Raw genomic sequence first — 54,562 nt, forward strand, 5'->3', positions numbered from 1 at the left:
CGGCGCGGACGTGCATCGTGGCAGCGAAGGCCCCTCCGGAGCAACACTGGAGGTGTTGGTGGTGGGTGTCGTGGGAGCTGACATGGTCGGGCGAGTTCTGCTGGATCGCCGGCATCGGACGTCGCCGGCCAAGCCCGGCCCGCCCGACGAGCCGCCGCGGCGGGTGCCGCCGCCTCCGCCACGGTGGCAGCGGTGGCTGGTGCCGTTGCTGTTGCTGGCGACGGTCCTGCTGCTGTGGCTGCCCGGCCTGGTCTCGACGAAGGCGTCGTCGGTGCCGTACAGCGAGTTCGTCACGAAGGTCGACGCCGGCGACGTGAAGTCGGTGACGATCAACGACAAGGGCGCGGTCGACGGGACCTACACCGATGGCTCGGACTTCACCACCCAGGTGCCGACCGCCATCGACACCGCCGGTCTGAACGCCGGCCTCGAGGCGCACAAGGTCGAGGTGACCGCCACTCAGAGCAGTACGTCGTTCGTCTCGGTGCTGCTCGGCTGGCTGCCGTTGATCCTGATCGTCGGGTTGTTCGTGTGGATGGGGCGGCAGGCGCAACGGTCCCTGGCCGGCGGGCTGGGCGGGTTCGGCCGGGCCCGGGCGCAGATCATCGAGGCCGAGCGCCCGACGACGAGATTCACCGACGTGGCCGGCTACGAGGGCGTCAAGCAGGAGGTGTCGGAGGTCGTCGACTTCCTGCGCGACCCGGAGCGCTACCGGGCCGCAGGCGCGAAGGGTCCGCGCGGCGTCATCATGGTCGGGCCGCCGGGCACCGGCAAGACGCTGCTCGCGAGGGCGGTCGCCGGCGAGGCCGCGGTGCCGTTCCTGTCGATCACCGGATCGGCGTTCATCGAGATGTTCGTCGGTGTGGGCGCGTCCCGGGTGCGCGACCTGTTCGACGACGCGCGCAAACGGGCGCCGTCGATCGTCTTCATCGACGAGCTCGACGCGGTGGGCTCGCGGCGCGGCGGCGCCGTCATCGGCGGGAACGACGAGCGGGAACAGACGCTCAACCAGCTGCTGGCCGAGCTGGACGGCTTCGACCCCAACGTGGGCATCGTCGTGCTCGGGGCCACCAACCGGCCCGAGGCGCTGGACCCCGCCCTGCTGCGGCCCGGCCGGTTCGACCGGCAGGTCACGGTCCCGCTGCCCAACCAGGCCGAGCGCGAGGCGATCCTCACCGTGCACGCGCTGGGCAAGCGGCCCGGCGACGACGTCGAGCTGGGCCGCGTCGCCCGTGGCACGCCGGGGTTCTCCGGCGCGGACCTGGCGAACCTGGTGAACGAGGCGGCGATCAACGCGGTCCGCGACGGGCGGACCACCATCACGGCCGCCGACCTCGACACCGCCCGGGACCGGACCCTGCTGGGCCGCCGGGAGACCTCGAACGCGCTGCTGCCCGACGAGCGGCGGGCCGTGGCGGTGCACGAGTCCGGGCACGCGCTGCTCGCGGCGCTGTGCGAGCACGCCGACCCGGTGGCCAAGGTGACCATCCTGCCGTCGGGCATGGCACTGGGCGTCACCGAGCAGCTCCCGGAGGCGGAGCGGCACCTCTACAGCGAGGACTACCTGCTGGACCTGCTCACCGTGCGTCTCGGCGGGCGGGCCGCGGAACTGGTCGTGTTCGGACAGGGCTCCACCGGCGCCGCGAACGACCTCGCGGGAGCCACGCAGATCGCCGTCCGCATGGTGCGCGAGTTCGGCCTGTCCAGCCGGGTCGGCCCGGTCGGGTACGGCACGGGACAGCCTCAGTACCTGGGCGAGTCGCCCGACGACCTGCTGCGCAAGCCCTACTCCGAGCAGACCCAGCGCCTGATCGACCAGGAGGTGGCCCGGCTGCTCACCGACGCCGAACACCGGGCCGTCGACCTGCTGCGCCTGCATCGCGGCGCACTCGACCGGCTCGCCGCCCGGCTGCAGGAACTGGAGACCGTCGACGGCGCGGTCGTCGAGGGCGTGCTGCGCGACGAACGCCTCGCCTCGGGAACGCCGGTCCGCCGCCCGCGCTGAGGCAGAGTCCGGCGCGAACGTGAGACCGCTAAGGTCGGCTGGTGCCGAACAGCCACGCGGCGGCGGATCGGACGACTGACGACTGGGTCCCTCCCGCGCCCCGCGACACCAGTGGCCCCTTCCGCTTCCTGCTCTGGCTCGCCCGGTCGCAGGCACGGCGCGTCGCGGCCGGCGCGGCGCTGGGGAGTGCCTGGATGGTCGGCCTGGCCGTGCCGCCGTGGGTGCTGTCGCGCGCGATCGATGACGGTCTCGTCGCCGGCGACACCGCCGCCCTGGTCACGTGGTCCGTGGTGCTGGTCGTGGTGAGCGTGCTGACCGCCGTGCTGGCGATTCTCCGGCATCGGACCATGACGAAGATCCGCATGGACGCGTCGTTCCGCACGGTGCGGACGGTCGTGCGGCACACCGCCCGGCTGGGCTCCTCGCTGTCCCGGCGGATCGGCACGGGCGAGGTGGTGACGATCGGGATCACCGACGTTCAGGCCGTCGCGCAGTCGATGACCGTGACGGGCCCGGGGTTCGGCGCGGTCGTGGCGTACGCGGTGGTCGCCGTGGTGCTGTATGCCATCTCGCCGCTCCTGGCCCTGGTCGTCCTCGCCGGGGTGCCGCTGCTGGCCGCGACCGTCGGGCCGCTGCTGCGCCACATCGAGCGCACCGGCGGCGACTACCGCCTGGACATGGGCCTGCTGACCACGCGGCTGGTGGACATCCTGGGCGGGCTGCGGGTGCTCAACGGCCTCGGAGGCAAGCAGTTCGCGGCCGAGCGCTACCTGGGGCGGTCGCGGGGGCTCGTGGAGCGCGGCTATCGTGCCGGCGGCCCGGCGAGCTGGGTGAGCGCGCTGGCGAGTGGGTTACCCGCATTGTTCCTGGCCGCGGTGGTGTGGCTGTCGGCGCGCATGACCGCACAGGGCGACATCACCGTCGGAGACCTCGTCGCGGTCTACGGCTACGTCGCCGTCCTGGTCGTGCCCGTGTCGTCCCTCATCGAGGGCGGCGGCGACCTCGCCCGCGCGCGGGTGGCCGCCCGCCGCATCGTCGGCCTGCTCGAGCTGCGGCCCGAACGCGACCGCGTCCGTGACGGGCTCGACGTCCCGCCGGGCTGCGGGCCGCTGGCCGACCCGGAGTCCGGCGTCGTCGTGCGGCCCGGTCTGTTCACGGCGCTGGTGAGCGCGCGTCCCGGCGAGGCCGTCGCGGTGATGGAGCGGCTGGGCCGCTTCACCCGCACCGACGCGACGTGGGCCGGGGTGCGGATCGACGCGGTGGCTCCCGGCCTGCTGCGCGAACGGCTGGTCGTGGCCGACAACGACGCCGAGCTGTTCGCGGGGACGGTGCGCACCGCCGTCGCCGGCCGCCATGAGCCCGACGACCAGCGGGTCCACGCGGCGGTGCGCACCGCGGTGGCGGAGGACGTCGTGGACGCGCTGCCCGGCGGCCTCGACGCGCCCGTCACCTGGGGCGCCAGCACCCTGTCGGGCGGGCAGCGGCAGCGGCTCCGTCTGGCGCGCGCCCTCTATGCCGCACCGGACGTGCTGCTGGCCGTCGAGCCGACCTCCGCGGTCGACGCGCACACCGAGGCCGCCGTGGTCGACCGGCTGCGCGCCGCCAGGCGCGGCCTCACGACGGTGGTGACGACGACGTCGCCGCTGGTGCTCGACCGGGCCGACGAGGTCGTCTTCCTGGCCAGGGGTCGCGCCGTGGCGTCGGGCACGCACGAGGAGCTGCTGCGCGACGACCCCGCGTACCGTGACCTGGTCTCCCGCGTGCAGGACGGGCAGGCCGGCTCGTGAGCGCCATGGTGCCCGTGGCAGGGGGAGCCCGCGTGCGGGCCGCGGCGTGGGCCGACCTGCGGGCGGAACGCGGCGCGGTGGCCGGCCTCCTGCTGCTCAACGTCCTGGCCTCCGCGGCGGGCCTCGCCGGGCCGTGGCTGCTCGGCCGGATCGTCGACGCGGTCCGGGCGGGCTCCGGCGACGTGCTCGGCACCGTCGATCGCCTGGCGCTCGGCGTGCTGGTGTTCACCGTCGCGCAGGTGCTGCTGGGGCGGTGGGCACTCGCGGTGGGCTACCGGTTCGGTGAGCGCACGGCGGCCCGGGTGCGCGAGCGGTTCCTGGCGCGTGCGCTCGCGCTGCCGCCGTCCGTCGCGGAGCATGTGCCCGCCGGCGACCTGGTCGCCCGGGGGAGCACGGACGCCTCCGTGGTGGCGACGACGCTGCGCCGGGCGGTGCCCGAGGTCGTCGTGGCCGTCGTCCAGGCCGGTTTGCTCATCGCCGCGGTGCTGGTGCTGAACCCGCTGCTCGGACTGTGCGGACTGGTGTGCCTCGTGGGTGTGGGCGCAGCGCTGCGCTGGTACCTGCGGCGGGCCCGTCCGGCCTACCTGACCGAGGCGGCCACCGGCGCGCGGCTCGCCGACGTCGTCACGAGCACCGCGAAGGGTGCCCGCACGATCGAGGCGCTCGCACTGGAGGACCGACGCGCGCAGGCCGCGGACGCGGCGGTCGCCGACGCGAGGGCCGCCCGGCTCCGGACGCTGTGGCTGCGGACCGTCCTGTTCCCGTCGTTCGACGTCTCCTGCGCGCTGCCGGTCGTCGGCGTTCTGCTGGTGGGCGGGGCGATGCACGCGAACGGTCTGGTCAGCGTCGGCGTGGTGGTCACCGCGACGGTGTACATGCGGCAGCTGGTGGGTCCGCTGGACACGCTGACGCTGTGGGTGGAGCAGGTCCAGGGAGCGATCGCGTCCTACGCGCGGCTCGAGGGACTCGCGGAGGTGCCGCGCGAGGAGCCCGGTCCCGCCGGGTCGCCCGAGGACGACCGCATCGAGGTGTCCGGCGTCCGCTACGCCTACGACGGCGGCCGGGACGTGCTGCGTGGGGTCGACCTGGTGGTTCGGCCCGGCGAGCGGCTGGCCGTCGTCGGCGCCTCAGGAGCGGGGAAGTCCACGCTGGCCCGGCTGCTGGCGGGTCTCGACCGGCCGCGAACCGGGTCGGTGACCGTGGGCGGGACGCCCGTGGCCGACCTGCCCCCGGACCGGCTGCGCGAACAGGTGGTGCTGGTGACCCAGGACCACCACGTCTTCCACGACACGGTGCGCGACAACCTGCGGGTGGTGCGGCCGCACGCCTCCGACGAGGAGCTGCGCGGCGCGCTCGAGGCGGTGGGCGCGCGCTGGATCGACGACCTGCCGCGGGGCCTGGACACCGAGATCGGCGCCGGCATCAGTCTCGATGGCGCGCGTGCCCAGCAGCTGTCGCTGGCGCGGGTCGTGCTCGCCGGCCCGCACACCCTGATCCTGGACGAGGCGACGGCGCTGCTCGACCCGAGGACCGCGCGGGAGACGGAGCGGTCGCTGGCGGCGCTGCTGCGCGGGCGCACGGTCATCGCCATCGCCCACCGGCTGCAGACCGCGCACGACGCCGACCGGGTGGCGGTGCTGGAGGCCGGCGAACTGGTCGAGCTCGGCACCCACGACCAGCTCGTCAGCGCGGGCGGCCACTACGCCCGCCTGTGGGCCTCGTGGCACGGCGGGCACGACGGGCGGGACCCGGGACGACAGCCTGGCGCGGCCGGCGCCTCACCGCACCCGGCTGCCGGCACCGGGACCCGGTGGCGGTCCGTGCGGGATACGGACGGTAACGCGACTGCCGGTCCCGGGTGACGAGCGCACGGTGAGCCCGCCACCCTCGTCCGTGAGGGCCTGCTCGACCAGCCGCAGCCCGAGGTGGCCGGTGGCGCGCGCCGCCGCGGGATCGAAGCCCACGCCGTCGTCGGCGACGGTCACGGTCAGCGCGTCGCCGTCGTCGGCCGCGCTGACCGCGACGTGGGTGGCCGCGCCGTGGCGGACCGCGTTGCGGAGCAGCTCGCGGACGCCGTGGTAGACGAGGAACGCGCGGTGGTCGTCCAGGGACAGCCCCGGCGCGGCGTCGACGGTGACCGCCGGCGGGTCCGCCGCTCGCGCCGTCACCTCAGCGGCGAGTCGCTCGAGCAGCGCGGCCAGGTCGTCGGGCGCGGGGCCGGCGGGCGTGAGCTCGGTGAGCATCGTCCGCAGCTCGCGGACGTCGTCGGCGACCAGCGACCGGGCCCGCTGGAGCAGGCGTTCCCGCCCGGGATCGGCGGACTCGCCACCGGTCGCCGTGTCGAGCATCAGGCCGACACCGGCGAGGTCCTGGATGACGCCGTCGTGGAGCCGGCGCGCCAGTTCGCGCCGCTCCCGGTCCGAGGCGGCCAGCCCGTAGCGCAGCACGTCCTGACGCCGCTCGGCGTCGCGTCGCATGCGGCGCGCCAGCGCCAGCGTGAGCGGCAGGGTGAGCAGCGCGAGCAGGACCAGCGCGCCGAGGACGAGTGGCACCAGCGAGCCGGCGACGTGCCGGACGGTGCCGCCGATGTCGACGGGGACGTAGAGCTCGAGCCGCATCGGCGCGCCGCGGGCGTCCTCGAAGCCGATGAACACCTCGACGAGCTCGTCGGCCCGGTCGGTCTCGTAGCGGTGCTCGTCGTCGAGGGGGACCTGGAACGTGACCGCTTCGCCGGCGTCGAGCCGGCGAGCCAGGTCGCGGTCGACGGGCCGGGTCTCGCCCTCGATCCGGCGCTCGTCGGAGACGACGATGGTGGCGAGGTCGCCGTCGAGGCGCCAGATCTTCACCCGGTCCACGAGCCCTGAGCGCAGGTACGGGTCGAGCGTGCGCATGACCCGGGCGCGGTGCTCCTCGTCGGCCGGCTCGTACTCGTAGCGGGCCAGCGCGACGATGACGGACTCGGCGATCTCCGTCGACACCTGTTCGGCGCTGCGGTGCGCCTCGTCGTCGGCGTAGCGCCAGATGCCGATCATCGTCACACCGGCCACGAGGACGAGGGCGAGCCCGGCCAGCGCGGCGTGGCGCAGCAGCGCCGAGCCCAGCGACCCGGGCCGGGGTCGCAGCCTCACGGGCGGTCGAGCTGGACCAGGCCGTGCCGGGCGGCGGTCACGACGGCCTCGAGCTGCGTGCGCGCCCGCAGTTTGGCCAGCAGTGCCTTGATGTGGTCGCGGACGGTGTGGATGGACAGCCCGCAGCTGCGGGCGATGCCGCGGGCGTCCCGGCCCTCGGCGAGCAGTTGGAGCACCTCGCGCTCGCGCGGGGTCAGGCCGTGCGCAGGGGGCTCGGGGAGCGCGGCGACGACGGGATGTTCGCGGGTGGCGGTGCGCACCGCGGCGACGATCTCGGCGAGGGCGCTCTCCTTGGCGAGGAAGGCCACGGCGCCGGCCGCGAGCGCGTCGGCGGCGAGGTCGGGCCGCGGGTAGGCCGTCAGCATCACGACCCGGGCGGCCGGCCGCAGGGCGAGCAGCGGTTCGACGAGCCGCAGCCCGCTGCCGCCGGGCAGGTGGTGGTCGACGACGGCGACGTCGAACACGGTGTCGCGGGCCAGCCGGAGGGCGTCGTCGACGGTGTGCGCGACGGCGGCGCAGCGCAGCCCGGGATCGGCGTCCAGGGCCAGGCCGAGAGCCTCGGCGAAGACGGCGTGATCGTCCACGACCAGGACGGAGAGGCAGCCGGACGGCGCCGCGAGTTCGGGGAGCACCCCCGAATCTTAGGGATCCACCCCCTTGATCAGCAAGGTTAGCCTGCCCTTATCCGGTGTTCGCCGGCCCTTCGTCACGACCTGAGGACCCTCATGCGCTCTCTCCGTCCGGGACTGCTCGCCGCCGCCGTGGGCAGTCTGCTGCTGCTGTCCGCCTGTGGTGATGACGCCGAGCCGGCCGCCGAGGGCACCGGCGCCGCCGAGGCGGCCGACGACGCGGACGAGCCCCTCGTCGTCTACTCCGGCCGCGACGAGGAGCTGGTCGGCCCGCTCCTGGAGCAGTTCGAGGACGCGTCCGGCCGCACCGTCGACGTGCGTTACGCCGGGACGACCGAGCTGGCGGCGCAGCTGCTGGAGGAGGGCGAGCAGACGCCCGCCGACGTGTTCCTGTCCCAGGACGCCGGCGCCCTGGGCGCGCTGGCCTCGGCCGGGCGGCTCGCCACGCTGCCCGAGGAGGTCACGTCCGCCGTCGCCCCGGAGTACAGCTCGCGCGACGGGTCCTGGGTCGCGCTGACGGGGCGGGCGCGGGTCGTCGCCTACGACAGCCAGACCTACACCGAGGCGGACGTCCCCGGCGACGTCCAGGCGCTGGCCGACCCGCGGTGGCGCGGCCAGGTCGCCATCGCCCCGACGAACGCGTCGTTCCAGTCGTTCGTCACCGCGCTGCGGGTGTCGGAGGGCGAGGAGGCCGCCCGGGCCTGGTTGGAGGGGCTCGTCGCCAACGAGGCGCAGATCCACTCCGGCAACGGCGCGATCCTGGAGGCCGTCAACACCGGCGCGGCCGGCCTGGGCCTGATCAACCACTACTACTGGGCCGGCCACGAGAGCGACCCGGCCCAGCTGCGGGTCCAGCTCAAGTTCGGCGACCCTGGCAGCGTGAGTGCCCTGGTCAACACGTCCGGCGTGGGCGTGCTCGCCGAGGCCGGCGGCTCCGAGGCCGCGCTGGAGCTGGTCGACTTCCTCCTGAGCGAGCAGGCGCAGACCTACTTCGCCGAGGAGACGGCGGAGTACCCCCTGGTCGACGGCGTCACCGGCCCGCAGGGCGTGCCCGCACTGGCCGACCTGGGCGCGCCGGACCTCGACCTGTCGCAGCTGGAGTCGCTGGAGGACACCGTCGGCCTGCTCACCGAGGTGGGACTGCTCTGAGCGAGCGCCGTCCGCCCGTCGCGCTGCTGGCGGCCGCCACCCTCGTGGCGGCCGCCGCGGCGATCCCGCTGGGCTACCTGGTCGTCCGCGTCGCCGATGCCGGCGCGGACCGCGCCTGGCAGGCGCTGTGGCGCGAGCGCACCTGGGAGCTGGCGGTCAACTCCGCGGTGCTGGTCGGGCTGGTCTCGGCCGGCTGCCTCGTGCTCGGGGTGGCGCTGGCCTGGCTGCTGACCCGGGCCGACCTGCCGGCCCGCCGGCTGTGGTGGGTGCTCGCGTCGCTGCCGCTGGCGATGCCGTCGTACGTGGCGGCGTTCGCCTGGCTGGCCACCTGGCCCGGCATACACGGGCTGTGGCCGCTGACCGCCGTCATGGTGCTGGCCTGCCTGCCGTACGTGACACTGCCCACGATGGCGGCGTTCCGGCTCGCCGACCAGGGACTCTCCGACGTCGCGCGGACGCTCGGGCGGGGTGCCGCCGGCACGTTCCTGACGGTGACGCTGCCGCAGGTGCTGCCGGCCGCCCTGGCCGGGACGCTGCTGGCCGCCCTGTACACGCTGTCCGACTTCGGCGCGGTGTCGCTGTTCCGGTACGAGGCCTACACCTGGGCCGTCCACGCCGCCTACCAGGGCACCTTCGACCGGACCCTGGCCGCGGTGATGGCGCTGGTCCTGGCCGTCCTCGCGCTGCTGGTCGTGCTGGCCGAGCGGGCCGCCAGGCGGCGGGCCGGCCGCGGCGCCGTGGCCACCGTCCGGACCACCGCCCCGGCTGCTCCGGTGCGCCTCGGCCGGGCCGGGACGGTGGCGGCGCTGGTGGCCATGACGGCGCTCGCCGCGGCCTCGCTGGCCTTCCCGCTGACCGTGCTGGCCGGTCGGCTGGCCGCCGCCACCCGCGTCGAGATCGACTGGGCCGGACTGGGGGAGAGCGCCCTGTCCACCGTCACCCTCAGCACCGCCGGTGCTCTGCTCACGGTCGTGCTCGCGCTGCCGATCGCGCACCTGGCGGCGCGGCGGCGGACCCGGACGGTGGCGGCGCTGGAGGGTGTGTCGTACCTCGGCCACGCGCTGCCCGGGATCGTCGTCGGGCTCTCCCTGGTCTTCTTCTCGCTGCGGGTCGTGCCCGGCCTCTACCAGAGCGCCGCCGTCCTGTGCTTCGCCTACGCGGTGCTCTTCCTGCCCAAGGCGATCGGAGCCACCCGGGCCGCCGTCGAACGCACCCCGCCTGCCGTCGAGGAGGTCGCGCGGACGCTGGGCCGGTCGGCGCTGCGGACCTGGGCCGGGGTCACCCTCCGGCACGCCGCCCCGGGCGTCGCCGCGGCGGCGCTGCTCGTCGCCGTCACGGCGATGAAGGAACTGCCCGCGACCCTCCTGCTGCGGCCCACCGGGGTCGACACGCTGGCCACCGAGCTGTGGCAGCGCACCGCGGTCGGCGCCTACGGCGCGGCGACTCCGGCGGCGCTCGCCCTGGTGCTCGTCGCCGCCGTGCCGGCCTGGCTGCTCTCACGACCGGAACGGATCCGCCGATGACCCTCGAACTGCGCCGGCTCGTGGCGGGCTACCGCACCGGGCCCGTCCTGCACGACGTCTCCCTCGACGTCGAGGAGCGCGAGTTCGTCAGCGTCCTCGGTGTCAGCGGCAGCGGCAAGACGACGCTGCTGCGCACCGTCGCGGGCCTGCACCGGCCCGACTCCGGACGCATCGTGCTGGGCGGACGCGACGTCACCGGGCTGGCGCCCGAGCGCCGCCGGATCGGCCTGGTGCCGCAGGAGGGTGCGCTGTTCGGGCACCTCACCGTCGCGCAGAACGTCGGCTTCGGCCTGCGCGGGGGCCGCTGGCCGACCCGCTCGCGACCGGCTCGGATCGCCGCCCTGCTCGACCTCGTCGGCCTCGCGGACCACGGCCGGCGGATGCCGCACGAGCTCTCCGGCGGTCAACGCCAGCGGGTCGCCCTCGCCCGCGCCCTCGCGCCCGAGCCGGACCTCGTGCTGCTCGACGAGCCGTTCGCCGCGCTGGACTCCACCCTCCGGGCGGGCCTGCGCGATCAGGTGCGCGCCGTGCTGCGCGAGAGCGGCACCGCGGCCGTGCTCATCACGCACGACCAGGACGAGGCGCTCTCCCTCAGCGACCGCGTCGCCGTGCTGTCCGGCGGCCGCATCGTCCAGACCGGCACGCCCCGGGAGCTCTACCGCAGCCCCCGCACGGGCTGGCTGGCCCGCTTCCTCGGCGACGCCCTGCTGCTGCCCGGCCGCACCGACGGCACCCTGGTGTCGACGCCGCTGGGCCGGCACGAACACGCCGCGACCGATCCCGGCGAGGTCACCGTGGTGGTGCGCCCGGAACAGCTCGCCCTGTCCGCCGACGACGCGTACGACGGACCGGCGGCCGTCGTCGACAGGATCGCCTACTTCGGCCACGACCAGGTGGTGCACCTGACCCTGCCCGGCGGTGACAGTGCGCGGGCCCGGGTCGGCGCCGGCGTCGACCTCACACCGGGCGCCCGCGTGCGGGTGCGGCTCACCGGGCCCGTGCATCTCGTCGGCACCGGCACGTGAGGTGGCGCGGTCACGTCACCGATCGGAGGCGGAGGCGTCGCGGGCCATGCGCTCGATCAGCGGCCGGACCCGGTGCGGGACCCTCCGGCGCAGCACCGGCTCGGTCCGGCTCCGCAACACCCCGGGCACGGCCACGATCTGCTGGATGACCTCCTCGGTGTTCTCCGGGCCGGTGGAGACGACGTGGCACATCAGGTCGGCGTCGCCGGCGATGGAGTCGACCTGGATCACCTCGGGGATCTCGGCGAGCCGCTCGGTGACGTGGTCGAGCACCCCCTGCGCCAGGTTCAGCCGCACATAGGCCAGGCCCGTGAAGCCGAGCGCGGCCGGCGCGAGGGTCGGCTCGTAGCCGGTGATCACGCCGAGCCGGGCCATCCGGTCCAGCCGGGACTGGACGGTGCCGCGGGCGACGCCGAGCAACCGGGCGTACTCGCGCACGCCGGCCCGGGGCCGCTCGAGACACAGCCGGAGGATCGAGAGGTCCAGCGGATCGAGTGCGGGTGTCACGGGTGCCTGGCCATTGGTCGTCTCGGAGCGCTCGAGGCGCGATGGTTTCGGACAACTGGCCCACTTCGAGCCGAGTAGCCTTGCCCGATGGTACGCCGATCCTCAGAGTAGGTGAACCATCGGCACACTCGGAAGGGCTCGACGTGACTGCGACCGTCGTCCGGCCCCGTGACCGCTACACGGCGGCTCGGGGACGGGTTCAGCTGACCGGCATCCAGGCCCTGGCCCGGCTGCCCATCGAGCAGGCCCGCCGCGACCGCAACGCCGGCCTCGACACAGGCACGTTCATCTCCGGCTACGAGGGGTCGCCCCTGGCCGGCTACGACCTCGAGCTGAACCGCATCCGCGACCTGCTCGAGGCGAACGCGGTGACCTTCGTGCCCGGGCTCAACGAGGAGGCGGCGGCCACGTCGGTGCAGGGCAGCCAGCTCGCGGCCACCGTCGACGGCGCGAGCCGCGACGGCGTCCTGGGCATCTGGTACGGCAAGGCGCCCGGGCTCGACCGCGCCACGGACGCCCTGCGGCACGGCAATCTGATGGGCGCCCACCCGTGCGGTGGCGCGCTCGTGCTGGTCGGCGACGACCCCGCCGCCAAGTCGAGCAGTGTGCCGTGCGCCTCGGAGTTCGCGCTGGCCGACCTCGCCATGCCCTTCCTCTATCCGGCGGACAGCGGCGAGGTGCTGGAGCTGGGGCTGCACGCCGTCGAGCTGTCGCGGGCCAGCGGGCTGTGGGTCGGGCTGAAGGTCGTGACATCGGTGGCCGACGGCACGTCGACCGTCGAGCTCGGCGACGACCGCCCCGGCCCGGTGCTGCCCGCCGGGGCGAAGCGGCACGTGCCGACGGCGCGGCTGCTGCAGCCGACGCTCGGCCCGCTCGAGCGCGACCAGCTCACCACCCGGCTGCGGCTGGCCCGGGAGTACGCGCGGCTGAACGACCTCAACCGGACCGTCGGGCGGGGGACGGCGGACCGGCTCGGGATCGTCGCCGCCGGTCGCACCCACCTGGACGTCGTGACGGCGCTGGAGAAGCTCGGCCTCGCGGCGGACGCGCTCGAGGACAGCCCGATCCGGCTGCTCAAGGTCGCCATGCCCTACCCGCTGGACGAGCAGGTGCTCCGCGAGTTCGCCGCCGGTCTCGACGAGGTCGTGGTCGTCGAGGAGAAGCGCTCCTTCCTGGCGACGGCGCTGCGCGACGCTCTCTACGACCTCGACCGCCGGCCGGTCGTGACGGGCAAGACCGACCCCGGCGGCGCCGAGCTGTTCCCGGCGCACGGCGAGCTCGACGTCGACCTCGTAGCGGCCCGGCTCGGCAGGCGGCTCGCCGCCCATGGATTGACGACGGAGGCACCGGACCGCAGTCCCACCGCACCGGCCGGCCGCACCCAGCTCCCGCTGCTGAAGCGTGCGCCGTACTTCTGCTCCGGCTGCCCGCACAACACCTCCACCAAGCCGCTCGACGGCTCGCTGACCGGCGCCGGGATCGGCTGCCACGCCATGGTGCTGCTGATGGACGAGGCGCAGGTCGGCACCGTCACCGGGCTGAGCCAGATGGGCGGCGAGGGGCTGCAGTGGATCGGCATGGCGCCGTTCGTGGACCGGGCGCACTACGTGCAGAACCTCGGCGACGGGACGTTCGACCACTCCGGCTCGCTGGCCATCAGGGCCGCCGTCGCCGCGGGCGTCAACATCACCTACAAGCTGCTCTACAACTCCGCGGTCGCGATGACCGGCGGGCAGCGTCCGGCGGGCGGCATGACCGTCGCCCAAGTGGTCGACGTGCTGCGCGCCGAGGGCGTGGCGCGCATCATCGTGACGACGGAGGACACCAGCCGGTACCGGCGGCACCGGCTCCCGGCCGGCGTCGTCGTCTGGGACCGCTCCCGGTTCGACGAGGCGCAGCGCGTGCTGGCCGCCACCCCCGGTGTCACCGTCCTCGTCCATGACCAGGAGTGCGCCACCGAGCGCCGCCGCCGCCGTCGTCGCTCGAAGGACCAGCGGCCGGAGACCCGCGTCGTCATCGACGAGCGGATCTGCGAGGGCTGCGGCGACTGTGGCCGTAAGTCCAACTGCCTGTCGGTGCAGCCCGTCGCCACCGAGTTCGGCCGCAAGACCGCGATCCACCAGGGGTCCTGCAACCTCGACTACAGCTGCCTGGAGGGCGACTGCCCGGCGTTCCTGACGGTCACGGGGCCGCCGGCCGCCGGCCGCGGCGCCGGGGTGGCGGGCATCGATGCGGCGGAGCTGCCCGACCCGCCCCCGGTCGCCGAGCGCGACGGGTTCGGCGCGCGGCTCGCGGGGGTCGGCGGCACCGGGGTGGTGACGGCGTCGCAGATCCTGGCCACCGCCGGTCTGCTGGCGGGCTGGAACGTGCGCTCCCTGGACCAGACGGGCCTGGCGCAGAAGGGCGGCGCCGTGGTGTCCGACGTCCGCTTCCGCCGCGCCGGCCAGGAGGCGAACAAGCTCGCGGCGGGGGAGTGCGACCTCTACCTGGGCTGCGACCTGCTGGTCGCCGCCGACCCCACGCACCTGGCCGTGGCCTCGCCCGGCCGCACCACCGCCGTCCTCTCGGTCGCCGAGCTGCCCACCGGCCGGATGGTGAGCGACGTCTCCGTCGGCTTCCCGGACGTCGACGAGCTGGCCGGGCGGGTCCGCGCCGGCGCGCGGACGACTCACCTGCTGGACGCGCGGGAGCTGACCACCGCGCTGTTCGGCGACGACCAGTACGCCAACCTGTTCCTCGTCGGCGCCGGGTTCCAGACCGGCGGGCTGCCGCTGCCGGCCGCGGCGATCGAGGAGGCGATCCGCCTCAACGGCGTCGCGGTCGACGCCAACCTGCAGGCATTCCGTCGTGGCCGCCAATACGTCGCCGCGCCCGACGTCGTCACCGCCCTGGCCGAGACGCGGAGCGCGAGCCGGCCCGCCGGGACGGGTGGGCTCGCGGACGTGGTGGCGCTGCGGGTCGCCGAGCTCACCGGCTACCAGAACGCCGCCTACGCGGCGCGGTACGCGGCGCGGGTCGAGCAGGTGCGCCTGGCGGAGGCGGCCGTCGACCCCGACTCGACGGTCCTGGCCGAGACGGTGGCGCGGAACCTGCACAAGTTGATGGCCTACAAGGACGAGTACGAGGTCGCCCGGCTGGCGGTGCGGCCGGAGTCCCGGGCCGAGATCGAGGAGCGATTCGGTCCCGGGGCCCGGGCGTCGTGGAACCTGCACCCGCCGGTGTTGCGCGCGCTCGGCATGAAACGCAAGCTGCGGCTGGGCCCCTGGTTCCGGGTCGTCTTCCGGGTGCTGCGGGCCATGCGATTCCTGCGGGGCACCGCGTTCGACCCGTTCGGCCGGGCCCGCGTCCGCCGGGTCGAGCGCGAGCTGGTCGGCGAGTACGCCGCGGTCGTCGACGAGCTGGTCGCCCGCCTCGACGCCGCGACGCTCGACCGGGCGGTGCGCGTCGCCGGCCTGCCCGACGTCGTGCGCGGCTACGAGGACGTCAAGCTCGCCAACGTCGAGCGCTACCGGGCCGAGCTGGCGGCGGCGCTGGCGGAGTTCAGACGGCCTTGATCAGGTTGTCGCCCATCGAGAGCGCGATCTGCCCGATGCGGCCGTGGTCGTGCAGGCGCCGGGTCACGTAGGCGACGGCGTGGTCGTTGGTGAACGACCAGTAGCCCGCGGAGCCGCCGAGGCCGCCCATGCCGATGAAGTGGTCGGTGCGGAACATGCCCAGTGTCCAGTTCACCCGCTCCTGGACGGTCTGGTCGACGTCGGTCACCTGGGTGGTGACGAACTCGGCATGCAGCTTCTCGCCCAGCAGCTCGCGCAGCGGGCCGTCCGGGTTGGTCACCGTGGCATAGAAGCCGGCGAGTGCCCGAGCCGACGTGTGCAGGTTGATCGCCGCGAACGTCGACTGCCGGAACGCGGCCGAGTTGATCCTCGTCATGTCCATCGCGCCGAGCGGCCGGGAGAGGGCGCGGTCGTAGGTCGGGCAGACCTCGACCAGCATCTGGGCCGCGCCGCCGGGCAGGCCGTGCTCGAGCTCGGCCACCCGCGGCAGCTCGCTCGTGGGGACGCCGAACCAGGCGTCCATGCCCAGCGCCGGCCGGGCCACGTCGTTGAACCAGTACCCGAGGGCCTGCCCGGTGGCGGCGCGCAGCACGCCGTCGAGCAGGTGACCGTAGGTGAGAGCGTGCTCGGCCAGCACGGTGCCCGGCCGGGTCTCGGGCGGCGCCGCCGCGAGGATCGCGCGCAGCGCCTCCTCGTCGATCAGGTCGACCGTCTCGGCCGCGGGCGGGAAGACGGACTGGCCCGCGCGGTGGGTGAGCACGTCGCGCAGAGTCGTCTCGTCCTTGCCCGCCTGCCAGTACTCGGGCCAATACGCCGCCACCGGCCGGTCCAGCTCCAGCCCGGCCGCGGCCGCGGCGGTCAGCGTGGCCAGCGCGGCGAACGGCTTGGAGGTCGAGTAGGTGTGCGCCAGGGTGTCCGGCTGCCACGGCTGCGTCCGCGCGGCGTCGCTCCAGCCGGCGGTGAGGTTGACGACCTCATGGCCCGCCGACCAGATCGACAGGCCGGCGCCGGTCTCCTGATGCTCGGCGACGAACCTGGTCAGTAGCTCGGTGACGCCCTCGTAGCCGTCGCCGGCGAATCCCTGGACCGACATGCTGAGCCTCCTCGCGGCCGTGTAATCAGATTACAGTCTGGCACCTCTGGTGCGGTCGCACCAGCCTATGTAATCTGATTACATCGAACCGGGTCGACCGGAAGGAGAGGCACGTGCAGAACCAGGCGAACGGGCAGGCCGAGGACGTGGAGCAACTGCTGAAGCTGCACCGCGACTGGTACTTCTCCAACTACAACATCAACATCGAGCTGATGCGGACCGTCTTCCCGCCGAAGCGCGACCAGTTCCTGATGTTCAACCTGAACGACCACCCCTACTTCGGGGTCGACGAACTCGACGCCCTGTGGTCCTTCTACGCGCGCACCGACCGGTGGGGCCTGTGCGAGGACCACGTCATCCGGGTCGACGTGTCGGGCGACATGGGCTACATCGTCTCGGAGGGCATCTACCCGTCCTGGGTGATCAAGGACGACGAGGGCAACCTCCTCCCCGAGGAGGTCGACGCGACCTTCCGGTACCGGTCCACCGAGATCTACAAGCGCGACGACGGCGAGGGCGGCGCCGAGTGGAAGATGTGGCACTTCCACTGCTCGACGCGCCCCGAGGACGATGCCGTGCCCGACGCGAAGACCGCCGAGGACACCTCGCGCAGGCGCGGCCTCGGCAACACGCCCGACAGTCAGGGCACCCTCGTCGAGTACTGAGCCATGGCCGACGCCACGGGAGCCGCGGCCTGCGACCTCCTGCTGACCGGCGGCGCCGTGGTCACCATGGACCCGGCGGCCGGCGTGATCGAGGACGGCGCCGTCGCGGTCGGCGGGGGACGGGTGACCGCCGTGGGGACCGCCGCCGAGCTGGCGGGTCTCCAGCCGTCGCGCAGCGTGGACTGCCGTGGCGCGGTGGTGCTGCCGGGTCTGATCGACACCCATACGCACCTGTACCAGGGCCTCGCTCGCAGCCTCGGTGAGGGCCGGCCCCTCTGGTCCTGGCTGGCGGACTTCATGTGGCCCTACGCCGCGCAGCTGACCAGGGAGGACGTCCGCGCGGCGGCGCTGCTCGGTGCGGTCGAGGCGGCCCGGGCCGGGACGACGGCGCTGCTGGACCACCATTACGCCCCGGCGGACCCCGAGACGGTCCTCGCGGTCGCCGAGGCGGTCGAGTCGGTGGGGCTGCGTGGCGCCGTCGCCCGCGGGATGGCGGGCACCCCGAGTGCGGTGGCCCGCGACCACGGGCTCGCCGGTGGGCTCTTCGCGCACTCCACCAGCGAGGAGATCGAGCTGACGCGGGAGTGCGTCGCGGCCCGGCCGCCCGGCAGTCGCGTCGCCGTCTGGCCCGGCCCGCACAACGTCACGTATGCGGACCAGGAGCTGCTGCGGGCGTCGGCCGAGCTGGCGCACGACCTGGGAACCGGCTGGCACGCGCACTGCGCCTCCACGCTTCGCGACCCCGAGGTGTACCGAGACGCCTACGGCACCACGCCGGTCGCGTGGCTGCACGACCAGGGCCTGCTCGGCCCGCGCAGCACGCTCGCCCACGGCATCCACCTGAGCGACGCCGAGGTGCGGATGGTGGGCGAGACCGGTGCCGCCGTGGCGCACTGCCCGGTGTCGAACCAGTACGGCGCCGACGGCGTCCTGCGGCTGCGCGAGCTGCGCGCGGCGGGTGCGGTCGTCGCGCTGGGCACCGACGGCGCGGCGTACAACCACCGTCAGGACCTCTTCGAATGCATGAAGCAGGCGGTCCTGGTCCAGCGCATGCACCGCCTGGATCCCGAGGCCTCGCGCAGCGACGAGGCACTGGCCCTCGCGACCCGCGAGGGGGCGCGGCTGCTCGGCGTCGACGCGGGCGTCCTGGCACCCGGCAAGCTGGCCGACCTCACGGTGGTCGGGCTCGGCGCGGCGCATCTGACGCCGCACCACGACGTCCAGGCTTCGCTCGTGTACGCGGCCCGCGGCTCCGACGTGCTCATGACCGTCGTGGGCGGCGAGGTCGTGTTCGAGGACGGCCGCTGCACCCGGGTGGACGAGGACGCGATCTGCGCGGAAGCACTCGAGCGCGCCACGGCCGTGGTGCGCCGCGCCGGGATCGCCTGAGGAAGGACCCCACATGAGCCGAACCGATGCGGCCGTGCGCGCGATGATCGCGGACCGGCGCGACCTGCACACCCACGCCGAGCCCGGGTGGTGCGAGGTGCGCACCGCGTCGCTGGTGGCGCGCCGCCTGGCCGATCTCGGGTTCGCCGTCCGGGTGGGGCGCGAGGTGCTGGCCGAGGACCGCCCGGGGCTGCCGTCACGCGGGGAGCTCGACGAGGCCTACCGCCGGGCGCTCGCCCACGGGGCCGACCCGGACTACGCCGAACGGGTCCGCGACGGGTTCACCGGCGTGGTGGCGACGCTGGCGACCGGGCGCCCCGGGCCCACCGTCGCCCTGCGGTTCGACATCGACGCCAACTACGGTCACGAATCGAGCGACCCCGGGCACACCGCGCAGCGCGGCGGCTACCGCTCCCGCAACGCGGGCGTCCATCACAGCTGCGGCCACGACGCGCACACCGCGATCGGCCTCGCGGTGGCCCGTGAGCTGGCCGCCGCCGACGCCCGGCCGGCCGGCGAGGTCCGGCTGGTCTTCCAGCCCGCCGAGGAGGGGCTGCGCGGCGGGCCGGCGATGGTGGCCGCCGGTGTGGTCGACTCCGTCGACGTCCTGTTCGGCTGCCACATCGGGGTTCAGGCGCGCGCGACCGGCGAGGTGGTCGCCGGCTATCGGCGGATCCTGGCCAGCCGCAAGTTCGACGTGCGCTTCCTGGGCCGGAACGCCCATGCGGGCATCTCCCCGCATGAGGGCCGCAACGCCGTCCAGGCCGCCGCGATCGCCGTCCAGAACCTGCTGGCGATCAGCCGGCACGGTGACGGAGAGACCCGGGTCAACGTCGGGACCGTCGAGGGCGGCGAGACCCGGAACTCGGTGCCCGCGCACGCCCTGCTGCGGGGCGAGGTCCGCGCCGACGACGACGCCATCCTGGGCTATCTGCTCGACCGGGTGGACGACGTGGTGCGCGGCGCCGCCGCCGTCGCCGGCGTCGAGGCCCGGATCGAGGTGGCCGGGGGAGCGGCGGGCGCGGACAGCACCCCCGAGCTGGCGGCGATGGTCGCGCGGGTGGCCGCCGGGGTGGACGGGGTCACGCTCGTCCGCGCGACCGCCGACTTCAAGGGGAGCGACGACATGAGCAGCTTCATGAACGCCGTCCAGGGCGCCGGCGGCCAGGCCGTCTACTTCGGGCTCGGGTCGCGCCTCGGTGACGTGCACCACGCGCCGTCCTTCGACGTCGACGACGACGCGCTGGTCATCGGCCGCGACGTCTTCCTCGGCTGCCTGCGCGACCTGGGCGTGCTCGGGTGAGCGCCGACACCCTCTTCCGCGGCGGTACGGCGGTGCTGCCCGGAGGGCGGGTCGCCGCGGACGTCGCCGTGACCGGTGGCGTCATCTCAGCCCTGGCGGCACCGGGGACGCTGAGCGCGGCTGAGGTCGTCGACGTCCGCGGCAAGATCCTGCTGCCCGGCGCGGTCGACGTGCACGTGCACTTCCGCCAGCCGGGGTTCGAGCAGAAGGAGGACTTCCGGACCGGCAGCGCCGCCGCCGCGTGCGGCGGGGTCACGACTGTGTGCGACATGCCGAACACCCACCCGCCGGTGACCGGTGCCGAGCGGTTCCGGGCCAAGCGCGACCTGGTGGCGGGCACGTCGCACGTCGACTACGGGCTCTGGTCCGGCGGCACCGACCTGCCCGAGCTGGCCGCGATGGCGGAGCTGGGCGCGGTGGGGGTCAAGGTCTACCTGAACCGCTCGCACCGGGCCGACGACCCGTACGCCGACGAGCTCTCGATGCCCGGCGACGACACGCTGCGGGCGCTGTTCCGCGCCTGCGCGAGCCGCTCGCAGCCGGTCGCCGTCCACGTCGCCGACCACGAGCAGGAGGCCCGGCTCCGGGCGGAGCTGCGGGCGGCCGGCCGCTCGGACGCGCGACTGGTGTGCCGGTCCTATCGCGGCGACGGCGTCCTCGACGCCCTCTCGGGAGTGCTGGCCGCCGCGGCCGGGACCGGGTGCCGGGTGCACATCGCCCACGCGTCGCTCGCGCCGGTCGCCGCCATCGACCGCATCGACGCCGCACGACGGTCGGGTGTCCGCGTCACCGCCGAGTGCGGCCCGCCCGCGCTGCTGGAGGACGACCTCGACCGCCTCGGCGTGCTCGGGGTGCCGTTCGCCTTCCCCGCCGCCGACGCCGACGCGTACTGGTCCGCACTCGCTGACGGGCGCATCGACCTGGTGGCCACCGATCACGCACCGCACTCGAGGCAGGACAAGGCGGCCGGGCTGGACGACGTGTGGGCGGCCCCGCCGGGGTACCCGGGAGTCGAGACCTCGCTGCCGCTGATGGTCGACGCGGTGCTGGCGGGACGGCTGACCTGGGCGCGCCTGGTGGAGCTGACCAGCGCGGCGCCGGCTCGGCTGTGCGGGCTCGCCGGCAAGGGCGCGATCACCCGCGGTGCCGACGCCGACCTCGTCGTCGTCGATCCCGGCGCCACCACGACCGTCGACGCCACCCGGCTGCACAGCCGAGCCGGCTGGTCGCCGTTCGACGGCCGGCGCCTCGCCGGCGCGCTCACCGCCACCTACCTGCGCGGCCGCGAGATCGCCCGCGACGGCGAGGTGCTGCCCGGCCCGCCGACGGGCCGGTTCCTGATCCCGGAAGGACACCGGTGAAGATCGGACTGCACTACAGCTTCCAGGTGGCGCCGCACGAGTCCGGCCAGCGCGTCGTCGAGCGCGGGCTGCGCGACATCGCCGCCGCGGACGCGCGGGGCTTCTCCTCGGTCGTCTTCGCCGAGCACCACTTCCTCGACGACGGCTGGTTGCCGCGGCCGATGCTGCTGGCGAGCGCCGCGGCAGCCGTGACGACGCGGATGCGGATCGGCACCGACATCGTGATCCTGCCCCTGCACCACCCCGTCGCCGTCGCCGAGGAGGCGGCGGTGCTGGACCTGATGTCGGGCGGACGCGCGATCCTGGGCGTGGGGCTCGGCTGGGTCGAGGCCGAGTTCGACGGCTTCGGCGTCCCCTACCGCCGCCGGGCCCGCATCTACCAGGAGTCGATCGGGGTGGTCCGCCGGCTCCTGGCCGGGGAGGTGGTCGACGGCGAGGGCCACTACGCCTTCCGGGGCGCGCGGGTGCGTCCGCTGCCCGTCAACCCCGGCGGCGTCCCGCTGTGGATGGGCGCCCTGGAGGACCCCGGTGTCAGGCGCGCCGCGGCCAGTGGCGACGCCTGGGTGATGCCGCCCGGCAACCGCGTCGACAAGCTGCGGCGCCAGCTCGCGCTGTTCCGCGAGACCCGGGAGTCGGCCGGACTCGCGCCGGCGACCGAGCAGCCGTTGCGCCGGGAGGCCTTCGTCGCGGAGACCGACGACCGGGCGTGGGAGTTGTTCGCGCCGGGGATCCGGCACGAGTACGGCCGGGTGTACCGGCCCCTGCACCCGACCTACCCCGACGACGACTCGATCGACAACCTGCGCCGCTGGGCCGACGGGCGCTTCCTCATCGGCTCGCCGGAGACGGTGGCTGCCGACCTGCGTCGCTACGAGGACGAGCTCGGGGTCACCGAGTGCCTGATCCGGTTCCAGCTGCCGGGCGTCGGCGACGAGGTGATCGGCGACGCGCTGGACGGGTTCGCCGCCACGATCGCCTTGCTGGCACGAGGCTGATTCCTCCGCGTCATCGCTCGCGGCGGGCGCACCTCACCCGCGCGAGGGCCGTTCGTGGGCCGATCCAGGCCGCTATGCGGCCTGCACGCGGGTGAGGTGATCCCACGGAGAGTGACGTTCAGGCCGGTTCGTACATCGAGCGGACCAGCGCCCGCCCGTCGGCGACCAACCGGCGGCCGCGGGCGAACACGTCGACGATGCGCAGGTCGTCGTCCACGATCAGCAGGTCGGCGTCGCCGCCCACCCGGACCCGCCCCTTGGCGTCGAGTCCGAGCGCCCGGGCCGGGTTGGCGGTGACGAACGACAGGGCCCGCCCGAGCGACAACCCGTGGTCGCGGACCAGCTCGGCCACCGTGTCCCAGAGCCAGCCGAGGCTCTTCTCGTAGACGTCGCGGCTGCCGTCGGGCAGCAGGATCGGCACACTCGCGTTGCCGTCGGTCGTCATCGTCACCAGGTTCGGGTCGACCCCGGCGGTCAGCGTGCGCACGACCGCCTCGGCGGCCGGTACCGCGCGCGGGTGCCCGAAGGCCGGCGTCAGGATCGGGTTGAAGTCGACGAAGCCGCCCGCGGCCGCGACGTCGAGCACGGCCTGCATCGTGTGCTCGGTGTAGTTGCCGTGCGTCGCCTGGAACCGGTGCGCCGGCACACCGGAGGTGCGCATCGCGTGCAGGAACTGCCCGGCCGGGTCGGCGGACTGCCCGAGGTGGGCATGCAGCAGGCAGGCCTTGCCGGTGGCGCCGGCCAGATAGTGCAGCTGAGCGGCGAGCTCGACGAGTTCCTCGTCCCGGAACGGCGTGGCCTTGACCTCGCCCAGCGCGACCTTCACCCCGATGAACTTCTCGATGGTGAAGAGATCGCCGAGCAGCGACCCGGTGACGGTGCGGAACGGCCGCTGGAACCCACCGGCCATGGCGTAGGCCGAGATGCCCTCGCTCTCCAGCGCGTAGGTCTTCGCCAGCAGCCCTTCGAGGTTCTTGGCCACCATGTCCAGCCCCGGCGGCGCGACGACCGTCGTGATGCCGGCGAGCGCGAGCTCACCCACCCACAGCTCGGGGATCCGCGAGGCGTAGCCCTCGTTGCCGCCACCGCCGATCACGTGCAGGTGACCGTCGACGAGACCGGGCACGACCCGCCGGCCCGCGGCGTCGATCTCGACGACGTCCAAGCCGCCGAGATCCAGGTTCTCCTCGATCGCGACGACCCGTCCGCCGGCCAGCAGGACGTCGCGGACGCCGACGTCCTCGGGCGCATGGACGCGGCCGTTCCGGATGGCGCAGAGCTCGCTCACGGTGACCTCCCGGGGGTTGACGCGGCGCTCGCTGAGCTGAGAATGTAATCAAATTACATGCCAGCGCGCAAGGGAGTCCGACATGCCGGACCAGCTCACCACGGTCGCCGCGCGCTGGACCGTGCTGCCGCTGCCGTCGGGTGGCGCCGAGGCTGTCGAGAACGTGACGGTGCTGGTCAGAGGCCACCGCATCGAGGACGTCGTGCGCGGCCCGGTGAACGTGGACGCCGACCGGCGCATCGAGCTGCCGCGGGGGATCGTCCTGCCCGGCTTCGTCAACCTGCACAACCATGCGCTCAACGGCCCGGTCTTCCGCGGCATCGTCGACGACGCCGCGGTCGCGGCCGACACCATCGTCTACGACCTGCTGCTGCCCCTCGGCGATCTCGCGGGCGAGGTGCTGACGGACGACGAGCTCCGGGCGGTGTACCGGCTGGCGGTGCTCGAGCTGCTCCGGACGGGGACCACGAGCGTCCTCGACATGCCGCGCGCCCAGCACCACGGGTTGCTCGAGGCGGCCGCCGAGCTGGGGCTGCGCGCCTTCGCCGCACCGTACGTGTTCTCCACGCGCGACGAGGACGCCTCGCTGGCCGCGGCGCTCGCCGTCGCCGATCGCTTCGACGAGGGCCCCGACGGGCGGATCCGGGTCGGCCTCGGACCGCACGCCACGGACACCTGCTCGCCGCGGCTGCTGCGCCGGATCGCGGAGCTGGCCGGCGAGCGCGACACGTTCGTCAGCATCCACGTCGCCCAGAGCCGCCACGAGGTCGAGACGGTGCGCGTCCGGCACGGACGCACGCCCGTCGAGTACCTCCGCGACACCGGGCTGCTCGGCCCGCGCACGGTGGTCGCGCACGGCGTCTACGTCGAGGACGGCGACCTCGACCTGCTCCGCGAGTCCGGCACCACCCTGGCGCACTGCCCGCTGACCTTCGCGCGCAGCGGGGTCACGGTGGCGTTCGGGCGCTTCCACCGCGCCGGCGTGCGGACCGGCATCGGGACCGACGCCTACAGCTTCGACCACTTCGGCGAGCTCCGCGCGGCAGGCCTCGTCGCCAAGCTCACCAGCGGCGACGGTGCCGCTGCCGACGCCCCGACCCTGCTGGCCGCCGCCACGAGTGCCGGCGGCGCCGCGCTGGGCGGCCGGTTCGGCCGGATCGAACCGGGCCTGTTCGCGGACCTGATCGGCGTGGACCTGTCGGCGCCGCACCTGCAGCCGGTCCGCGACCCACTGCGCAACCTCGTCTGGAACGCGACCCCGGCGGACGTCGCCTTCGTCATGGTCGACGGCCGGCGGGTCGTGGACGGCGGCCGGGTGACCGGCTGCGACGAGCGCCGCGTCGTCGACGAGGCCGCCGCTGCGGTGGAACGGCTGTGGCGCGCCGCCGAGGCCGCCGGCGTGCTGCCGCCGATCGAGAGGACCCCCGCATGACCCTCGCTCAGCCACCCGATTTCCTGACCGCGCTGGCCGTCGGCGACCTCAGCGTCTTCCAGGCCGACGACGTGCGCCGCGACGAGCTGCTGGCCGATCTCGTCGCCGCCGCCTGGGGCACCCACGGTGAGTTCATCGACGCCGACCAGTTCCTCACCAAGCCGACCGTGCTGCGCCGGCTGGCCTCGATCCTCGCCGGCCGGGTCCCGGACGACGTCGACCGGCTCGTGGGGCGCGACCCGCACTCCCTGGTGCTGGGTGCGGCCCTGGCTCTCGAGACCGGGCTGCCGCTGGTGGTCGCGCGCCTGGTCGAGACCGGCGGCGGGCCGCGGCTGGCGTGCCACGGCGAGCTGCACGCGGGGGAGCGGGTGCTCGTGGTCGAAGGGGTGACGGGCACCGGCGCGTCCGCCGCCGAGGCGGTGCGTGCGGTGCGCGACCGTGGCGCCGTCATCGTCGGGGTGCTCGCCGCCGTCGACCGCGGCAACGGCGCCGCCGAGTTGCTCGAAGGCGTGGCCGTGACCCTGGACCACCTGTTCTCCGACGACGAGCTGCGGCGCACCGCCACCCGGGAGAGGCGAGCGCCGTGACCGCGGTGCGCCCGGCCGACCCGGAACGGCTCTGGTCGACCCTGCAGACCATGGCGGCGATGAGCGAGCCGGGGCCCGGCGTCACGCGGCTGGCCTACACGACGCTCGAGCGCGCCGCCCACGCCCGCTTCGCCGAGTGGATGGCCGACGCCGGGTGCGAGATCGCCGTCGACCCGGCCGGCAACACCGTCGCGACCCGTCCAGGCCGGGCCACCGGACCCGCGGCCGGCACCGGCAGCCACCTCGACTCCGTCTACAACGGCGGCCGCTTCGACGGCATCGCGGGCACCATGGCCGCCGTCGAGGTGGCCCGCCTGCTGCACGAGGCCGGCGTCGAGACCGAACTGCCGCTGCGCTTCGTCGCCTTCGCCGGCGAGGAGGGCGCCCGGTTCGGGCAGGCCTGCTGCGGCTCGAAGCTGGCGGCCGGGCTGTCGTCGCGCGCGGAACTCGACGTCCGCCGCGACCGCGACGGGGTATCGCTGGCCGACGCGATGGCCGCCGTGGGACTGGATCCCGATCTCGCGGCACGTACGGCGTGGGCCGCCGAGGACTGGTCGGGGTTCGTCGAGCTGCACGTCGAGCAGGGCTCGGTCCTGGAACGGGCGAAGCTCGACATCGGGGTCGTCGACCTCATCTCCGGCTCCACGCGCATCGAGCTGACCGTCACCGGGCAGGCGTCGCACACCGGCGGCACGCCGATGCGTGGTCGCGCCGACGCGCTGGCCGGGGCGGCCGAGGCGGTGCTGCTCGCGGAGCAGGTGGCGCTGGACCCCCGCCACCGCGGGACCCGGGCGACGGTCGGACGGCTGAGCGTGCTGCCCGGCTCGATCACGACCATCCCCGGACGGGTGACCTTCTCCCTCGACGTGCGCGACGTCGACGCGGACCGGCAGCGGCAGTCGGCGGCCGAGATCGTCACCCGGATGCGGGCGGCGTGCCTGCGCCGGGGCACCCGGCTGGAGGCGCGGCTGCTCGCCGACACCTCCGCCGTCGTGCTCCCCGACTGGGTCCGCAACGAGGTGACCGCCGCGGCCGCGGAGCGCGGTGTGCCCTACCGGGTGCTGACGTCGGGGGCGAGCCACGACGCGCAGATGGTGAACCGGCTGGTGCCGACAGCGATGATCTTCGTGCCGAGCCGGCAGGGCCTCTCCCACGTGCCGGAGGAGTGGACCGAGCCGGCCCAGCTGGCGGCCGGGACCGACCTGCTGCTCGCCGCGCTGCTGCGGCTGGATGCCCGGGCCGCGGCCGTCGCCGGGGTCCTCGAGAACGTCGGAGGTGCGTCGTGAGAGTGGTCGTGACCGGCGGCGATCTGGTCACCGAGCAGGGACCGATCCCCGCCGATCTGCTCCTCGCGGACGGGCGGGTCGAGGCCTGGCTCGACCGCGGCTCGGCCGTCGTCGCCGATGAGCGGGTCGACGCAGCGGGGCTGCTGGTGTTTCCGGGCTTCATCGACCCGCACGTGCACTCGCGCGACCCGGGCCACACGCACAAGGAGACGTTCCACCACTCGACACTGGGGGCTCTGTGCGGCGGCACCACGACGGTGCTGGAGATGCCGAACGCGGTCCCCGCCGTCACCGACGTCGCGACCTTCGAGGCGCGCCGGGCCGCGCACGCCGCGCACGCGTGGACCGACTTCGGCCTGTGGGGGATGGCGCTGGGCCCGGCCAACCTCGATCAGATCGCGCTCCTGCACGGCGCCGGCGCGGTCGCGGTGAAGTTCTTCTGGGGCTACGCGCTGGACAAGGAGACCAAGGGCCTGGTCTACAACTTCGCGGCGGCGCCGCCGGACTCCCTGCTCCTGCCGCCGGAGAACGGCGAGGTACTGGAGCTGTTCCGCGAGGTGGCCCGCTACGGCGGGCTGCTGGCCGCGCACTGCGAGGACCGCCACATCCTCGCGCGGTCGGCCGAGCTGCTGGGCCACCCGATCACCACGTACGACGACCTGCTGTTCGCCCGGCCGGCCGTGGCCGAGGCGACCTCGATCGCGGTCGGCGCCCAGTTCTCCCTGGCCACCGGGTGCCGGTTCCACGTCGTGCACATGGCGTCGGCCGCGGGCGCGACGGTGGTGCGCGAGGCCCGGGCGGCCGGTGCCGCGGTGACGGCCGAGACCTGCCCGCAGTACCTCACCCTGACCGACGCCGACGCCGAGCGGCTCGGCCCGGCGATCAAGGTCTACCCGCCGGTCCGCTCGCAGGCGGACCAGGACGCGCTGTGGGCCGGGATCGCCGACGCGACCATCGGCTCGGTGGGCTCCGACCACGCGCCGCACCTGCTCGAGGAGAAGCTGCGCGGGTTCGAGGACGCGCCCGCGGGCGGGCTGGGGGTGGAGACGCTCGTGCCGCTCATGGTCGACGCGATGGTGCGCGGGCGGCTGTCACCGTCGCGGCTGGCCGAGGTGCTCTCGGCCGGGACCGCGCGGCTCTACGGCCTGTGGCCGCGCAAGGGCAGCCTGCGCCCGGGCTCGGACGCCGATCTGACACTGGTCGACCCGCGGGGCTCCGCGCGGATCTCCAACGAGCGGATGCACGCGCTGAACCCGGTCACCACGTGGGACGGCTGGGAGCTGTGCGGCCGGGTCGTCGCCAGCCTGCTCGGCGGCGAGCCGGCGATGCGCGACGGCGAGCCGGTCGGCCCACGGCGCGGCCGCTTCGTCGCCGCTCGCCACGAGGTGCCGGTCGGATGACGGACGAGTTGGTCGCGCTCGTGGAACGTCGCGTGGCGGAGGCCGCCGCGCTGCGGTGGGACGACCTGCCGGCCGGCCTGCGCGAGGACGTCGCCCTGGTGCTCGCCGACACGATCGGCGTCGTCGCCGCGGGCGCTCGCACCGCCGAGGTCGGGGCGCTCGCGAACGACCCGGTCCTGGGTCTCGGACCGGCCGGAGCCGCGCGCACCCTCGCCCCGGGCACCCCGCGCGGCGACCCGGCGACGGTGGCCTGGGTCAACGGGACGGCCGGCACCTTCCTGGAGCTGGACGAGGGCTTCCGGCCGACGGGGCACCCGGCGATCCACGTGCTGCCTGCGGCGCTGGCCACGGCCGAGACGGTGCACGCCGGCGGAACCCGCCTCGGCGCGGCGTTCGTCGCCGGCTACGAGGTGGCCGCGCGGCTGTTCGAGTCGTTCGTGCTGCCGAAGCCGATGCACCCGCACGGTCATTTCGGGGCCCTCGGTGCCGCCACCGCGGTGGCGATGCTGCGGGGCGACGACCCGGTCGCCCTGGTCCGGATCGCGGCGACGCAGCCGCTGCTCACCGGCTGGTCCGCCTGCTACGAGGGCGCCACCGCGCGCAACAGCTGGACCGGCCACGCCAACCGCGCGGGCGTCCAGGCGTCGGTCCTGCACCGGGCCGGCTTCACCGGCGCGCTGAGCTCGCACCTGTCGGTCGTTGCGCCGTACGCCGCCCAACCCGGCGGCCTGCGCGATCCGGTGGACCCGGGGACGCTGCGGATCCGGCGCAATTACCTCAAGCTGCACTCCGCCTGTGCGCTGACGCACGGCGCGCTCGACGCCACCGTCCGCGCCTGGGGGCAACTGCGCGGCAGTCCGGAGCAGGTGGCGGAGGTCGTCGTCGATACCGTGACCGTCAACCTGCGGGTCGACCGCCAGGCCGCGCCCAACGCGCTGTCGACCCGCTTCTCTCTGCCGTACGCCGTCGCGGCCGCGATCCGCACCGGCGGGACCGGCCCCGCGGCCTTCGCCTGGCGACCGGACGTGGCTGCCCTCGCCGCCCGCGTCCGGGTGCGCGCGGACCCCGAACTGGACGCGCGCTGGCCGGACGCCGCGCCGGCCCGGGTCCGGATCCGGCTCACCTCCGGGGCCGCCGCCGACGCCCTGGCCGACAACCCGCACGGCCACCACAGCGACCCGGCGACCCGGGCCGAGCTGCGGGACAAGTTCGTCCGGCTCGGCGGCAACGAGGCCGCTTTCGACGCACTGACCGGCTTCGCCGCGGTCGACGACTGCGCCGCCCTGCCCCTTCCATGATCATCAAGCATCGGTGGGGCCCTGGCACCACGAACCCTTGATGATCATGAAGGGCTGGGTCGTTCTGAACCACGCGTTCCCAAGGGCTAGTCAGCACTGGCCGCGATATGTAATCTGATTACAAGTTTCCACGGAAGGAGGCGTCGCATGGCCGCTCAGGCAACGGACGAGGAGCAGATCCTCCGCCTGCACCGCGACTGGTACTTCTCGAACTTCCAGATCAACATCCCGCTCATGCGCACGGTCTTCGCGACCGGCGACGAGAGCTTTCTGATGTTCAACCTGAACGATCACCCCTATTTCGGTGTCGACGACCTCGCCGACCTGTGGTCGTTCTACGCGCGGACCGACGAGTGGGGCCTGTGTGAGGACTACGTGATGCGCCTCGACGTCAGCGGCGACATGGCCTACGTGGTCTCCGAGGGCAGTTTCCCCGCCTGGCGGGTCCGCGACGACGAGGGCAACGACCTGCCCGAGCGGATCGACCGGCCGGCCTACTACCGCTCGACCGAGGTCTACAAGCGCGACGACGGCGCCGGCAGCCCGGAGTGGAGGATGTGGCACTTCCACTGCTCGACCCGGCCGCCGGACGACGAGGCGCCCGCCGCGAAGACGCGCGACGACGCCGCCGACCGGCGCGGGCTGGGCAACACGCCGTACTCCCGGGGCACCCGCACCGACTACTCCGAGTACGGCGAGCTCGCCGACGCGGGCGCGAGCTGAGCCCGCCATGACCTTCTCGTTGCTCGCCAGGGACGAGGCGACCGGCCGGCTCGGGCTGGCGACCGCCACCCACGCCTACGGCGTCGGCCCGGTCGCCGACCACACCCGAGCCGGCGTGGGCGTCATCGCCACGCAGTCGTTCGTCGAGGTGTCGTACGGGCCGCGCGGCCTCGACCTCATCGAGCGGGGACTGCCCGCGAGCGAGGCGCTCGACAAGCTGGTCGCCGACGACGCCGACAGCGACATCCGCCAGGTCGCCTACCTCGACACGACCGGCGCGACCGCCCACCACACCGGCGCCCGCTGCGTTCCCTCGTGCGGCGGCCTGGCGGACGGGCCGGTGGTCGCCGTCGGCAACATGCTCGACCACGACGGCGTGCTGCCCGCGGTCGTCGAGGCGTACCACGGCGCGTCCGGCGACCTGGCCGACCGGCTGCTCGCCGGTCTCGCCGCCGGCGACGAAGCCGGGGGCGACGTGCGGGGCCGGATGTCCGCGGCGCTGCGGGTGGTGGCGGGGGAGAAGCTGGCCGAACCCTGGCAGGGCACGCTCGTGGATCTGCGGGTCGACGTCGACCCCGATCCGGTGGGACGGCTGGGCGAGAGCCTGCGCTACCACCGTGCCTACGGCGTCTTCTTCGAGTCGGTCTTCAAGCCGGGCCTCGTCACCGGGGCCGAGCCGGTGCTGGGCGAAGAACTGGAGCAGGCACTGACCGGCCTCGCCGACACGCAGCAGGAACTCGGCGACGACCTCGAACCCACCGTGTGGCGGGGCGTGCTGCTGGTGCGGGCCGGGCGGGTCGACGAGGGCGCCGCGCTGATCGCGCGGGGGATCGCCGCCCGCCCGCCGTTCGCCCGCTTCGTCGACGGCATGGCCCGGACCGGGATGCTGCCGATCGGCTCCGCGGAGATCCTGCGGAGGGCCGCTCGGTGAGCAACCGCGTCGGCTTCGTCCTGGGCAGTACCTTCCACCCCAGCGCGCTGGTGCCCGTCGCCCGCGCGGTCGAGGAGCACGGCTTCTCGAGCATCTGGTCCACCGAGGACTACTTCGCGACCGGCGGCGTCGCCGGCGCCGCGACCGTCCTCGCGGCGACCGAGCAGATCCGGGTCGGGACCGGCGTGGTCTCCGTGTACGCGCGCCATCCCGGGCTGCTGGCCATGGAGGCGGGCACCCTCGCTTCGGTGCACCCGGGCCGGTTCGTCCTCGGCGTCGGCGTCGGCGGGAGCTGGTGGCTGGACCAGCAGGGCATCGAACACCGGCGGCCGCTGGGCGCGGTGCGCGGCACCGTCGCCGCGCTGCGGGCGCTCTGGGCCGGCGAGACGCTCACCGGCGACCACGGCGGCTTCACCTTCGAGGGCGTCCACCTCGAGTACCCGCCGCCGCAGCCGCCGCCGATCCACCTCGGGGCGACCGGCCCGAAGATGACCGCACTGGCCGGCGAGATCGGCGACGGCCTGGTCCTCTCGGTCTTCAGCAGCCCCGCCTTCGTCCGCGTCGAGCGCGACATCGTGGCCGCCAACGGCGGCGCGGACACCCCGATCACGACCTTCGCCTTCCTGTCCATGGCCGACACCACCGCCGAGGCGCGAGCGCGGATCCGGCCGCTCCTCGGGACCTTCCTGGCCGACGGGGAGAGCACGGCGATGACCGACGCGATCGGGATCACCGACGAACTACGCACGCTCGCGCGGACCGGCGGTCCCGAGGGACTCGCCGCCGACATGCCGGACGAGTGGATCGACCAGCTCTGCGTCTGTGGCGACGTGGACACCTGCGTCGACCGGCTCCAGGCCCTGCTCGCCGCCGGCTCGGACGAGGTCGCCCTCGCCCCCATCAACGTCGAATCCCTTCTCGGGGACATCAAGAAGCTCAGCACGGCCATCGGCGCCGGCTGACACCCACCAGGAGACATCCTCATGGCGCACAGAAGTCGATCGCTCGGAGCGCTGGTCGCCTCCGGCCTGTTCATGACGGCCGCGGCCTGCGGGAGCGGCGCCGCATCCAACGACAGCGGCAGCGCGGCCGCCGACGAGTTGGTCGTCGCCTACAGCCAGGACATCGACACCCTCGACCCGCACCAGTTCAAGACCGACGCCGGCTACGGCGTCGTCGGAAACATCTACGGCACCCTGCTGCAGGAGAGCTACACCGACGGCGACGACGGCGTCCTGTCCTACGCGGGCGAGAGCGCGCCGTACCTCGCGGAGTCGGCGACCTGGGACGACGCGCAGACCACGCTGACCTTCGAGCTGAAGGACGGGTTGACGTTCGCCGGCGGCGAGCCCATCACGGCGGAGGACGTGGTCTGGTCGCTCCAGCGGGCGCTGTCCGACGTCGGCTACGTGCAGGCCATCGGCCAGTGGCTGAACGTCACCGACCCCGCCACCGACATCGTCGCCACCGGCGACACCACGGTGGAGCTCCACGTGACGCACTACTCGCCGCTGATCGAGCAGTTCCTCGCGTTCCAGATCTTCGCCATCCTGGACAAGTCCGCGGTCGAGGCGCAGGCCACCGCGGACGACCCGTGGGGCGCGGCGTACCTCGCCGCCGAGGCCACCGCCTCCGGGCCGTACGTCGTCGAGAGCCGGGTGCCGGGTCAGAGCATGACGCTCACCAAGAACCCCGAGTTCACCGCCGCCGACCTCGCCGACGCGCCGGAGACCATCGTGGTCCAGAGCATGCCGGACCCGCAGCAGGCGTTCCTCGCCCTGCAGAACGGCGCCGTCGACGTGATCTTCGGGATGACCCCCGACACCGCCCAGGCGCTCGAGCAGGACGACGGCCTCGAGCTCTATGACCTCGAGTACAGCCTGGTCGCCTACGTCGGCTTCAACTACGAGGACCCGGCGCTGAAGGACGTGCGCGTCCGGCAGGCCCTCTCCCACCTGATGCCCTGCCAGGCGCTCCGCGAGGACGTCATGAAGGGGTACGCCGGCGCCGCCTACGGCGCGGTGCCGTACCCGATGCGGGACTCGCTGGACGAGACCGGCGAGGAGGTGGCCTACTCCACGGACGTCGAGCGAGCCCAGGAGCTGCTCGCCGAGGCCGGCTACGGCCCGGGCGAGCTGTCGCTGACGCTGTCGGTGCCCGCGAGCGACGAGTCGCTGAGCCAGTCCGCGGTGTTCATCCAGAGTGCCCTGCGGGAGGGCGGCGTCGAGGTCGAGGTCAACGAGATGAGCGACGCCGACTACAACGAGAACCTCGGGAGCATGCAGATGTTCCTGGACTCCTGGTACTCGTGGGGCCAGGACTCGGTCTACCAGATGTTCTTCCTGCTCACGACCGGGCTGTTCACCAACTACACCAACTTCAGCAACGCCGAGGTCGACGAGCTGGTCAGGCAGGCGATGGCGACCAGCGACCCCGACGAGCGACGAGCACTGTCCCAGCAGGCCCAGCAGGTGATCATCGACCAGGCCCCCTGGGCGTTCCTGTTCACCCGCGACTACCTGGTCGGCGCGCGCGAGGGGGTCGTGGGCATCACCCACTCCAACGACGCCAACCTGCGTTTCGACCAGCTCCGGGTCACGGACTGAGGACGCCATGCTGACCACGACCGGGAAGCGGGCCGGTGTCGCGCTGCTCAGCATCCTCGGCGTGGCCGTCCTGACCTTCTTCATCACCCAGCTGCTCCCGGGCGACCCGGCCCGCATCGCGGCGGGGCAGTACGCCTCCGCGGACCAGGTCGCCCAGGTGCGCGCGAAGTACGGCCTCGACCAGTCGGTACCGGTGCAGTTCGCGCAGTACATGGCCGACTTCTTCCGGCTGGACCTCGGCACCTCGATCCGCACCGACCAGCCGGTACGCGACGAGCTCACCAGCCGGCTGCCGGCGACGCTCGAGCTCGGCCTGACGGCGCTGCTGATCGCCGTGCTGCTGGGCGTCGGCCTGGGCGTGACCGCCGCGGTGCACCGCTACCGGATCGGCGACCGGCTGGTCCAGATCTTCGTGGTGCTCGCCTCGGCGACGGCCGTGTTCTGGATCGCGCTGGTGGCGATCACGACCCTGGTCAACGGGTGGGGGATCTTCAACAGCCCGACGGGGCGGCTGCCGCGCGGTTTCGCCCCGCCCGACCACGTGACCGGGCTCTACGTCGTGGACGCCCTGCTCGCCGGCGACCCGCAGACGGCGGGGGCGGCGCTGCGCACGCTGCTGCTGCCGGCCCTGCTGCTGGGCGTCCTGGCCTCTCCGTCCATCGTGAAGATCGTCCGCTCGGCCACGATCCGGGCGCTCGAGTCCGACTTCGCCCGGACCTCGCGCTCCTTCGGGTATCCGGCCCGGTCGATCCTGGTCCAGGACGGGCTGCGCAACTCGCTGCTGCCGGTGATCACCAACGTCGGCCTCGTCGCCGGCTTCGTCCTGGCCGGCGGCGACGTGATCATCGAGCAGCTCTTCGCCTGGCCGGGCATCGGCGGATACGCCTACTCGTCACTGCAGGAGAACGACCTCTTCGCTCTGCGCGGCTACGTCATCGCGATCGGTGTCGCCTACGTGCTCATCAACACCGCGCTCGAGTTCGTCTACGGCTGGGCCGATCCACGCGTGAACCTCGCAGAGGGGAGCTGAGCATGGCCGTCGTCGACGCCGGCGCCGACCTGCGCGGCAACGTCGTCTCCAGGCTCAGGATGGGCAACCCGGCCGCGGTGGTCGCCTTCGCGGTGCTCGGGACGATCCTGGTGCTCGGCATCGTCGTCCCGATGGTCGCCGGCAGCGGCAGCGTGGCCCAGGAGTACCAGGGGCTGCTCCCGCCGTCGCTCGAGCACCCCTTCGGCACCGACCGGTACGGGCGCGACGTCTTCCTGCGCTGCATGGCGGCGGCGCGCATCGACATCGCGCTGGGGCTGGCCGTGGCGATCGCCGTGCTCGTCATCGGCTCGCTGATCGGGGCCATCAGCGCCACGTTCGGGCGCGGCATCGACGCGGTGGTCATGCGCGCCACCGACGTGCTGCTGGCCTTCCCGGGCGTGGTCCTCGCGCTGGTCATCACGGCCTCGCTGGGGAAGAACCCGTGGTACGCGGCCATCGCGGTGGTCATCGCCTTCGTCCCGTTGCTGGTGCGCCTCACCCGGTCCAAGGCCCTCGAGGTGCGGTCGGCCGACTACATCGCGGCCGCCCGGCTGAGCGGCGCCAGCACCTGGCAGGTCGCGGTCCAGCACGTGCTCCCGAACTCGTTCAAGTACCCCCTGGTGCAGTCGACGCTCGTCGCGTCGTGGGCGATCCTCGATTTCGCCGCCCTCTCGTTCCTGGGAGTCGGTGTTCAGCCACCGGACGCGGAGTGGGGCGCGATGATCGCCGAAGGCGTCGGCGACAACCTCCTGGGCTCCTGGTGGCCTTCGTTCTTCCCGGGCCTGATGATCCTGCTGACGGCGGCATCGTTCCAGGTCATCGGCGACTGGCTGGACCGGAGGCTGCGATGAGTCTGCTGACCGTGCGGGGCCTGAGCATCCAGACCCGGACCGGCGCCGGCCTGGTCCGAGACCTCTCCCTCGACGTGCGGGAGGGGGAGGTCGTCGGGATCGTCGGCGAGTCCGGGTCGGGCAAGACGATGACGGCCCTGTCATTGCTCGGCCTGCTGCCCGACGGGGTGCACGTGTCCGCCGGCGAGGCCGAGCTCTCGGGGCAGCGGTTCCTGGACGGCCCCCGGCTGCTCATGCGGCCGAACGCCACGATGATCTTCCAGAACCCGACGGCCGCGCTGAACCCGACGATGCGCATCGGCGCCCAGCTGGTGCGGCTGCTCCGCTTCCTGGATCGCTCCGCCGACTCGAACGGCCGCCGGCGCAACGGCGATCGCCACGACCGCGCGGCCGCGCTGCTCTCGTCGGTGGGAATCGACGACCCGGCGGCCGTGCTCGGCCGCTACCCGCACCAGCTGTCCGGGGGCATGAACCAGCGCGTCATGATCGCGATGGCGATCGCCGCCCGGCCGAGCCTGCTCATCGCCGACGAGCCCACCACCGGACTCGACGTCACCGTCCAGGCGCAGATCCTCGGCCTGATCCGGGCCACCGTCGCCGAGCACGGCATCGGCGTCCTGTTCGTCTCCCACGACATGGGCGTCATCGCCCAGCTGTGCCAGCGGGTGGCCGTCATGTACGACGGCGAGATCCGCGAGTTCGCCGGCGTGGACGATGTCTTCCACCGGCCGCGCGACGGCTACACCCGCGAGCTCCTCGCCGCGGCGAGCGATCAGCCGCTACCCGAGGAGGTGGCCGATGGAACTCGTACTGGCTGACATCGAGGTCGTCTACGGCAAGCGCCGCCGCAACCACGCCGTCCGCGGGGTGACCCTGCGGGTGCGCCGTGGCGAGACCCTGGCCGTCGTCGGCGAGTCGGGCAGCGGCAAGACCACGATCGCCAAGGTCGCGGCCGGGTTGCAGCGGGCGACGTCGGGCACCGTCACCTGGCGGGTGGCCGGCGACGACGGCGCGGCCGGCCCGCAGCGGGTGCACATGGTCTTCCAGCACCCGGTGCAGTCGCTCGACCCGTCGTGGCGCATCCGCCGCAGCGTCAAGGAGCCGCTGCGCCACCTGGGTGTCGCCGACGACGAGGCCGACCGGCTGGTCCGCCGGCTGATCACCGACGTCGGCCTCGATCCGGAGATCCTGGACCGCTACCCGCGCGAGGTCTCCGGCGGCCAGGCGCAGCGCGTGGCGGTCGCCCGGGCCCTGGTCGCCGATCCGCAGATCGTGGTCCTCGACGAGCCGACCGCGAGCCTCGACCAGACCGTGCGCGGGCGGATCCTCGCGCTCCTCGCCGACCTGCAGCAGCGCACCGGCGTCGGCTACCTGATGATCACCCACGACATCTCGAGCGTGCGCCGGCTCGCGACCCGGATCGCCGTGATGTACCGCGGGCTGATCGTCGAGAACGGCCCCGCGGCGGCCGTCCTGGACGACCCGCGGCACCCTTACACGCAGGCCCTCATCTCCGCCGTGCCGGTCGCCGACCCCCGGGTGGCCTGGGACGGCGTGGTCGCCCTGCCTCGCCACCCGGACGGCACACTCGCCGTCACGTCCTGCCCCGTGCCGGGCCCGTGCCACGAGCACGGGCCCGGACTGCATGAGGTCGGCCCCGACCACGTGGCCGGCTGCACGAAGGCCGACGACCCCCAGAAAGCAGCGACGCCGTGATCGACCTGATCGAACTCCGCCGGAACCTCCACCGGACCCCGGAGCTCGCCCTCGACCTGCCGATGACCCGGCAGCTGCTCGTGGACGCGCTGGAGCCGCTCGGGCTGGCGATCCACACCAGCGCGACCTGCTCGTCGCTCGCCGTCGTCGTGCCGGGCACCGAGCCCGGCCCTACCGTGCTGCTGCGCGCGGACATGGACGGCCTGCCGGTCGTCGAGGAGTCGGGTGAGGAGTTCAGCTCGATCAACGGCAACATGCACGCCTGCGGCCACGACCTGCACATGGCCGGCCTCGTCGGCGCGATCCACCAGCTGCACCGGCGGCGCGCGGAGTTCGCGGGCGACGTCCTCGCCGTCTTCCAGCCTGGGGAGGAGGGTGCCGGCGGGGCCGAGCTGATGATCAGCGAGAAGACGCACCTGCTCACCGGCCAGAAGCCGGTCGCGTCCTACGGACTGCACGTCCTGTCGTTCGCCGAGGCGGGCATCTTCTTCTGTCGCGAGGGTGAGGTGATGGGCGCCGCCATGCTCTTCGAGCTGGAGCTGCTCGGCCGGGGCGGTCACGCGGCCCGGCCGCATACGGCGCTCGACCCCATCTCCACGGCGGCGCTGGTCGTGCAGGCGATCCAGACCTTCGTGGCGCAGAACAGCGCGCCCGGTGACCCGATCGTGGTCACCGTCGGCTCGATCACGGCGGGGACCGCGGCCAACGTGATCCCGAGCCGGGCGCTGCTCAAGGTCAGCCTGCGCGCCGCCAGCCACGCGACCGCGCGGGCGGCGTACGCGAAGATCCGCGGCATCGCGACGGCGATCGCCGAGAGCTACGGCCTGGGGCTGCGGGCCGAGGTCGGCCCCGACCTCGGCCCGACCGTCACCGACGCCGAGGGCGCGGCGCTGGTGCGCCGCACGGTGGCGCAGCTCCATGGCGCCGCTCGCTACCGGGACCTCGTCGTGCCCGAGATGATCTCCGAGGACTTCTCCCTGTTCCTCGACGAGACCGGCGGGGCCTTCGTCCTGGTCGGTGCCGCCGTCGGGGACCAGTCACAGCCGCTGCCGACCAACCACTCTCCAGAAGCGCGTTTCGATGACTCCGTGGTGCCTGATATGTCTAGCCTGTTGGCGGAGCTCGCCATCGGACGACTCAACGCGGCAACGAACGGGACGGCATGCTGAAGACGGACTCGAAGTAAGCCATGGCATCCAGCACTGGGCCGGCAAAGAAGCCGGCCGCCCGGTCCGGCGGCAAGTCGGCGGACAAGGCGCCGGCGCGCGCGCAGGCCAACAACCTCAAGGCAGAGGAACTGCTCGGGCGCATCATCGAGATCGTTCGCAGCCAGGGCCTGGCCGGCTTCGCCCTGGACAACCTGGCGCCCCAGCTGGGCACCAGCAGCCGCATGCTCGTCTACTACTTCGGCAGCAAGGACGAGCTGCTGGGCCGCATCGTCTACACGCTGCGCAACGACATCGTCACGCAGCTGGAGAACGAGCCGGTCGGCACCATCACCGACGCGGTCGATCGCTGGTGGAGCCACTACCAGGCCAACCCCGCCGACATGCAGTTCTTCTTCCACCTGACGTCGCGCAGCTTCGAGGAGCCGGACAAGTTCCAGGAGTTCGCCAGCACGGCGGTCGGTCAGTGGTCGGCATACTTCGTGCGCAGCCTCGAGGGCCACGTCCGGTCCCACCAGGAGGCCGAGGCGATCGCCCGCCTGGTGCTCGCCACCGTCCGCGGTCTCATGGCCGACCTCCTCATCACCGCCGACCGGCAGCAGGCCGAGCGCTCGCTGGCGGTCTTCAAGGAACTGCTCGAGGCGAGGCTGGCGGCGTCGGCGCCGGGTCTGTAATCTAATTACATGCTGCGACTCGGCTCCATCGAGACCTCGAGGAACAACGCCCTGAGCGTCGCGACGGTCTCGCCCGCGGACAGCGCCGACGCGCGTCCCGCGGTGCTGCTGGTCCACCCCATCAACATGCGCAAGGAGTGCTGGCTCGGCCTGGTGCCGGCGCTCGCCGCCGAGCGCACCTGCGTGCTGGTCGACCTCGCCGGGCACGGCGAGTCCACCGACGACGACTTCTCCCTCGAAGCCTGGGTCGCCGACTGCGTCGACGTCGTCTCGCAGCTCGAGCTGGCGGACCTGCACGTGGTCGGCGGCTCCCTGGGCGGCGCCATCGCCGTCGGCATCGCGGCCGCCCTGCCGCACCGGGTCCGCTCCATCACCGGACTGGGCAGCGCCGTGGTCAGCGACCCCGCCGAGCGGGGGAACTCGCCGGCGCCGTCCGACGCGGACGCCGTCGACGCCCTGTTCGCCGGGCTGGCACGGGAGGCGGTGGCCCCCGGGCGTCCGGACGACGTCGTCGGTACGGTGCGGCTGCTCACGAACCGGCACGGCGCCGACGTCGTGACCCGGGTCCTGCGTGCGGCCTACATGGCCGACGCGACGGGCTGGCTGCCCGACGTTCGCTGCCCGGCCCTGTGGGCGACGGGGGAGTACGACGTCACGTGCTCGATGGCGGAGAGTGAGTGGATCGCCGAGCGCCTGTCCGGCAGGCACGTGCCGCTGCCCGGGGTGGGGCACCTGCCGATGATCGAGGACCCGGGCCTCGTGCTCGAGCACCTCGTCCCGCACCTTCGCGCCGCCGACGCCTCGGCGTAGTGCTGTCCCGCCCGTGACATCACCAGGCGTTCTTCCGCACCACTGGGCATGCATGCCTGGTGAAGTGAACAGACTCCTGGTGATGGCCCGCCAACGACGCCGAGATCTCACCCGTCGACACCACACCACCCCGCCGGCCCGGCCTACCCCAGCAACGGCGCATCCGCCGCCCTGCCCGTCGCGACGCCCGAACGCCCACCCAGGGGGTACACGCCGGACCCGTGGGGCCGAACCGTCGGTGACGAGCGGTGCGCCGTCGTCGCGATCGTCCGCGCGCTCGCGGCACCCGCGCGTCATGAGACGTCGGCGACGACCATGCCCGTCGTGAGCGGGGGGACCTGTGCCACGACCTCACCGCGCGGGTCGATGACGCTGGTGGGGCCGAGGCCGACACGGTGCTCGTCGCGCGCGCCGGTGACGTCGGCCGACACCAGCCACAGACCGGTCTCGCGAGCGCGTTCGGCGCGGATCGCGTGGTGCCGGTCCTTCCAGTCCTCCGCGGCCGGCCGGCGCATCATGTTCTGCGCGGGCACGAGGAGCGCCCGGGCGCCCTGGTCCGCCACGCGCGCGGCCGCCTCGGCGAAGCGCGTGTCGTAGCAGATGTTGAGACCGAACCGCACGCCGCGCAGCTCGAAGGTGGGGTAGGCGTCGCCGGCGTGGAACACGGACTCGCCCGGCACGAGATGGGTCTTGCGATAGACGCCGGCGAGCCGGCCGCGGCTGACGACGACGGCGCTGTTGAAGTACCGGCGGCCGTCCCGCTCGATCAGGCCGAACACGAGCGTCGGCGCGAGCGGCCCCAGCCGCTTCAGGACCGAGCCGAACCGCGGGGAGTCCACGGCGAGCGCGTGGCGGCGGACGTGCGGCTCATCGGCCAGATAGCCCTGCAGGAAGCACTCGGGGAACAGCAGCAGGTCGACGGCGTCGGCGGCGGGTGCCGTCGCGGCCGCCTCGATCCACCTGAGCGCCGACTCGACGTCGCCCAGGAACTCCGGCGTCTGACAGGAGCCGATCCGCAACGTCGCACGCACGGCGCGATCGTAGGCGCATGTCAGCGGTCGTGACAGACGCGTGTCAGGTACGTGTCAGACCGGGCTCCGATGGTGGACGCATGAACGACACCGACACCGACACCGACAACGAGACCGGCAACGACACGAGGAGCACCGCCATGACGACCTTCACCACCCCCGGCCCCATCGCCGCCACCGTTCAGGTCGCCGGTGCGCTGGTGCGAGTCGGCGCGAGCGACCGGACCGACACCGTGGTCCGGGTCGCACCCGTCAACACGGCCAGCAAGCGCGACATGAAGGTGGCCGAGAAGACGAAGGTCGAGTTCGCCGACGGCCGGCTCACGGTCAAGACGACGACCTCGGGCGGCAGGAGCGGCTCGGTCGCCATCTCCATCGACCTGCCCGCCGGCTCCAGCCTCGTCGCGGACGTGGCGCACTCGAGCGTCCAGGCCGTCGGCCCGCTGGGGGAGTGCGAGCTGAGCATGGGGTCGGGGCGCATCCGGCTCGACCGCGTCGGCGCGCTGCGGGCGAACGCCGCGGGCGGCGAGATCGAGGTCGGGCACATCGCCGGGCGTGCCACCGTCGAGGCCGGATCGGCCGACGTGCGGATCGGTACCGCCTCGGCCGACCTCGACCTCAGCAACGGCAGCGGCGGCTTCGACATCGACCGTGCCGACGGCAGCGTCACCGCCAGGACCGGCGACGGCGCCATCCGGATCGGCCGGCTGACCCGCGGCCGGGCCGAACTGCTGAACCGCTCCGGGAACATCGAGATCGGCATCGGCGAGGGCTCCGCCGCCTGGGTGAACGCCAGGAGCGACAAGGGCGCGGTGCGCAACTCCGTCCCCGCTCAGGAGCACGCCGACGACAACGAGGTCACCGTCCACGCCCGGACGCGGTACGGCAACGTCATCGTCGAGCGTGCGGCGAACTGACCGCGGCGGCCGCTACGGCGCTGCGCCGCGCCAGGACGGCCGGTCGTGGCGCTGTGGGCGACGCGCCGCCCACAGCGCCACGGCGGCGAGGGCCGCGCCGATGGCGGCGCCGATCGTGTTGGACAGCCAGTCGCCGGTGTCGCACGAGCGGCCGATGGCGGGTACGGCCGCCTGGAGCGCCTCGATCCCGGCCGACAGCACGCTCGCGGCCAGGAGGATGGCGAACGGGCGCCGGGTGGCGACGCCGGCCAGCAGGACCGGCGCGACGAACAGCACGACGTTCGCCATCAGCTCGACCCGGCCGGGCGTGGGCAGCGCCCACTGCACGGTGCAGCGGGCGAACAGTTCGCGGTCGACAGGGGTCAGTGTGAGCAGTGCCACCGGCAGGAGCGCGACGCCGCTCAGCAACCAGGCAGCGCGCGGCCGGGAGACCAGCAGGCGGCCCAGGACGGGCCCGGCGACGACGAGGACGATCAGCGCCGTGGGGGAGAGCCAGGGGTGTTCGACCAGGATGGTGCTGATCAAGGAATCGGCTCCGCGGAACCCGGCGCCCTGTGCATGTGGCGAGGTTAGCAGCCGCTCGGTGGCGGCGGCCGGAAGGCGAGCATCCCGGGTCACGGCGGCGGTCATGCGGTTCTGAATGCGCACGCCCGACGCTCCGACGTCTGCCGAGATCGCCCCGCGGCACCAGCGCCTCGCCCCCCTCGGAATGATCACGTTAAGGAGGGCTGCTCCCGCTCTCCGAGGCATGCATGCCTGGGGAAGCGAACAGACCCCTCCTTAACGTGATCATTCCAAGGCTGTGCGGGCAGAGCCGGAACGCCTCATCCGGCCGGTACGGGCACCCTGCGGGCCCCTGGTGCGGATGTCCTCTGTGCCGTCGCGTTCCTCCAGTGCTGAACCGGCCGCCTAGAGTCGCGAGCCGCCGGTGGCGTCGATGGTGTGCCCGGTCACGTAGCGCGCGTCATCGGAGGCGAGGAAGCCGATGACGTCGGCGATCTCGGCGGGTGTTCCGATGTAGCCCAGGGCGATCTGGGGCAGCACGTGGTCGATGGCTTGTTGGTTGTCGCGCAACCAGCCTGCGTTCATGTCGGTGTCGATGATTCCGGGCGCCACGGCATTGACCGTGATGCGGCGATGACCGAGGTGTTGAGCCAGTGTTCTGGTGAAGGCGTCGATCGCGCTCTTGGTCATGGTGTAGGCGATGATGTCGGGCGTTGCGATCCGGGTGGCGCCGGAGGACACATTCACGATGTGGCCGCCGTCCTCGAAACGGCCGAGCCCTTCCTGGACGATCAGGAACGGCGCGGTCTGATTGATCTGCTGTTGCTCGGCCAGGGACGTGGCGGCGAAGTCGTCGATCGGCCCTCGCAGCGTCACGCCGGCGTTGTTGATCAGGGCGCGGATGGGTTGCGGTCGCCAGTCGCCGGCGGCCGCGTCGTAGGCCTCCCAGAACCCACGGCCGGCGTCGGGTCGAGTCAGGTCGGCCTGGAAGGAGAATGCGTCGCCCCCGCTCCGCCGGATCCGGGCGACCACCGAGCCGGCCGCGATCGAGTCGTTGCCGTAATGGACCGCGACGCGGTAGCCGTCGCGAGACAGGCGTTCGGCCGTGGCCGCGCCGATGCCCCGGCTGGCTCCCGTCACGACGGCGATGGGCGCGATATCGGCAGCGGCTGTGTTCGGAGTCTGGGTCATGCCGATGAGGTTGTCATACGTGTAGCGTTCACTACAAGTATCGATCGATACACGTAAGCTGGGACGTCTCGAGAGGAGGGGGCCGATGGCTGGGGTGTCGGGCCAGGGGCGCCGATTCGATATGACGACCGCGTTGGACGCCGCGATGGAGGTGTTCTGGCGGTGGGGCTACGAAGGCGCCAGTCTCGCCACGCTCACGGCCGCCATGGGGATCCGGCCCCCCAGCCTGTACGCCGCCTTCGGCTCCAAGGAGTCCCTGTTCTTCACCGTCGTCGACCATTACAACGCCACCCACGGGCGCTTCCTCTCCGAGGCGGTCGCCGAAGAGCCGAGCGGCACCCGGCTCGCCCGCCGGGTACTGCACGAGGCGGCCGCCAACTACGCATCGACCCGTCACCCGGGCGGATGTCTCGTGATCAGCGCGGCGGTCACCGTGTCTCCCGGCAACCGCCATGTCGCAGATCGGCTCGCCGGCCTGCGCAACCAGAACCTCGCGGCCTTCGAGCGGGCATTCCAGCGCGACGTCGACTCAGGTGAGCTGCCACCGGACGCCGATCCACACGGGCTTGCTCGGTTCGTCGCCACGGCGATCCAGGGGATGAGCCATCAGGCCCGAGACGGTGCCGAGGTCGACGAGCTGCACGCGGTGGCCGACACGGCCCTGATCGCGATCAGCGGCTGACATCGGGCGAGACGGCGAAGCGACAGCCCGCGGTCAGACTGCCGGGCACCACCGCCGTTCCCGTGGCGCCGCGCTCATGGGTGCAGGGCGAACCGCCGGGCCAGCCGCTCGGCCTCGTCCCGCTTGCAGCGATGGCCGACGATCACGTGCCGGTGGGTGAGGCCGAGCGTGTCGCCCGGGGCCAGCACGATCTCCTCGTCGTAGGCCGGCGACGGCGCGAGGACGGGGAACGGGTCGCTGCGGGCGAACCAGCGCAGCGGGACGTCCGCGGTGCTGGTCCCGGCGAAGGCGAGCAGCGTGGCGCCGCCGTCGACGTCGTCGTGCTGCCCCGAGTACGCCACCCAGGGCGAGACCGCGCCCATGAGCTCGTCGGCCGAGTCCAGCTCGGGGCCGAAGACCCGGCCGCCGGTGAACGACCGCGGACCGCGCCAGAACCAGCCGGTGTAGCCGGCGGCCGGGCGCCCGTGGGTGGTCGGGCTGCCCAGGTGCAGGTCCTGGCCGCCGACGTTGACCAGCGACGTCGTGAAGTCCAGGACCCAGCAGCCCACCTCCGGGTCGACGCCGTGGAAGCGCTGCGTCCGGTCCTCCTCCAACCAGAGCCGGCCGTCCGCGGTGGTCCACCGCAGCCGCTCGGCCAGCGTGACGTCGTCGGCGCCGGCGCGGGCCGTGAGCGCGACCGACTCGATCCGGCCGAGGTTGTCGAGCCACTGGTAGCCCTCGCCGTGGACGTAGGACGGCCCGCCCCAGAAGTTCTGGCCGGACACGTGCGACAACGTCATCTGCAGGCCCTTGTGCCAGCGGTGGTCCGACGGCCGGAAGCCGGAGACGATCGCGCCGTCCAGCGTCCGGATCGGGTGCAGGTACGGCTTGGGCGCCTCGGCCGCGGGGGTGTCGGGCCGGTACACGTAACGGGCGAGGTCGACGCCGCCCGCGCGCACCACGACGCAGCGGTCGTCGTCGACGACGGTGAGCCCGCCGGTCGCCGCCGCGGCCGGTGCGACGTCGTGCATCGAGCGGTAGAAGGGCGCGTCGCCGGTCATCTCCGCGCGGGTGACGGGACGGCGCTCGTGCGCGGCGCGGTAGATGGCGGCGACCAGCTCGAGCACTCGCCGTCCGTCGGCGCCGCTGGCCGGCGGCCGCACGCCGCGCTCCATGCAGTCGACCAGGCCGCGCAGCTGGACGTAGTGCGAGCTGGCCTCGTCGTCGGCCGGTGCCCATCCGCTGGCACGGTCCGGCTCGACGTGGCCGGCCGGCGTCGTGCGCCAGTGCGAGTTGTCGTAGCCGTAGAGGTGCTCGACCTCGACGGTGGCGTCGGTGAAGTCGAAGCGCAGATAGCTGGTCTCACGCGGCGACAGCAGGCTGTTCAGCACGGAGACCACCGCGCCGCCGGGGAAGCGGACGAGCGCGGCGGACAGGTCCTCGGTCTCGGTGTCGCGGTCCAGCGTGGCCGCGATCGCCTGCACCTCGTCCCAGTCGCCGAGGATGTCCAGCAGCAGGTCCATCTGGTGGATGCCGTGGCCCATCGTCGGGCCGCCGCCCTCAGTCTCCCACCGGCCCCGCCACGGCACCTGGAAGTAGTCGGGGCCGCGGTACCAGAGCGTGTGGCAGACGCCCACCAGCGGCCGGCCGAGCGTCCCTTGGCGTACCTGTTCGCGCAGGTGGGTGGCGGCCGACCCGAACCGGTGCTGGAAGACGTAGGCGGCGTACGGGCCGCCCTCGCGCTCGTGGGCGCTGATCGCGTCGTAGTCGGCGAGCGAGAGCGCCGGGGGCTTCTCGCACCACACCCAGGCACCCGCGCGCAGCGCCGCGACGGCAGCGGCGCGGTGCGCCACGGGCGGCGTGGCCAGCGTGACGAGGTCGGGCTGCTCACGGGCCAGCATCTCGTCGACGTCGGAGTAGCAGGCCGGCACGCCGGCGTCGGCGGCCAGTGTCTTCGCGCGGTCGAGGTCGACGTCGACGAGCGCGACGACCTCGACGCGAGGTGCCAGCCGGGCCAGCGAGGGCAGGTGACTGCTGCGGGCGATGGCGCCGGCGCCGACGACGGCGACGCGGAGGGGGCGGGGGTGGGACGGGTCGGTCATGGAGGCTCCTGGGTCTCGGCGACGTTCCCGGAAAGTGATCGTTCACTAATTGCCGCTCGAACTTAGGTGAACGATCACTTTCGGTCAAGTACCCTGCTGGCATGACTGCGGGAGCGACGTCGAAGCGTCCGACCATTCGCGAGGTCGCGCAGCTCGCGGGCGTGTCGCACCAGACCGTCTCGCGCTACCTGCGCCGCAACGGCGGCCTGAAGGCCGCGACCGTCGCGAAGATCGACGCCGCCGTCGCCGAGCTGGACTACCAGCCCGACCTCGTGGCGCGGGCCATGCGCACGCGGCGCCTCGGCACCGTCGCCGTCCTCATCCCCGGCTGGTCGAGCCACGTCTTCCAGCGCGAGCTGTCCGCCGCCTGCCTGGCCGCTCGGTCGGCCGGGTTCCGGGTCGAGATCGTGGTGGAGGTGGGCGGCAGCCGGGCCCGGCGCGAACGCGTGCGGGCGCTGCTGGGCGGCCGGCAGGTCGAAGGGGTGCTGTCGCTGGCGCCGCTGGGCCACGTCGACGACCCGGCCGGGCAGGAGTACGGCGGCGCGGTCGTCGTGTCGGCCGACTTCGACGACGAGATGCGCAACATCGGTGCACTGGCCGACGGCTCGCCGGCGGCGGAGATCGTCGAGTACCTGGCCTCGCTCGGCCACCGCCACTTCCTGCACGTCGCCGGCCACCCGGCGTTCGCGTCGGCCCGCAGCCGGCGGCTCGCCTACAGCCATGCCATCGAGCGCCTGGGCCTGGTCTCCCACGGGGTCGTCGGCTTCGACTGGGGGCCCAAGGTCGGCTACGAGTCGCTCGCCGCACTGCCCGCGGACTCCGAGGTGACGGCGATCGTCGCCGCCAACGACGAGGTCGCCATCGGGGCCATGCGCGCGGCGCGGGAACGCGGCTGGGCGGTGCCCGGCCGAGTCAGCGTGTTCGGCTGGGACGACCTGCGCGTCGGCGAGTACTCGACGCCGTCGCTGTCGACCGTCTCGGTCGACCGCGAACTGCGCGGCGGGTTCGCGATGCGGCAGCTGATCGCCGTCGTGCGCGGTGAGGAGCCCCCACCGGTCCCCGAGGCCGGGCTCAACCGCCTGCTGCTGCGCGAGTCGACCGGGCCGGCGCCGTGACGGTTGGCCGTGAGGTCGTGAGGTCGTGGGGTCGTGGGGTCGTGGGGTCGTGGGGTCGTGGGGTCGTGGGGTTGGCTCGGGACTGCGCCGTTGGCCGGGGGCGACGGTTGGTCGTCCCCCTGCTGCCCATGGTCTGAGCCGCGCAACCGCGCCTCAAGCGGACTGACGGGCGCTTCGCGCCGGCGAAGGACCACTTGACCCACGGCCGCACGGTCTCAGAACTGGCTGCTATCAGGGGGACGGGGGAGGTGCGGGCGCACCTCGTGCTCCGCAGCCGACGCCACGGTCATTCGCGGACATCGACCGGCTCATCGGCGGGCGTCGCCTCGACGCCACCGGTGCCGTTGGGGCTGCTGGTGCCGGTGGTGCCGGTGGTGGCTTGTGGACAGCGATGATCATCAACGATCGCCTACTTCACTAGGCGTTCTCCCGCTCTGCGAGGCGTGCATGCCTGGTGGAGTGGGAGAACGCCTGGTGAAGTGGTGCGTGAACCGGTGCTCACGGGCGTTTCGTGTCGTCAGGGTGCCCGAGTGCTGTCTCGTGATCGCCGTTCTCGCCACGGAGCACGCCGACGTGAACGGAGCGGGTCAACGGCCGGCAGCGGTCGGGCCGACGGCGGGCGCGACCGAGCCGACGGCTGGCGGCGGTCAGATCGACGGTGGGTGCGGCCGGGCCAGGGGCGGCGGTCAGTCCGGCGGTGGGTGCGGCCGGGCCAGGGGCTCGCAGTAGCCAGGCCGACGGCTGACCCTGCACCCGCTGGATCCTGGACCATGGCGGCCACTGGATCCCTGGGCACCGGACCGCTGGATCCCTGGACCACGCCTGCGGAGCCCGAGGTGTGTCCAGACTCGCCCCGTCCCCCTGATAGCTGCCCGTTCTGAGACCGCGCGGCCGCGGGTCAAGCGGGCATCGCCGGCGCGAAGCGCCCGTCAGTCCGCTTGAGGCGCGGTTGCGCGGCTAAGAGAATGGGGCAGCAGGGGGACGGCGAACGGCGCGACGGCGAACTGTGGCGCAACGGCGAACCAGCGCACCAGCCGACCAGGAGCCCGAACCGACCCCCGTGCCTGACGCCACGGATCGGGTCGAAGCGCTGGACATGGTCGCCGCGTTCCGGCCATGTCCCTGGTGAGGACAGCCGTACGGGCCGGAATGGACCCGGTGTGCGCCGACCACCAGAACCCACCCGACCCGCGTCAGCACCGTTTCGAGGCGATCGACGAGGCCAACCACGGCAGGATGCTCGGCTCGTGCTGCGATGGGCGGCCGCACCGGTGTCCGGCGACGACTCCCACGACGACGTCCCGGTCGACGTCCTGCGGCTCACCGCACCGCTGCGGCCAGGCGGAACGACGGGACGAAGCCGGGGTCGGTGAGCGCCGGCCGGTCGGCCCGGAACGCGTGGATCGGGTGCGTGGTGGTGCCGGTCGTGGCGAGCTCGGCGAGGATCTCGCCGAGCAGGCTGGCGAACTTGGCCGCGTGCCCGCCGCCGACGAAGGCGACGATGCGGGGGTGGCCGGGAACGTGGTCGAGGATGAACTCGCGGTCCGGTGCCATGTCGTAGACACAGGTCTTGCTGACCAGTTCCGGTCCGGCGGCGGCGGGCAGCCGGTCGCGCAGGAACGCCGCGACCAGCTCCGTCTCGGCCGGGTCGGGGACGTCGCTGCGGGTCTCCTGGGTGACGAACCGGCCGCTCATGTCCCGTGCGGCCTTCACCGCGACCTCGCCGTAGACGGGGAAGCCGTAGAAGAACGAGTCGCCGTGCCAGATCCACATCGGGAACCGGTCCGGCGCGAAGTCGCGCAGGTGCGGCGTCGCGAAGTAGCTGACCTGTTCCTGGCTGAGCGTGATCGGCCAGTCGACGCCGAGGCCGGGCAGCAGCGTGGGCGTCCACGACGCGGCGCACAGCACCACCGAGCCGGCGGTGAACTCGCCGCGGCTGGTCGAGACGGTGACCTGGCGGTCCGTCGACGACAGCCCGAGCACCGTGGTGCCCGGCGCGAACTCGACGCCGCGGGCGCGGGCCAGCGCGATGTGCGCGGCGGTCGCCCGGCGCACGTCCAGGATGCCGCCGTCGGACTGGAACAGCCCGACGACGTCGTCGCCGATGCGCCACTGCGGCCACCGCGACCGGATCTCGTCGGCGCCCAGGTTCTCCCAGGTGACGCCCTGTGCGGCGAGCGGCGCCAGCGAGGCCCGGTAGCCGTCGAGCTCGCGCTCGCCGGGCGTGCCGGTGACGGCGAGGTCGAGCCCGCCGACGCGGAACACCACCTGCAGGCCGGTCTCGTCCTCGACCTCGTCCCAGGCGGCGTACGCGGCCGGGGTGAGCGCGGTGTAGACGGTCGAGTGGTAGGTGTGCCGGATGATGCGCGAATGGTCCTCCGACGCGCCGCGGGTGTGGCCGAGCTCGTACTGCTCGAGCACCAGCACGTCGGTGTGCCCGTCCTTGGCCAGCCGGTACGCGGCGGCCGAGCCGAGCGCTCCCGCGCCGATGACGATGTGGTCGTAGGACGTCTTCACGGGCATACCTCCATGGGAGCGGCGATTCCGACCACGGTATGGCTTGGGGCCGTCTGTCGTCAGACGCCCGTGATGGTGGTCGTCGTGTGCCCGTCCGCCCATTTGACGCCACGTCGGGGTCCCGGCCTCGGCCGTCCGCTGGGCGGCAACGCTGAGCCGCTCGTCACGGGCGTGGAGTGCGGCCCAGTAGACGCCGCACTCGTTGAACCAGGAGAACGTGTGCCCGGCCGGGCCGCGTCGCCGATGCCGCTGACGGAATCGGTCCGCAGGACGACCTCGACGGCGCAGGGGCGGTGTGCGGTGTCGATCCGGGCGCGCGCCTCGTCGTCCCACGTCATGGCTCCATCGTGGCACGCTGTCCGGGCTCTGCGTCAGGCGTCGAGCGCGTGGTCCCGGTCGGAGGAGGCGGCCCAGGAGGCGAGCAGCCGCAGCCCGTCGGCGGTGGATGAGCCGGCCGGCGCGGTGTAGATGTTGAGGTGCAGGCCCGGCGCCGACGAGAGCTCCATCGACTCGAAGTCGAGGTCGAGCTGGCCGACCACGGGATGGCGCAGGCGCTTGCGGCCGCTGCGGTGGAACTTGACGTCGTGGCTGGCCCAGCGCTGGCGGAACCGCTCCGATTGGGTCGACAGCTCGCCGACCAGCTCGATGAGGGCCTGGTCGTGCGGATTGCGGCCGGCCTCGAGTCTGAGCATGGCGGCGGCGTCGGCGGCGATGCGGTCGTAGTCGACGAAGAACTGCTCGGCCGCCGGGTCGAGATAGATGAAGCGAGTCGTGTTGGCCGGCCGCCGCGGGTCGGCGAGGACGGGGGAGTAGAGGGCCCTGGCCAGCTGGTTCATCGCGACGATGTCGTGGCGGCCGTTGCGCACCCAGGCCGGCGCCTCGGTCATGGCGTCGAGGACCCGCTGGATCGGCGGCGCGACGGTGGCGGGCTCGGCCCGCTTGCGCCTGGTGCCGCGGGCGCCGCTCTCGCGGGCCAGCGCGAACAGGTGCGTCCGCTCGGCCTCGTCGAGCCGGAGCGCGCCGGCCAGGGCGTCGAGCACGCTCTCGGACGCGCCGGCGAGACTGCCGCGCTCCATGCGGACGTAGTAGTCGACAGACACACCGGCCAGCATCGCGACCTCCTCGCGCCGCAGCCCTTTCACCCGGCGGTGGCCGCCGAACGCGGGCAGGCCGGCCTCCTGCGGGGTGAGCCGGGCGCGGCGGGAGCTGAGGAACTCGCGGATCTCGGCGCGCAGGTCGACGGTGCTCATGGCTCCACCGTAGGCCGCCGCGCCGGCCGGTGAGGGGCACTGGCAGTACCGGGCACGACAGGCTCTCCCCGGGCTCGCGAGGGTGGGGTGCACTGGGTGACATGCGATCCACCTACCTCTACGGCGCGGGCGACGTCCGCGTCGTCGACACCCCCGACCCGGTCCTCCAGCAGCCGGCCGACGCGCTGGTGCGCGTGGTGCTGGCCTGCGTGTGCGGCAGCGACCTGCACCCCTACCGCTCGATGTCGGCGTCCGGCGCCGGCACCTCGATGGGCCACGAGTTCGTCGGCGTCGTCGAGGCGGTCGGCGACGACGTCCGCACGCTGCGCGCCGGCGACTTCGTCATCGCCCCGTTCGCGATCTCCTGCGGCCGGTGCGAGTTCTGCCGCGCCGGTCTGCAGACGTCCTGCGTCGTCGGCGGGTTCTGGAACGACGCGCGCCTGGGCGTCGGCGGCGGCCAGGCCGAGGCGGTCCGCGTCCCGTTCGCCGACGGCACGCTGGTGCCCGTCCCCGGCGTCGACGCGGGCACCGACGAGGCCCGGCTGGCGAGCCTGCTCACCCTCTCCGACGTGTACGGCACCGGCTGGCACGCGGCCGTCCGCGGCGGCGTCACCGAGGGCAGCACCGTCACCGTCATCGGCGACGGCGCGGTCGGCCTGCTGGCCGTGCTGTCCGCCGCCCAGTTGGGTGCCGAGCGGATCGTGCTGATGGGCCGGCACCGGGAGCGGACCGACCTCGGCCGCGCGTTCGGCGCCACCGACGTCGTCGCCGAGCGCGGTGCCGAGGGCATCGCCTCCGTGCGCGAGCTCACCGGCGGCGGCAGCCCGATCGTCCTCGAGGCGGTCGGCCACGTCCCCGCCTACGACCAGGCCGTCGGCGTCGTCCGCCCAGGCGGCGTGATCAGCCGCGTCGGCGTCCCGCAGTACGAGGAGGCGCCGGTCGGGTTCGGCAGCCTGTTCGGCCCCAACATCACGCTGACCGGCGGTCCCGCCCCGGTGCGTGCGTACGCCGACCGGCTGCTGCCCGCGGTGCTCGACGGCACCGTCGACCCCGGCCGCGTCTTCGACCGCACCGTCGACCTGGACGACGTCGCGACGGCCTACGCCGCGATGGACGAGCGCACCGCCCTCAAGGTCGCCGTCCGGCCGTGACGTCCCGGACCGGTGGCCGCGCGGCGATCCTCGCGATCATCCTGATCAGCTACTTCATGATCCTGCTCGACAACTCGGTGATCTTCACCGGGTTGCCGAGCATCCGGGCCGGCCTGGAGTTGTCGCCGGCCGCGCTGTCCTGGGTCCAGGACGCCTACACCCTGGTGTTCGGCGGGCTGCTCCTGCTCGGCGCGCGGGCCGGGGACATCGTCGGGCGGCGCCGGCTGTTCGTGGCCGGGCTGGCGGTCTTCGGCGCGGCGTCGCTGGCGATCGGCCTGGCTCCGACGGGCGCCTGGATGATCGGGGCCCGGGCGGTACAGGGTCTCGGCGCCGCGATCGTCGCGCCGACGTCGCTGGCCCTCATCACGGCGTACTTCGACGGCGAGGCGCGCAGCCGGGCCGTGGCCTGGTACGCCGCGACCGCCGGACTGGGTGCCAGCCTCGGGCTGCTGGTCGGCGGCGCCCTCACCGAGTGGCTCTCCTGGCGGGCGGCCTTCCTGGTCAACGTGCCGATCGCGGTCGCGATGATCGCCGCCGCGCGGGCGGTGCTGCCGGAGACGCCACGACGCAGTGGCCGGTTCGACGTCGTCGGCGCGCTGTGCGCCACGCTCGGCATGGGCGCGCTGGTCCTCGGGATCATCGAGGCCGGCGAGACCGGCTGGGATGCGGCCGGCGTGGTGGTCCCGGTCGTCGCCGGGCTGGCACTGTTGGTGGCGCTGGTGTTCACGCAGGCACGGGCCGAGCAGCCGATCATGCCGTTGCGGCTGTTCTGCAGCTGGGAGCGCAGCGGCGCCTACGCCGCCCGCATGCTGTACCTGGGCGCGATGATCGGGTTCTTCTTCTTCACCACCCAGTACCTGCAGGACGCGCTCGGCTTCACCCCGCTCCAAGCCGGACTCGGGTTCCTGCCGATGTCGCTGGTGAACTTCGTCGTCGCGATGGCGGTGCCGGCGCTGCGGGCGCGGATTCCGAATGCCGTGCTGCTGGCCGGCGGCACGGCGCTCACCCTCACCGGGATGGCCTGGCTGAGCCTGGCCGGCGTCGGCGCCGCCTACCCGACCTCCGTGGCGCTGCCGATGATGCTCGTGGGCGCCGGTCAAGGTCTCGCGTTCGCGCCGCTGACCGACGCCGGTCTGGCCGGCGTCGCCCCGGCCGACGCGGGTGCGGCGTCGGGTCTGGTCAACACCGCTCACCAGCTCGGGATGGCGCTCGGCCTGGCGGTGCTGGTGGCCGTCGCCGCGCCGGCCGGTGCGGGCGCCGACGGCCCGGCGGCCGTGGCGGCGCACGTGAGCGTGGCGCTGACGGGCAGCAGCGTCCTGCTCGCGGCCGCGCTGGTGGTCGTGCTCGTGGTCATCGTGCCGGGTGGGCGGAGCCGGACGCGGCACGCCGTCGCGCCCGCCGAGGCGACGGCCTGACGCCGGGTCCGGCGCGCCGGGGCGGTCAGGTCCGGGGGAGCAGCCGGATGGTCTCGCCGACGGCGTGCCCGCCGGTCACGGTCGCGACGATGGCCGGGCCGTGGCGGTCGTACTTCGCGTGGTACGCGGCATCGAGGGCCGCGTGGACGTCGTCGGCGGGCTCCTCGAAGGCCACGTCCCGCTCGAGGCCGCCGGCGCTGATGCGGCCGGTGCCGCTGGCCAGCGCACGCCGGAACCAGCCGTTGCCGCGGCCGTAGGCGGACCGGACGTAGAGCTCGTCACCGGAGCGGACCGTCCAGATCGTCACGTACGGCCGGAGCGTGCCGTCGGCCCGGTAGGAGGCGATGCGCAGTTCCTCGGCGCCGCCGATCCTGCTCAGTTCGTCGTCGGTCCAGGTGTTCATGCGGGTCAGACTAGGTCGGCCCGGCTGGACGAGGGAGGCACTGCCGGTGCCCCCCGCTGCCGCCCGGCGGCGTCAGCACCAAACGTGATCTGCATCACATGGAAGGGCCGATGCGTGCTCGTTTCGCCGCGGTGCCACTCCTAGTCGTCAGAGAAACGTGGACGGCAGTGGAGGACGAGACGTGAAATCGTTGCAGACACGGGGCCGGCCGGCAGGCGAGCAACCGAGCCGGGCGTCATGGCGGAGGGGGCGCGCCGCCGCGGGCGTCCTGACCGCCACCGTGGTGGTCGGCGCCGCGCTGGGAGGCGCCGGCGCGTCGACGCTGCCGGCGCTGGCGGCGGTTGGTGACCCGATCACCGGCACCATCTGGCAGGACTACGACTCCGACGGCATT

The 54,562-nt window shown here is 73.6% G+C and carries 46 protein-coding genes; 34 read left to right on the plus strand and 12 right to left on the minus strand.

Annotation, left to right across the window (positions count from 1 at the left end; translation table 11 throughout):
• Positions 1-82 precede the first annotated feature (82 nt).
• From ftsH to DZA62_RS32725, 3 genes are read left to right on the plus strand one after another with little or no spacing between them, the layout of a single operon-like run.
• A complete protein-coding gene (ftsH, locus tag DZA62_RS32715; protein ID WP_116953170.1) occupies positions 83-2,005 on the plus strand; it encodes an ATP-dependent zinc metalloprotease FtsH in 1,923 nt (640 codons plus the stop codon).
• A 41-nt stretch (positions 2,006-2,046) separates the two neighbouring features.
• Positions 2,047-3,792 (plus strand): ABC transporter transmembrane domain-containing protein, encoded by a 1,746-nt coding sequence (locus DZA62_RS32720; RefSeq protein ID WP_116953171.1) that lies wholly within the window; start codon positions 2,047-2,049, stop codon positions 3,790-3,792.
• Between the two features lie 5 nt (positions 3,793-3,797).
• Positions 3,798-5,654: an ABC transporter ATP-binding protein gene (locus tag DZA62_RS32725; RefSeq protein ID WP_408620134.1), complete on the plus strand. Its 1,857-nt coding sequence runs from the start codon at positions 3,798-3,800 to the stop codon at positions 5,652-5,654.
• Here DZA62_RS32725 and DZA62_RS32730 read toward each other — a convergent pair.
• Positions 5,571-6,920, minus strand: a complete 1,350-nt coding sequence (locus tag DZA62_RS32730; RefSeq protein ID WP_116953173.1) for a sensor histidine kinase — start codon at positions 6,918-6,920, stop codon at positions 5,571-5,573. The two genes, DZA62_RS32725 and DZA62_RS32730, sit on opposite strands and share 84 nt — an antisense overlap.
• On the minus strand, positions 6,917-7,552 hold the full coding sequence (locus tag DZA62_RS32735) for a response regulator transcription factor (protein ID WP_116953174.1): 636 nt from the start codon (positions 7,550-7,552) through the stop codon (positions 6,917-6,919). Before DZA62_RS32735 ends, DZA62_RS32730 begins: the two co-directional genes overlap by 4 nt.
• 93 nt (positions 7,553-7,645) lie before the next feature.
• Here DZA62_RS32735 and DZA62_RS32740 point away from each other — a divergent pair, with 93 nt between their 5' ends.
• The 3 genes from DZA62_RS32740 to DZA62_RS32750 are packed head-to-tail and all read left to right on the plus strand — an operon-like array spanning position 7,646 to position 11,246.
• Positions 7,646-8,698: an extracellular solute-binding protein gene (locus DZA62_RS32740; RefSeq protein ID WP_116953175.1), complete on the plus strand. Its 1,053-nt coding sequence runs from the start codon at positions 7,646-7,648 to the stop codon at positions 8,696-8,698.
• A 44-nt stretch (positions 8,699-8,742) separates the two neighbouring features.
• Positions 8,743-10,221 carry an ABC transporter permease gene (locus DZA62_RS32745; protein ID WP_198664450.1) on the plus strand — a complete coding sequence of 493 codons (1,479 nt, stop codon included), beginning with the start codon at positions 8,743-8,745 and terminating at the stop codon, positions 10,219-10,221.
• A complete protein-coding gene (locus tag DZA62_RS32750; RefSeq protein ID WP_116953176.1) occupies positions 10,218-11,246 on the plus strand; it encodes an ABC transporter ATP-binding protein in 1,029 nt (342 codons plus the stop codon). The genes DZA62_RS32745 and DZA62_RS32750 overlap by 4 nt, the downstream gene beginning before the upstream one ends.
• A gap of 15 nt (positions 11,247-11,261) precedes the next feature.
• Here the strand turns inward: DZA62_RS32750 and DZA62_RS32755 are convergent, their stop codons facing one another.
• Entirely contained in the window at positions 11,262-11,753 is a 492-nt protein-coding gene (locus DZA62_RS32755) for an Lrp/AsnC family transcriptional regulator (RefSeq protein ID WP_116953177.1), read from the minus strand.
• A 41-nt stretch (positions 11,754-11,794) separates the two neighbouring features.
• On the opposite strand from DZA62_RS32755, the gene DZA62_RS32760 reads away from it, so the two are divergent.
• A complete protein-coding gene (locus tag DZA62_RS32760; RefSeq protein WP_116953178.1) occupies positions 11,795-15,307 on the plus strand; it encodes an indolepyruvate ferredoxin oxidoreductase family protein in 3,513 nt (1,170 codons plus the stop codon).
• Here the strand turns inward: DZA62_RS32760 and DZA62_RS32765 are convergent.
• Positions 15,294-16,400 (minus strand): serine hydrolase domain-containing protein, encoded by a 1,107-nt coding sequence (locus tag DZA62_RS32765; protein ID WP_116953179.1) that lies wholly within the window; start codon positions 16,398-16,400, stop codon positions 15,294-15,296. The two genes, DZA62_RS32760 and DZA62_RS32765, sit on opposite strands and share 14 nt — an antisense overlap.
• 113 nt (positions 16,401-16,513) lie before the next feature.
• On the opposite strand from DZA62_RS32765, the gene DZA62_RS32770 reads away from it, so the two are divergent.
• The 5 genes from DZA62_RS32770 to DZA62_RS32790 are packed head-to-tail and all read left to right on the plus strand — an operon-like array spanning position 16,514 to position 22,113.
• The gene (locus DZA62_RS32770) at positions 16,514-17,065 is read left to right on the plus strand and encodes a Cif family virulence factor (RefSeq protein ID WP_116953180.1); all 552 of its coding nucleotides are present in this window, start codon (positions 16,514-16,516) and stop codon (positions 17,063-17,065) included.
• A 3-nt stretch (positions 17,066-17,068) separates the two neighbouring features.
• On the plus strand, positions 17,069-18,454 hold the full coding sequence (locus tag DZA62_RS32775) for an amidohydrolase family protein (protein WP_116953181.1): 1,386 nt from the start codon (positions 17,069-17,071) through the stop codon (positions 18,452-18,454).
• Positions 18,455-18,467: 13 nt separating this feature from the next.
• On the plus strand, positions 18,468-19,757 hold the full coding sequence (locus tag DZA62_RS32780) for an amidohydrolase (RefSeq protein WP_116953182.1): 1,290 nt from the start codon (positions 18,468-18,470) through the stop codon (positions 19,755-19,757).
• Positions 19,754-21,118, plus strand: a complete 1,365-nt coding sequence (locus DZA62_RS32785; RefSeq protein ID WP_157988054.1) for a dihydroorotase — start codon at positions 19,754-19,756, stop codon at positions 21,116-21,118. Before DZA62_RS32780 ends, DZA62_RS32785 begins: the two co-directional genes overlap by 4 nt.
• On the plus strand, positions 21,115-22,113 hold the full coding sequence (locus DZA62_RS32790; RefSeq protein WP_157988055.1) for an LLM class flavin-dependent oxidoreductase: 999 nt from the start codon (positions 21,115-21,117) through the stop codon (positions 22,111-22,113). Before DZA62_RS32785 ends, DZA62_RS32790 begins: the two co-directional genes overlap by 4 nt.
• 118 nt (positions 22,114-22,231) lie before the next feature.
• Here the strand turns inward: DZA62_RS32790 and DZA62_RS32795 are convergent, their stop codons facing one another.
• Complete coding sequence (locus tag DZA62_RS32795; protein ID WP_116953185.1) at positions 22,232-23,401, minus strand: amidohydrolase family protein; 1,170 nt, start codon at positions 23,399-23,401, stop codon at positions 22,232-22,234.
• 82 nt (positions 23,402-23,483) lie between these two features.
• On the opposite strand from DZA62_RS32795, the gene DZA62_RS32800 reads away from it, so the two are divergent.
• From DZA62_RS32800 to DZA62_RS32875, 16 genes are all read left to right on the plus strand, one after another.
• On the plus strand, positions 23,484-24,833 hold the full coding sequence (locus tag DZA62_RS32800; protein WP_116953186.1) for an amidohydrolase family protein: 1,350 nt from the start codon (positions 23,484-23,486) through the stop codon (positions 24,831-24,833).
• On the plus strand, positions 24,830-25,420 hold the full coding sequence (locus DZA62_RS32805; protein WP_116953187.1) for an orotate phosphoribosyltransferase: 591 nt from the start codon (positions 24,830-24,832) through the stop codon (positions 25,418-25,420). The genes DZA62_RS32800 and DZA62_RS32805 overlap by 4 nt, the downstream gene beginning before the upstream one ends.
• Positions 25,417-26,706: a Zn-dependent hydrolase gene (locus DZA62_RS32810; protein ID WP_198664452.1), complete on the plus strand. Its 1,290-nt coding sequence runs from the start codon at positions 25,417-25,419 to the stop codon at positions 26,704-26,706. The genes DZA62_RS32805 and DZA62_RS32810 overlap by 4 nt, the downstream gene beginning before the upstream one ends.
• Positions 26,703-28,106 (plus strand): dihydroorotase, encoded by a 1,404-nt coding sequence (locus DZA62_RS32815; protein WP_157988056.1) that lies wholly within the window; start codon positions 26,703-26,705, stop codon positions 28,104-28,106. The genes DZA62_RS32810 and DZA62_RS32815 overlap by 4 nt, the downstream gene beginning before the upstream one ends.
• Positions 28,103-29,404 carry an MmgE/PrpD family protein gene (locus tag DZA62_RS32820; protein WP_116953189.1) on the plus strand — a complete coding sequence of 434 codons (1,302 nt, stop codon included), beginning with the start codon at positions 28,103-28,105 and terminating at the stop codon, positions 29,402-29,404. The genes DZA62_RS32815 and DZA62_RS32820 overlap by 4 nt, the downstream gene beginning before the upstream one ends.
• A 147-nt stretch (positions 29,405-29,551) precedes the next feature.
• Positions 29,552-30,127 carry a Cif family virulence factor gene (locus DZA62_RS32825; protein WP_116953190.1) on the plus strand — a complete coding sequence of 192 codons (576 nt, stop codon included), beginning with the start codon at positions 29,552-29,554 and terminating at the stop codon, positions 30,125-30,127.
• Between the two features lie 7 nt (positions 30,128-30,134).
• Positions 30,135-31,058 carry a DUF1028 domain-containing protein gene (locus tag DZA62_RS32830; protein ID WP_116953191.1) on the plus strand — a complete coding sequence of 308 codons (924 nt, stop codon included), beginning with the start codon at positions 30,135-30,137 and terminating at the stop codon, positions 31,056-31,058.
• Complete coding sequence (locus tag DZA62_RS32835) at positions 31,055-32,020, plus strand: LLM class flavin-dependent oxidoreductase (RefSeq protein ID WP_157988057.1); 966 nt, start codon at positions 31,055-31,057, stop codon at positions 32,018-32,020. The genes DZA62_RS32830 and DZA62_RS32835 overlap by 4 nt, the downstream gene beginning before the upstream one ends.
• Before the next feature lie 21 nt (positions 32,021-32,041).
• A complete protein-coding gene (locus tag DZA62_RS32840; protein WP_116953193.1) occupies positions 32,042-33,664 on the plus strand; it encodes an ABC transporter substrate-binding protein in 1,623 nt (540 codons plus the stop codon).
• 7 nt (positions 33,665-33,671) lie between these two features.
• Positions 33,672-34,694 (plus strand): ABC transporter permease, encoded by a 1,023-nt coding sequence (locus tag DZA62_RS32845; RefSeq protein WP_116953194.1) that lies wholly within the window; start codon positions 33,672-33,674, stop codon positions 34,692-34,694.
• Positions 34,695-34,696: 2 nt separating this feature from the next.
• Complete coding sequence (locus DZA62_RS32850) at positions 34,697-35,545, plus strand: ABC transporter permease (RefSeq protein ID WP_116953195.1); 849 nt, start codon at positions 34,697-34,699, stop codon at positions 35,543-35,545.
• Entirely contained in the window at positions 35,542-36,363 is an 822-nt protein-coding gene (locus DZA62_RS32855; protein WP_116953196.1) for an ABC transporter ATP-binding protein, read from the plus strand. The genes DZA62_RS32850 and DZA62_RS32855 overlap by 4 nt, the downstream gene beginning before the upstream one ends.
• The gene (locus DZA62_RS32860) at positions 36,344-37,261 is read left to right on the plus strand and encodes an ABC transporter ATP-binding protein (protein WP_198664453.1); all 918 of its coding nucleotides are present in this window, start codon (positions 36,344-36,346) and stop codon (positions 37,259-37,261) included. Before DZA62_RS32855 ends, DZA62_RS32860 begins: the two co-directional genes overlap by 20 nt.
• The gene (locus DZA62_RS32865) at positions 37,258-38,430 is read left to right on the plus strand and encodes a M20 metallopeptidase family protein (protein WP_157988058.1); all 1,173 of its coding nucleotides are present in this window, start codon (positions 37,258-37,260) and stop codon (positions 38,428-38,430) included. The genes DZA62_RS32860 and DZA62_RS32865 overlap by 4 nt, the downstream gene beginning before the upstream one ends.
• A gap of 20 nt (positions 38,431-38,450) precedes the next feature.
• Complete coding sequence (locus tag DZA62_RS32870; protein WP_116953199.1) at positions 38,451-39,101, plus strand: TetR/AcrR family transcriptional regulator; 651 nt, start codon at positions 38,451-38,453, stop codon at positions 39,099-39,101.
• Between the two features lie 9 nt (positions 39,102-39,110).
• Positions 39,111-39,911: an alpha/beta fold hydrolase gene (locus DZA62_RS32875; protein ID WP_116953200.1), complete on the plus strand. Its 801-nt coding sequence runs from the start codon at positions 39,111-39,113 to the stop codon at positions 39,909-39,911.
• A 293-nt stretch (positions 39,912-40,204) separates the two neighbouring features.
• Here DZA62_RS32875 and DZA62_RS32880 read toward each other — a convergent pair whose 3' ends face one another.
• On the minus strand, positions 40,205-40,942 hold the full coding sequence (locus tag DZA62_RS32880; RefSeq protein ID WP_198664454.1) for a carbon-nitrogen hydrolase family protein: 738 nt from the start codon (positions 40,940-40,942) through the stop codon (positions 40,205-40,207).
• A gap of 80 nt (positions 40,943-41,022) precedes the next feature.
• On the opposite strand from DZA62_RS32880, the gene DZA62_RS32885 reads away from it, so the two are divergent.
• On the plus strand, positions 41,023-41,859 hold the full coding sequence (locus tag DZA62_RS32885) for a DUF4097 family beta strand repeat-containing protein (RefSeq protein ID WP_232827664.1): 837 nt from the start codon (positions 41,023-41,025) through the stop codon (positions 41,857-41,859).
• Between the two features lie 12 nt (positions 41,860-41,871).
• Here the strand turns inward: DZA62_RS32885 and DZA62_RS32890 are convergent, their stop codons facing one another.
• Complete coding sequence (locus DZA62_RS32890; protein ID WP_157988059.1) at positions 41,872-42,384, minus strand: VanZ family protein; 513 nt, start codon at positions 42,382-42,384, stop codon at positions 41,872-41,874.
• A 384-nt stretch (positions 42,385-42,768) separates the two neighbouring features.
• The gene (locus DZA62_RS32895; RefSeq protein WP_116953202.1) at positions 42,769-43,554 is read right to left on the minus strand and encodes an SDR family oxidoreductase; all 786 of its coding nucleotides are present in this window, start codon (positions 43,552-43,554) and stop codon (positions 42,769-42,771) included.
• 85 nt (positions 43,555-43,639) lie between these two features.
• Here DZA62_RS32895 and DZA62_RS32900 point away from each other — a divergent pair, with 85 nt between their 5' ends.
• Entirely contained in the window at positions 43,640-44,236 is a 597-nt protein-coding gene (locus DZA62_RS32900; RefSeq protein ID WP_116953203.1) for a TetR/AcrR family transcriptional regulator, read from the plus strand.
• Positions 44,237-44,310: 74 nt separating this feature from the next.
• Here DZA62_RS32900 and DZA62_RS36605 read toward each other — a convergent pair whose 3' ends face one another.
• Positions 44,311-46,317 carry a DUF6807 family protein gene (locus DZA62_RS36605; protein ID WP_198664455.1) on the minus strand — a complete coding sequence of 669 codons (2,007 nt, stop codon included), beginning with the start codon at positions 46,315-46,317 and terminating at the stop codon, positions 44,311-44,313.
• A gap of 101 nt (positions 46,318-46,418) precedes the next feature.
• Between DZA62_RS36605 and DZA62_RS32910 the strand changes: the two genes are divergently transcribed.
• Positions 46,419-47,432: a LacI family DNA-binding transcriptional regulator gene (locus DZA62_RS32910; protein WP_116953204.1), complete on the plus strand. Its 1,014-nt coding sequence runs from the start codon at positions 46,419-46,421 to the stop codon at positions 47,430-47,432.
• Between the two features lie 1,320 nt (positions 47,433-48,752).
• Here the strand turns inward: DZA62_RS32910 and solA are convergent.
• Together solA and DZA62_RS32920 are read right to left on the minus strand one after the other, a co-directional pair.
• Positions 48,753-49,949 carry an N-methyl-L-tryptophan oxidase gene (solA, locus tag DZA62_RS32915; protein WP_198664456.1) on the minus strand — a complete coding sequence of 399 codons (1,197 nt, stop codon included), beginning with the start codon at positions 49,947-49,949 and terminating at the stop codon, positions 48,753-48,755.
• A gap of 371 nt (positions 49,950-50,320) precedes the next feature.
• A complete protein-coding gene (locus DZA62_RS32920) occupies positions 50,321-51,199 on the minus strand; it encodes a helix-turn-helix transcriptional regulator (protein WP_116953206.1) in 879 nt (292 codons plus the stop codon).
• 101 nt (positions 51,200-51,300) lie between these two features.
• Here DZA62_RS32920 and DZA62_RS32925 point away from each other — a divergent pair, with 101 nt between their 5' ends.
• Both DZA62_RS32925 and DZA62_RS32930 read left to right on the plus strand, forming a co-directional pair.
• Complete coding sequence (locus DZA62_RS32925; RefSeq protein ID WP_116953207.1) at positions 51,301-52,350, plus strand: alcohol dehydrogenase catalytic domain-containing protein; 1,050 nt, start codon at positions 51,301-51,303, stop codon at positions 52,348-52,350.
• Positions 52,347-53,765 carry an MFS transporter gene (locus DZA62_RS32930; protein ID WP_198664457.1) on the plus strand — a complete coding sequence of 473 codons (1,419 nt, stop codon included), beginning with the start codon at positions 52,347-52,349 and terminating at the stop codon, positions 53,763-53,765. The genes DZA62_RS32925 and DZA62_RS32930 overlap by 4 nt, the downstream gene beginning before the upstream one ends.
• A gap of 25 nt (positions 53,766-53,790) precedes the next feature.
• On the opposite strand, the gene DZA62_RS32935 is transcribed toward DZA62_RS32930, so the two are convergent.
• Positions 53,791-54,168, minus strand: coding sequence for a DUF2255 family protein (locus DZA62_RS32935; RefSeq protein WP_116953208.1), 378 nt, complete (start codon positions 54,166-54,168; stop codon positions 53,791-53,793).
• Between the two features lie 181 nt (positions 54,169-54,349).
• On the opposite strand from DZA62_RS32935, the gene DZA62_RS36090 reads away from it, so the two are divergent.
• On the plus strand, positions 54,350-54,562 hold a 213-nt coding region (locus DZA62_RS36090), incomplete at its 3' end, for a hypothetical protein (RefSeq protein WP_198664458.1).

The organism is Jiangella endophytica, assembly GCF_003427025.1.
Classification (GTDB): Bacteria; Actinomycetota; Actinomycetes; order Jiangellales; family Jiangellaceae; genus Jiangella; species Jiangella endophytica.

Coding starts and splice junctions, on each gene's coding strand:
- ftsH (WP_116953170.1), top strand. CDS start 83: ATGGTCGGGCGAGTTCTGCTGGATCGCCGGCATCGGACGTCGCCGGCC.
- DZA62_RS32725 (WP_408620134.1), top strand. CDS start 3,798: ATGGTGCCCGTGGCAGGGGGAGCCCGCGTGCGGGCCGCGGCGTGGGCC.
- DZA62_RS32740 (WP_116953175.1), top strand. CDS start 7,646: ATGCGCTCTCTCCGTCCGGGACTGCTCGCCGCCGCCGTGGGCAGTCTG.
- DZA62_RS32750 (WP_116953176.1), top strand. CDS start 10,218: ATGACCCTCGAACTGCGCCGGCTCGTGGCGGGCTACCGCACCGGGCCC.
- DZA62_RS32760 (WP_116953178.1), top strand. CDS start 11,795: ATGGTTTCGGACAACTGGCCCACTTCGAGCCGAGTAGCCTTGCCCGAT.
- DZA62_RS32765 (WP_116953179.1), bottom strand. CDS start 16,400: ATGTCGGTCCAGGGATTCGCCGGCGACGGCTACGAGGGCGTCACCGAG.
- DZA62_RS32775 (WP_116953181.1), top strand. CDS start 17,069: ATGGCCGACGCCACGGGAGCCGCGGCCTGCGACCTCCTGCTGACCGGC.
- DZA62_RS32780 (WP_116953182.1), top strand. CDS start 18,468: ATGAGCCGAACCGATGCGGCCGTGCGCGCGATGATCGCGGACCGGCGC.
- DZA62_RS32800 (WP_116953186.1), top strand. CDS start 23,484: ATGCCGGACCAGCTCACCACGGTCGCCGCGCGCTGGACCGTGCTGCCG.
- DZA62_RS32805 (WP_116953187.1), top strand. CDS start 24,830: ATGACCCTCGCTCAGCCACCCGATTTCCTGACCGCGCTGGCCGTCGGC.
- DZA62_RS32820 (WP_116953189.1), top strand. CDS start 28,103: ATGACGGACGAGTTGGTCGCGCTCGTGGAACGTCGCGTGGCGGAGGCC.
- DZA62_RS32825 (WP_116953190.1), top strand. CDS start 29,552: ATGGCCGCTCAGGCAACGGACGAGGAGCAGATCCTCCGCCTGCACCGC.
- DZA62_RS32830 (WP_116953191.1), top strand. CDS start 30,135: ATGACCTTCTCGTTGCTCGCCAGGGACGAGGCGACCGGCCGGCTCGGG.
- DZA62_RS32840 (WP_116953193.1), top strand. CDS start 32,042: ATGGCGCACAGAAGTCGATCGCTCGGAGCGCTGGTCGCCTCCGGCCTG.
- DZA62_RS32845 (WP_116953194.1), top strand. CDS start 33,672: ATGCTGACCACGACCGGGAAGCGGGCCGGTGTCGCGCTGCTCAGCATC.
- DZA62_RS32850 (WP_116953195.1), top strand. CDS start 34,697: ATGGCCGTCGTCGACGCCGGCGCCGACCTGCGCGGCAACGTCGTCTCC.
- DZA62_RS32855 (WP_116953196.1), top strand. CDS start 35,542: ATGAGTCTGCTGACCGTGCGGGGCCTGAGCATCCAGACCCGGACCGGC.
- DZA62_RS32860 (WP_198664453.1), top strand. CDS start 36,344: ATGGAACTCGTACTGGCTGACATCGAGGTCGTCTACGGCAAGCGCCGC.
- DZA62_RS32870 (WP_116953199.1), top strand. CDS start 38,451: ATGGCATCCAGCACTGGGCCGGCAAAGAAGCCGGCCGCCCGGTCCGGC.
- DZA62_RS32875 (WP_116953200.1), top strand. CDS start 39,111: ATGCTGCGACTCGGCTCCATCGAGACCTCGAGGAACAACGCCCTGAGC.
- DZA62_RS32885 (WP_232827664.1), top strand. CDS start 41,023: ATGAACGACACCGACACCGACACCGACAACGAGACCGGCAACGACACG.
- DZA62_RS32895 (WP_116953202.1), bottom strand. CDS start 43,554: ATGACCCAGACTCCGAACACAGCCGCTGCCGATATCGCGCCCATCGCC.
- DZA62_RS32900 (WP_116953203.1), top strand. CDS start 43,640: ATGGCTGGGGTGTCGGGCCAGGGGCGCCGATTCGATATGACGACCGCG.
- DZA62_RS36605 (WP_198664455.1), bottom strand. CDS start 46,317: ATGACCGACCCGTCCCACCCCCGCCCCCTCCGCGTCGCCGTCGTCGGC.
- DZA62_RS32910 (WP_116953204.1), top strand. CDS start 46,419: ATGACTGCGGGAGCGACGTCGAAGCGTCCGACCATTCGCGAGGTCGCG.
- DZA62_RS32920 (WP_116953206.1), bottom strand. CDS start 51,199: ATGAGCACCGTCGACCTGCGCGCCGAGATCCGCGAGTTCCTCAGCTCC.
- DZA62_RS32925 (WP_116953207.1), top strand. CDS start 51,301: ATGCGATCCACCTACCTCTACGGCGCGGGCGACGTCCGCGTCGTCGAC.
- DZA62_RS32935 (WP_116953208.1), bottom strand. CDS start 54,168: ATGAACACCTGGACCGACGACGAACTGAGCAGGATCGGCGGCGCCGAG.